Source organism: Ruegeria sp. BG10 (assembly GCF_056538575.1).
On the sequence record NZ_JBQFTI010000005.1, the window covers coordinates 54,118 to 109,030 of the forward strand.

The window sequence follows — 54,913 nt, forward strand, 5'->3', positions numbered from 1 at the left end:
CCTTTCCATGCATTGTCACCAGCGCCGAGCGTAAAATGCTCGGGCCGGACGCCAAGTGTTTCTGCGCCGACGGCCTCGGCAAAGCGCCCTTTGACAAAGTTCATTTTGGGCGATCCGATGAAGCCCGCGACAAATTCGGTCGCCGGGTGGTTGTACAACTCCATCGGACTGCCGACCTGTTCTATGTAGCCGCCGTTCAGAACCACGATCCGGTCTGCCATGGTCATCGCCTCGACCTGATCATGGGTGACGTAGATCATCGTTGTTTTCATGCGCTGATGCAGTTCGCTGATTTCGACACGCGTTTCCGACCGCAGGGCGGCATCAAGATTCGACAATGGCTCATCCAATAGAAAGACCTGCGGCTTGCGGACGATGGCGCGCCCGATGGCAACCCGCTGGCGCTGTCCGCCTGACAATTGCCCGGGCTTGCGGTCAAGATACGGGCCAAGCTGCAGGGCGTCTGCCGCTTCCTGCACCTTCTGCGCGATCTCACCCTTGGGCCGGCGTTCCAGGCTGAGCGAGAACCCCATATTCTCGGCGACCGTCATCTGCGGATAAAGCGCGTATGACTGAAACACCATTGCGATGTCGCGCTGGCGTGGCGACAGATCGTTGGCGCGCTGATCGCCGATCATCAGGTCGCCGCCAGTCACCTCTTCCAGCCCTGCGATCATGCGCAGCAATGTGGATTTCCCACATCCCGAGGGGCCGACAAACACGATGAATTCACCATCCTCGATCGACAGGTTGATATCGTGAAGAACCTCGACATTTCCGTATGATTTCGACAGGTTTCTGAGCTCTACACCGGCCATATGTTCCTCCGTTATCCTGCAACCAGCGGCGCGCGAATGATCTTGCGAACCGTGTCCAGCGACGCCTTTTGAAGCTGCCGATCCGGGCGGTCCGATAAAATGGCACGCACATCGTGCAGCACCATGTCGCCGATCGGGTGGCGGCCACCTTCGACCGCAGCCGCGCGGTGTGGCGACCATATGACGTTGTCGGCCTGCCGCATGCGGGCCCGTTTCGACACCGGTTCATGCGGAAAGACATCGCTGGCCACCCGGATGCGCCCCGCGTCCGCAGCTTCGACCAAAGCGTCGAAGTCAACCAGATGCGAACGGCTGATAACCACCACCAACGCGCCGCGCCGCATCCTTTCGATCAGACCGCGCGAGACCAGCTGATAATTGTCCTCGGTCGGCGTGGCCGCAACAACGACACACCGGCAGCCGGTGACGACGTCGTCCAGTTCGCAGAATTCAACACCGTCGATGTTCGCGCCCGTGGCCTTGAGCCAGGGATCGAAGGCCCGGATCTGCGGCGCGAAAGGTTCCAGCAGACGCGCGCATTCCTGCGCGATGGACCCGTAGCCGACAAAGCCGATCGTCTGGCCATACAGTGAAAAATCGGTGCCTATATTGTCGTTGAACCACCGTTCGGACCCTGAGCGGAAGCGTTCGTGTTCGTCGACGATCCCTCGCCCGCCCGCGATCATCAGGCCCAGCGCCATTTCAGCGACCGAGCGGCGGAATCCCGGCGCGCACGACAGAACCTCGATTCCGGCTTCAAAACAGGCTTCATAGTCGAGACCGGTCTGAAATGTGCCCGAGACTTCGATGACGGCCTTCAAGTTGGGCGCTTTGGCAAGATCGTTACGATCCAATTCGGGTTTTGCGGCGACGACGAACTCGGCGTCGGGCAGGCGGTCCATGAAATCGGCGCGCGCCATCGGCCAATTGACCCCGCCGTGAATGTCGCACAGCGCGCTGAGGCCGGAGAAGGCACTGGGCCGGAACAGTTCTTCGACCTGGCGAAAGTGCTGATCCATGATGAGGAGCGGTTTCGGCATGTCTACCCTCTACTTCACGGCGCCCGCGGTCATGCCGCGCACAAAGTGACGTTGAAAGAACAGGAACAGGATCACGACCGGGATCGCCATGATCACCGTTCCGCTTGAAAGCCCGGTCACGTCGCGGGTCATCGTGCCCTGAAAATTCAGCAGCCCGACGGACAATGTGCGCATCTCGTCCTGCGTCAGAAGCAGAAGGCGCAGCAGCAGGTCGTTCCAGCTCCACAAAAACTCCAGCAGTGCCGTTGTCACGACGGCCGGCGTGGCGATTGGCATAACGACACGGCGGTAGATCTGAAACTCGGTTGCGCCGTCAATCCGCGCCGCCTCGTGCAGGGCTTTGGGGATGCCGATGAAATAGGACGAGAACATGAAGACGAAGATCGAAACCGCAAGGGCCAAATCCGCGAAGATCACGCCCAGATGCGTGTTCAGCAGTCCAAAGGACCGCACGATCTGAAACAGCGGCAGAACGATTGCCGTCACCGGGATCATCAGACCGATCAGGAACAGGACCTGAAGTATCAGTTTTCCGCGAAACTCCATGAACACCATGGCGTAAGCCGCCAGCGAGGCGATGCCGATCATGACGACGGCATCGATCACCGAGATCAGCAGCGTGTTAAAGAAATATCTGCTGAAGCCACCATCGGTCCAAACGCGAAAATAGTGTTCGAAGGTCAGTTTGATGGGCGGATACCAGGGCGGGTTCACGAGCTCAGTCGTCGGCTTGAGCGACGTGAACACCGTCAGGATCAGCGGTGAAACCATCAGAACGGCAATCACGCCGAGTACGAACAGAAGAACCCACCGGCCCATCTAGCGGTCCTCCTTATTCTGAATCTGCATGTACAGGATGGTTGCGATGCTGACGATGACCAGCAGGGCGACCCCGATGGCGGAACCATAGCCATACTGGTTCTCAAGCGCGCCGCGTTTGTACATGTAGGTCGAAAGGATCTCGCTGTACCGGATCGGTCCGCCCTGGGTCGTGGCCCAAACGATATCGAAGACCTTGAACGACTGTGTCAGCGTCAGAATGAAGACAACCGCAGTGACGGGGCGCAACGCCGGCAATGTGACATAGCGGAAGGATTGCAGCGGGTTGGCGCCGTCAACGCGGGCGGCTTCGTACAGGTCCTCGTCAACCGCCTGAAGCCCGGCCAGAAAGATGATGACGCTCAGCCCGATGGTCGACCAGCTATGCGCCAGCGCAAGCGCGTAAAGCACAACGTCCGGGCTGCCCAGCCAGGGCGTAGCCAGCGCACCTAGCCCAACGTTTTCTAACATTTGATTGATCACGCCTGTCGGCTGATACATCCACCGCCAGATCGTGGCGACGGCCATCGGTGAAATCACCACCGGCAGTACCACACAGGTCTGAATCAAAAGCCGTGCTTTCCAGACCCGCGCCAGCATCGCCGCAATGACCAGCCCGAGCCCGACATTGATCACGATAATCACGCCGGACCAGACAAAGGTGTTCCGAAACGCCTCCCAGAAAATCCTGTCAGAGAACAGCTTTTGATAGTTCTCCAGACCGATAAAATTCCGTTCCGGACTGATGCCGTCCCAGTCGGTGAACGAGTATTCGAACACCGAATAGGTCGGATAGATCGCAAAGACGATATAGATCGTCAGCGCGGGCAGCAGAAACAGAACGGGGTTCAGGCGCTGAGCCCATTTGGAATCCGGATCAGAAAACATGCGGCCACTCTCGGCTGGGTTTCATGATGTCTTGAGGTGCGGCCCGCCCCGCAGGGCAGATCCTGAACCATGCGCGGCGTCAGCGTTCGGCAATGCCGCCGGGCAGCATGATTTCCCCCGCTTCCTTCGCGGCCGCCCATGCGTTTTGCATTTCAGCAGTGAATTCCTCGGGCGTCATCACATCCAGCAACAGGCCCTGCAACCCGTCATAGGACACGGTTGTCAGGCTGCCCGGCGTGATCGTGTCGAGGAAGGCCGGAACCGAACCGTTGTCAGCATAATCGTCCGACGCTTTCCAGATGGCGACCGCAAGATCGGGCATCTGCGCTTCGGCCAAAGCGGCGTCAAGCGGACCCACGGGCACTGTTCCCGCGTTCAAAAGCGCAACCCGGCCTTCGGTCGATGTGAACATGAAATTCAGGAAGTCGACCGCGGCGTTCTTGTTTTCCGAGCTTCCCCGAATGTACCAGCCGCTGCCGATCGAGTTGGTGGGGTGGATTTTCTGGCCGTCTTCGAACGGCGGCACCGCAAAGACGCTGTAATCGCTGATCCGGTCTCCCGCGGCCTCGGTTCCGCCGCCAATCACCCAGGGTCCGGTAAAGGTCATCGGGATCTCACCGGCCCAGAAACGGTCCATGAGCTCTCCGTACCCGATGGCGACAGGGGTCGGGCCGAACCATCCAGCCTTGCCCATATCCTGCAGCCTGGCAGAGGCTGCGACAAACGGCGCGTCGGTCCAGGCGCCATCGCCGAACAGGACGTTTTCAATCCCTTCCGGACCGGCATAGCGGCCAAACATCATGGACTGCCAATGCGACACAGGCCATTTGTCGGCGGCACCAAGCCCGATGGGGGTGTCATAACCGGCCTCCTGCAATTTCGCGACGGCGGCCTCCATGTCAGCCCAGGTGGCGGGTACTTCGATGCCGTGTTCGGCAAAGATCGCCTTGTTGTAGAACATGCCGGTGGTTTCGACCTCGTTGCCGAACGCCCAGAGCTTCCCGTCGCTTGACGTCTGCACCACGATGCCTTCGGGGATGGTGTCGGCCCAACTGTGTTCAAAATACGCGTCGGTCAGGTCAGCCACCAATTGGCCGGCGATCAGGGCAGCAGGCTGGCCCGGGCCCGTCCCGAAGGAGAACAGGTCAGGACCTTCGCCGGCGGAAAGGGCAGGGATCAGCGCTGGGTTGAACAAATCGGACGAATTCTTGACGATTGTGACCTTTGCGTCTGACGCCTGCGCGTTGTAGGCTGCGGCAAGATCGTCATAGACGTTTGTTTGACCTGGTTCACCGGCGACCCAGACAACGACCTCTGATTGCGCAAATGCAGCCGATGGCGAAACGGCAAGCGCGGCAAGCAACGCGCACGATCCCAAGAATTTGGTCATGATAGTCCTCCCATAGGTATAGCACCTGCACGGTTTGTATACGATTACATTTAGAATGTAAACGAATACATTGTTGACTGGCGTAGCGATGCCTGCCTGTGCGCGTAGCGTTCCGACGGAGCGGATGGTGCTTGATACGTGCAACACAGACGCCGCTTGCCGTTCAAAGCAGGACGTTCAGCGAACCCGTAGTTTGTGGAAAAACGGCGTCACACAGGACCAAAGATGTGACTGTTCAGGGCATTACACTGTCGCTACAACAAATGGCGAAATTCTGTGGCAATTCGCACCGTTGTGGCAGTCCTCCTGCATCCAGCCAGACAGGCAAGAATATGAAGTCGAAAATCAGCCTAAAACAATTGCAGGCGCTGGAATCCGTGGTGCGTCTTGGCAGCTTTACGCTGGCCGCTAAAGAGCTTGGTGTTTCGCAACCAACAGTGTCCAATCTGGTCTATGCGCTGGAACAGCATTACCAGTGCCGTCTGCTGGATCGGTCAGGGTCGGTCATCACTTCAACGCCGCTGCTTAAGAAAATCAGGGGTGACATCAAGGCGTTGATCGCGCTGCGCGACAGCATCGACACTGTTTTGACATCGGAACGCGACCTGCATTCGGGCAGCTTCCATATCGGGTATTCGACCTATCAGATCGCGATTCCGCTGATTTCCGAATTTGTCCGCGCGTATCCGTCTGTCGATGTCACGGCACGTTCCCTGGCCACGCACGATCTGTTGCCGTTGTTGTATACCGGTGAGTTCGATGTCGGGTTAGTCACTGCGAAGGAACTGCCGCCGGATCTGGTCGGGAAAAAGATCTCGGACACGCAGATCGGGTTGGTTGTTCCTGTATCCCATCCTCTGGCTTCGACTGGCACAGCCCGCTGGGAAGACGTCGAACGCCTGAAGCTGATTCAGCGCGAACCTACATCCTCGACGCGGCGGATTTTTGATTCCGCGGCACGACTGCGCCGTGTGAACCTGACAACGATCCTTGGTCTGGGGTCGTGGGGGTCGATCCGGACTCTGGTGGAGTCGGGCGTTGGTATTGGCGTGGCTTTTGCGCAGGAATGCAGGGATGAACCAGGTATCCGGTTCGTTCCGGTTCAGGACAACAACCTGATTGCCAGCCATTTTCTGGCCTGCCTGCCGGCGATGAGGCAGACGGCGGCGGTTGCCAGTTTTTTCAGAATTGCGGATGACATGCAGGATTGCGAAGTTTTTCAGCCACCTGAGTCGACCCGGAATTTTCGTTAGCTTCGCCATTCCCCTAACTTGTCTACGCACGCTCTAGCCACGGCCTGATCACAAAAAGTGCAGGGGTCGCCACTTGACTCCTGACGCTCAATGTCTGATATTTCTGTCATGACAGAAATATCAGACATATCCCAGCCGTCGGCCAAATCACAGTTCATCCTGTATTGGGGAGACATGGGCAGCCAGTGGGGCGTCAACCGCTCGGTCGCACAAATCCATGCGTTGCTGTATCTGAGCGAGTCGCCTTTGAACGCCGAACAGATTTCTCAGGAACTGGGTATTGCGCGGTCGAACGTGTCCAATTCTCTGAAGGAACTGGTCGGTTGGCGGTTGATCCAGCGTGTTCCGGTTCCCGGCGACCGGCGCGAGCATTTCGTCGCCGAAACCGATGTATGGGAAATGGCTCTGCTGATCGCCAAAGGCCGGAAAGAGCGGGAAATTGATCCGGCAATTCGCGCCATCGACATCTGCGTGCGACAGGCGGCAACGGAACCGGACCTTCACCCCACAGTCTTGGACCGTATGCAAAGCATGCAAGAGTTTCTGACGACTGCAGATCAATGGTCGGGCCAGATGCTCAATGTTCCGAAATCAAAACTCGCGATGCTCATGAAAATGGGTGACAAGGTCTTGTCCTTGCTCAGAATCGGCGGTCGTTAGGCGTTAGGAAAAAATTTTGAAACCATATTTCTCTTAATACAGAAATAACAGTTTTTACGATAAAGGTGCGATATGAAGCAAATTGGGGTGCCGCAAAATCTGAAAACCACCACGGACAACCGTTTCAGCAGCTTATTGGGAACCAGATCGTGGAACGCCTTGCCCGCATCCGTGCGCCGGCGATTTGGGCACCGGTTGGCTGGCGGTGCCAGCGTTGTCTATCAGGGCAAGGTCGTCGCGATGCGCCTGAGCCCTGTTGGCCGGGCATTGGCGTTGCTGGCGCGGATGATCGGCGGACCGCTGCCTTTTGACGAAAGCTGCATCAACCAGCCCGCCATTGTCGCCGTGACCGAAGACTTTGCTGGTTGCGGTCAGTTCTGGGTACGCCAATACGGCCGCACCGGCGGTTTTCCACAGGTTATACACAGTTCGAAACGGTTTGCCGGGCCCACCGGGATCGAGGAATATGTGGGATACGGAATAGGAATGGCCCTTTGCGTCAGCGCAGACCGGGAAGGGATCTATTTCGAAAGCGACCACTATTTCCTGCAGCTTGGTCGATGGAAGCTGCGGTTTCCGCCCTGGCTGCGCCCCGGTGCGCTGACCATTGCCCACAAGGACCTGGGCGGGTCGCGGTTTCTGTTTTCCCTGACCCTGCACAGCCGCCTGTTTGGCGAGTTGATCCGTCAGGACGCAATCTTTCACGACAGTTAGGAGGCCTTATGGACAATCCCATTCTTTGGAGCCTGATCGCCCTGCAGATTTTCATGGGGGCATTCGATACGTTGTTTCACCACGAAGGCACCGAACGGCTTGCCTGGCGTCCGTCGCAAAAGACCGAGCTGCGCCTGCACGGTGTACGAAACTGCCTTTATGCGGTGATCTTCCTGTGTTTTGCCTGGTTCGAACCACGGGGCGGTTGCGCCATCGGACTGGGCGCGATTCTTGTGATCGAAGTGATCATAACGCTGTGGGATTTTGTAGAAGAGGACCTGACCCGCAAACTGCCCGGCAGCGAACGTATCAATCACACGCTGCTGGCTCTGAATTACGGTGCCATCCTTACGCTGGCCGTCCCCTATCTGTGGGCCTGGGCGCGGTTGCCGACCGGGATGGTGCCGGTCTCCTATGGCTGGTGGAGCGTATTGATGACCCTGTCGGCCTTCGGCGTGGCACTGTTCGCCGCCCGCGATCTGCTGGCCGCGCAACGCAGCGACCGTCTGATCCGCGCCGAACCGGCCGGGCTGGTGGAAGACCTGAATCCGCGACAGCACATTCTGGTGACCGGCGGCACCGGCTTTATCGGTCAGCGGTTGGTGCAGGCGCTTGTTTCCGCCGGGCATTACGTGACCGTCCTGACCCGCGACCCGCGCAAGGTGGACGCGTTGCACCATCCTGTACGGGTAATCCGCAGTCTGGATCAGATCGACGACGCCGAACGGTTTGACGCCGTCGTCAATCTTGCCGGTGAACCCGTTGCGGGCGGGCTTTGGACCAGAAAGCGGCGGGCAAGAATCCTGCAATCGCGGGTAGATGTGACAGCGGCTCTGGACGCGCTGATCCAGCGGCTGACGCACAAGCCGGACTGCCTGATCAACGGGTCCGCCATCGGCTGGTACGGTTTGCGTGACGACGAAGCGCTGACCGAAACGGCTGATCCGGCACCGGCCTTTGTTCACGATGTCTGCGCGGCGTGGGAGCAAGCCGCCCGCCGGATCGCGCGCCATGGCGTGCGGGTGGTGGCGTTGCGCATCGGGCTTGTTATGGGCGTCGAGGGCGGCATGCTTGCCCGGTTGCTCACCCCGTTCGAGTTTGGCGGCGGTGGCGTTCTGGGTGACGACAGGCAGTGGATGTCCTGGATCGAACGGGACGATCTGGTGCGCGTGATTGCCTTTGCCATGGCGCACAGTCAGGTGGACGGTCCGCTGAACGCAACGGCGCCGACCCCTGTGCGCAACGCTGAGTTCACGCAATCCCTTGCCCGGGCCCTGCGCCGACCTGCCGTTCTGCGGTTTCCCGATTGGCTGTTGTCCTTCGCGCTGGGCGATTTGGGGCGCGAGACGATGCTGGGGGGTCAGCGGGTTCTGCCCGACCGTCTGTTGCGGCTTGGGTTTTCCTTCCGTTACGCAGAACTGTCCCTGATGCTGCGCGACATCACCGGTGCCAGCCCGGAACAAAATACTGCAGCGGCTTCGGCCGATCAGGCACCGGCAGAATGAATTTGGCGCAGGGGCGCTAGGTCGCCCCTGTCTGGCCCGACACGTCCAGCCCACCGATCTGCGCCAGCAGGGTCAAAATCTCATCGACGCCCTGCCTGTGCCGTAAAGATGTGAATACGAAAGGCCGCCCCTTGCGCATTCTGGAGGCATCGCGATCCATCACCTCAAGCGAGGCCCCGACATGCGGGGCCAGATCGGTTTTGTTGATTATCAGAACGTCAGATTTCGTGATGGCTGGCCCGCCCTTTCGCGGGATTTCCTCGCCTGCGGCCACGTCGATAACGTAGAGCGTGACGTCCGCGAGTTCAGGGCTGAAGGTGGCCGACAGGTTGTCGCCGCCGCTTTCGATCAGCACCACCTCGACCTCCGGGTGACGGGCCTGCATCTCGGCCACGGCGGCGAGGTTGATCGAGGCATCCTCGCGGATCGCCGTATGCGGGCAGCCGCCGGTTTCCACGCCGATGATCCGGTCCTGCGGCAAAATCTGCATGCGCATCAGCGCCTCTGCATCCTCACGCGTGTAAATGTCGTTGGTGATCACCCCGACCGAGACCTTGTCGCGCAGCGCCTCGGACAGCGCGGCGGTCAGCGTGGTTTTTCCGGCACCCACCGGGCCGCCGATACCAACGCGCAGGGGGCCGTTCATATTGGTCATGATCGGAATATCCTTGAATACTGGGTTTCATGTTTCATCGCCGCGATGTCGGACAGGAAGGCGGTGGACCCAAGGTCGTCCAGCCCGCCGTCGATCGCGTCACGTGCCACGCGTTGCACCAATGGCGTCAGATAGCGGATCAGCCGCTGGGCGTCGGTCTGGCCAAGGGGCACCAGCCGCGTAGCGCAGGCCACCAGATTGGACAGGAACGCCTGCAGGTACATCTGGGCCGTCAGTTGCAAGGGCAGGTTTTGTAGCCGGGCCGCGTGACCGACCGCCACCGGATAGGTCAGAGGGTGCATGTCCAGCGCCCAGACCTCGGCCGTTACGCCACAGAACGCCTCACCCAAAAGGCGCGTTTCAAGCAACCGTTCGGCCGAGGCGCAAAACGCCCGTGCGGTGCGGTCGGCTTCGGCCAGTGCCGGGGGCGTGAGTGCCTTGTAAGCCGCCGTCAGAAACAGGCAATCGTTGCGCCCGGACCCGTGTTCGATCACGTTGGCGATCCATCTGCCGGTCTCTGCAGCGTTGGTTACAACGCTGCCGTCAATTGCGGTTTCCAACCCGTGAGAATAGGCGAACCCACCTACCGGGTACGCCGGAGACAGCCATTGTGTCAGCGTCAGAATTTCGGCGTCAGTGGGCATGGCCATGGGTCCTGCCGTGACCATATGCGCCACCCTCGGGTGTGAACGGCTCCCGCACCTCCCGGACAGTTGCGCCGATCTTCAACAACATGTCCCGGATGACATGGTCCACCTGAATCAACAGGCGGTTCCGTTCGATCTGACAGGGCGTATGGCGATTGCCGATATGCCACGCGATGCGAGGCAGGTCGACGGCCTGAACCTCCAGCAACATCTCGGGCGCGGCCTGAATCTCGACCTCACGCCCGTCATCCAGGATCAGGGCGCCGCCGTGATCCAGCGACGTGGTCTGCGCCAGATCTACAAGAATCTGTTCGCCGCTGTCACAGGTCAGGACCTTGCGGCGCAAAAAACGGTCTTCGTAGGTCAGCGAAAGATGGTCTGCGGGATCACCATGTTTGTGGTCGCTATACTGGCGTGCTGTGCAGAGCAGGGCGGTCATTGGCACGCGCCCCCGGAACTGGTCAGAGCCAGATGGAATCCGCGAAAACGTGATGTACGATCCGATCGCGCGTCAGACCGCGCTTGCGCAGTTCTTCGTCGCTCATCGACTGGAAACGTTCGATTTTCCGAACGCGGGATTGCGCCTCGGCCAGTCTGACCAATGCCGAATAGATCGACGAACCGATTGAAGAGAACAGGCCGGGAAGGGAAAAACCGCTGCGTGCCTGACTTGCTGTATGTGCCATTTGGACCCCCGATTACGAGCGTGGCGTTGGTCCTCCCATGGGTTTCATAGTTTGTCATTTCGTCCTCACTTTGTAGTGGGTGTTTGATCATGGCTGGAATGCAGGTGCTGCAACGCAGCACAAAAAACAGTCAGAACATGAAATAGCGCTGCGCCATCGGCAGGGTTTCGGCAGGCTGGCAGGTCAGCAGCTCGCCGTCCGCGCGTACCTCATAGGTTTCCGGATCGACCGAGATTTCCGGCGTTGCGTCATTCAAAAGCAAGTCGTGCTTGCCGATGTTGCGGGTGTTCCGGACGGCGACCGTTTGTTTTGCCAGCCCCAGCCTGTCGCCAATCCCGTCTGCCTGCGCGGCGGTCGAGACAAACGTGATGGCCGAGTTTTCGACTGCTCGCCCAAATGCCCCGAACATCGGGCGGCTGTAGACCGGCTGCGGCGTCGGGATCGAGGCGTTGGGGTCCCCCATCTGCGCGCAGGCGATGGTGCCGCCCAGCAAAACCATCTCGGGTTTCACGCCGAAAAAGGCGGGGTTCCACAGAACCAGATCAGCGCGCTTGCCTTCTTTGATGCTGCCGATTTCGTGACTCAGCCCATGTGCGATGGCCGGGTTGATCGTGTATTTCGCGATATAGCGGCGGACGCGCAGGTTGTCGTTGTCGCCAGTTTCTTCAGCGAGACGCCCCCGCTGTTTCTTCATCTTGTCGGCGGTTTGCCAGGTGCGGATCAGTACCTCTCCGACGCGGCCCATAGCCTGACTGTCGGATGCGATGATCGAGAACGCCCCCATGTCGTGCAGGATGTCCTCTGCCGCGATGGTCTCACGCCGGATGCGGCTTTCGGCAAAGGCCACGTCCTCGGGGATGGATTTATCGAGGTGGTGACAGACCATGAGCATATCCAGATGCTCCTCGACCGTGTTCACCGTGAATGGCCGGGTGGGGTTGGTCGAGGAGGGCAGAACGTGGTTTTCGCCGCAGATCCTGATGATGTCGGGGGCGTGGCCACCGCCCGCGCCTTCGGTGTGAAACGCGTGGATCGTCCGGCCTTTCATCGCAGCTACGGTGTTCTCCACGAAACCGGATTCGTTCAGCGTATCGGTGTGGATCATCACCTGCACATCCATTGCGTCGGCTACCGAGAGGCAGCAGTCGATGGCCGCAGGCGTGGTGCCCCAATCCTCATGCAGTTTCAGCGCGCAGGCGCCCGCCTTGACCTGTTCCTCCAACGCAGCGGGTAGCGAGGCGTTGCCCTTGCCCGCAAAGGCCAGGTTCATCGGAAAGGCATCCGCCGCCTGCAACATGCGCCCGATATGCCAGGGGCCGGGGGTGCAGGTGGTGGCCAGAGTGCCATGCGCCGGGCCGGTGCCACCGCCCAGCATGGTGGTCAGGCCGGAATGCAGCGCGTCCTCAATCTGTTGCGGGCAGATGAAGTGGATATGGCTGTCGAAGCCGCCTGCGGTCAGGATACGCCCTTCGCCTGCGATGGCCTCAGTCCCCGGGCCGATGATGATGTCGACGCCCGGTTGCGTATCCGGGTTCCCGGCTTTGCCGATCTTGGCGATGCGCCCGTCTTTCAGGCCCACATCCGCCTTGTAGATGCCAGAGTGATCCACGATCAACGCGTTGGTGATCACCGTATCCACGGCCCCCTCGGCGCGCGTGATCTGAGATTGCCCCATCCCGTCGCGGATCACCTTGCCGCCACCGAACTTGACCTCTTCACCATAGGTGGTCAGGTCGCGTTCAACCTCGATGATCAGGTCGGTATCGGCCAGTCGCAGTTTGTCGCCAGTGGTGGGGCCAAACATGGCCGCGTAGTCCGAGCGTTTGATATGCGCCGGCATCAGAGCGCCCCCATGACCTTTTGATTGAACCCATAGACCCTGCGCGCGCCGCTTATTGGGATCAGCGTGACTTCACGGCTTTGCCCCGGTTCAAAGCGCACCGCAGTACCCGGCGCGATGTCCAGCCGATGCCCGCGCGCGGTGTCGCGGTCAAACTCCAGCGCCGGGTTGGTTTCGGCAAAATGGTAGTGCGAGCCCACCTGCACCGGCCGGTCTCCGGTATTGGCCACCAACAGGGTGATCGCCGTCGCTTTGGCGTTCAGGATGATCGTGCCATCGGCGGGGAAGACCTCGCCGGGGATCATTTCGGCAGCTTGGCGATCAGGGCGATTACCACCAGCGCCACCAGTGCCAGCCCGATGCCCAATGTGGCATAGTCACTGCCATGCGCGTGGACATGGGTGTCGGTATGCGCGACCGCAGGACCGGCAAGGATCAGGGCAGGGAGCAGCATTCGGGTCATGGGATTTCCTTTTTGATTTAACGGATTGGATTATGCACGGTCACCAGTTTGGTGCCGTCAGGAAAGGTGGCTTCGACCTGAACCTCAGGGATCATCTCGGGCACGCCGTCCATGCATTGCGTGCGGGTGATCACTTCAGCCCCGGCCTGCATCATGTCGGCGACCGATCGGCCGTCACGCGCGCCCTCGACCACGGCGTCGGTGATCAGGGCGATCGCTTCGGGATGGTTGAGCCGCACGCCCCGCGCCAGTCTTTTACGGGCGACCTCGGCCGCCATGGCAACCAACAATTTGTCTTTCTCGCGGGGGGTCAGGTTCATGTCAGAGCATCCAGCATCGGGGAAGGGTGTCGTCGTTCAGGTGCCGCAGGATCGGCATCAGCGTGCGGCGCAGGGTCAGGCCGTTTTCAGCCAGCATCCGGATCACCAGCAGGTCATCATGGGTCAGGCTTGCTCCGGCGGTGTCAGGCAGCATCCGGCGGACAGGTTCAACATGGCCCTCGGCTGAGGGCGACACCAACACCACCAGCGCCATCGCACCGGCGCCATCGGCGATGCAGGGTTGCGCCAGATGGGTCTGCAAATCGCCCGAAAACCGGATCGCATCCAGAAACACGGGCATGCCGCCGCGCCGAATTTCGATGCGGTCTCTGAGGCAGATATCCGACAGGGTCTCACCCATGGCCGCCCGCCCGAAAATCAGTGGCTCAACCATCAGCGCCGAGGCGTCCGTGGCCATGTCGATTAACAGACGGCGGTCCAATGCGCTGCCATTGAACAGAATGGTTTCCTGCGGCAGCCAGTTCAGGCGGGCACCGGGATCGATGTTCAGGTGGGTGTTGATTTGCCCACGTTGACCCGGCTGCGCCTTATAGGCACGCTCGCAGGCCTGCGTCGTCAGGGTCAGCGTAGTGTCCGCCGCAGCGTGTGCAGTCAGCCGAAAGGAATCGCCGCCGGTAATCCCGCCTGCTGTGTTCAGCAAAACCGCCTCCAGACCCTGGGTCGCGGACCGGGGGAACAGGCACTTGTACGAGCCGGACTGGCGCAGCCCATCCAGAACCGAGATTTTGCCCAGTTTCTTTGCGCTCAGACGAATCGCGCCGGTTGCACGCGGCGGCGTTGCGCCCTGACTGGGTGTTATGTTGGCAAGTTTTGTAATGGCGCACCCGAGTGTCGAAGACCTGTGCCATTTGTTTCACCAGACGGGTGCCGGAACTCTATTCTGCGCCGCCGCATTTGGCGGATTTCCCTGCGTCTTGATTAATTTTTGACCACGCGGCCACATGTCAGGTCAAAAAATAAGCAGATACAGCGGAATTGTCGAATGGCCATGACCGCCGGTTTGCCAAGTTCGCTGCGACGCAGAAACCATATAGGTGCCCGTTGCGGAACCTATCCCGGGGTGTGTGACGGCTGCGCGAATTGGACCTCGGACACAACCGCCACACAGAACGCAACAACAGTTGCGGGGAACAGGTAGAAGAAGAGCCCGCCTCTGCGTTAACCCTCTCGCCGGTGCGCTCTATTACCCAAAGGCGGCCAGAATCCGCGCGGTGGTGGTTGTCGAACATAACATGGAGTTCGTTCGCCGCCTGAACTGCAAGGTTACCGTACTGCATGAGGGCTCTGTTCTGGCCATCGCACGGGCGCTGATCACCCGGCCAAAGCTTCTGTTGCTGGACGAGCCCACCGAAGGCATCCAGCCCAACATCATCCAGCAGATCGGAGAGGTCATCCGCCACCTCAGAGAACAGGGTGAAATGGCGATTGTCCTGGTCGAGCAGTATTTCGATTTCGCATATGACCTCGCCGATAGATTTGTCGTCCTCAGACGCGGCGCGGTTCTGACATCCGGCGCCAAGTCGGAACTCTCACGCGATCAGGTATTGCGGGGGGTTACGGTTTAGCTACTGTGGCTGGCGAACATCGACCGGCCCCCTTATCCGGGGCTTTCCCTTGATATTCATTTGCAAATCTGCGGCGCATTTTGAATAGGTTGATATGCCTGTTCTAACGGCAATGGACATACGCGTTTTGCGCCGGGCAATGTCCCGTAACGCTGACCGTCCAGCCGCCGGATGCAGGCAGGGATAATGAGGATTGAATGGCCAACAGATCTGTCTCACGCCGCACGCTGCTGAAAACCGGTGCTGCCGCAACCGGTGGTCTGGCCCTGCCCACGATCTTTACTGCCGCGTCGGTCGCCGCTTATACGAATGAGCCGACGGGCCCTTCGGTGGTTTTTGGCTTCAATGTCCCGCTGACCGGACCTTATGTCGACGAGGGCGAGGACCAGTTGCGCGCGCAGCAACTGGCGGTTGACCATCTGAACGGCATTGGCGACGGCGGGTGTCTTGGTACATTTACCTCCAAGGCGCTGACGGGGAACGGAGTCCTTGGCAAAAAGGTCGAATTTGTCACCGGTGACACGCAAACCAGATCGGACGTGGCGCGAAAGTCTGCCAAATCCATGATCGAAAAGGACGGCGCGGTCATGATCGGCGGCGGGTCGTTTTCGGGCGTGGCGATTGCGGTTCAGGACCTCTGTCAGCAGACGGGCGTTGTCTTCATGGCCGGTCAGACCCATTCCAACGACGTGACCGGCAGGGATCGAAAGGCCAATGGGTTCCGTCATTTCTTCAATGCGCAAATGTCGGCCGACGCGCTGGCCCCGGTACTGGCGACCGAACTGGGCCGTGAACGCCGCGCCTATCACCTGACGGCCGATTACAACTGGGGACGCAGCCAGGAAAAGGCGATGGTCGCATCGACCGAGGCCGTGGGGTGGGAAACGGTCAAATTCTTGCGGACGACGCTTGCGACAACGGATTTTTCACCCTTCATGCCCCTTATCCTGGAGTCGGGCGCAGATGTGCTCGTTCTGAACCATTACGGCGGCAGTATGGTGAACGCGCTGGTCAGCGCGATGCAGTTCGGTTTGCGTGATCAGGTTGCCAACGGCAGGGATTTCCGGATCGTCGTGCCGTTGGTCACTGAACTGACGGCCGCCGTGGCGGGGGAAAGCATCAAGGGTGTGATGGGTTCGGTGAACTGGAACTGGCAGTTGCAGGACGAAGGCACAAAGGCATTTGTCAACTCGTTTCAGGCAAAATACGGCAAGCCCCCTTCGAACGCGGCGCAGACCTGTTACGCGCAGACTCTGCTGTATGCCGACGCCTGCGAACGCGCAGGAACTTTCAACCCCTGCGGCGTGATCGAAGCTTTGGAGGATTTTGAGTTCGGCGGGCTTGGCAACGGCCCGACCTTGTATCGCGGTGCCGATCACCAGTGCTTTAAGGATGTTCCTGTGGTGCAGGGCAGCGAAGCCCCCACCAATGCACACGACACGCTTCAGATCGTTGGGGTGACGCCACGCGCGCAGGTCACCTATGACCCCGGTCATCCGATGTTCGACGGCGGCATCCTCGGCACCTGCAATTCAGGCGCATAAGCCGGCCAGTGGCCGTATAGTTGCTGATCCCCGTCCCGGGCAGGATTCGCGTGACAGGCAGCGAATATAGGGCGCTTTGCACCCGGTCCACGTGCTTTCGTCGATGAATGCAAGAAAAAGTCGCTGCGATTTCAACGTCATCTCGGGGTCTACGGGAATCCCCCAATATCTAATTTCGGACCGATTCGCTAAGTATTGATTATCGAAAGGGTCATTCCGGACCATACCACTTTTCCCCCTGTGAGGGGCTGGCTTCTTACCCCCTCGGCCGGCCCCTCAGTCACCCTCCGGATACCGTTTCCATTCATCCCTGAGACGGCTTGGGCCAGGCACCTGTTCAGGTGGTCTGGCTCAGCTTTTGCACCACCTCGCGGACCAGCGCGGGTAACTCGGATGCGTCGCCATAACTGGCGGTGTGGGCGATATCCGTGACAGGTGTTTTTCGGTATCCGTTGGCAAACAGCAAAAACGGAACCCGCGCCCGCCGGGCGGTTTCAGCGTCAACCTCGCTGTCTCCGACAAATAGACGGGGGCCAGAGGGCGCGACGGCGTCAAAGCTGGCCTCAAGATGAGCCGGGTCCGGTTTGCGGGTATTCAGACTGTCGCCGCCAAGGACGGCATCGAAATGATGCGCAAGGTCCAGAGCTTGCAGAACATGGCGCGCTGGTCCTTCAGGTTTGTTTGTGCACACGCCCAGAACGCATCCCATCGCGCGCAGTTGATCCAGCGCCTGCGGTATTCCGGCATAGGCAACCGTCTTGACGCAGGCAGCGGCATTGTAATGTGCCAAGGTTTGCCGGGTCAGATCCGCATGGTGGTCCATCGGCAGGCCGCAATGGCGGATGACACGTTCAACCAGTTTGGGCAGGCCGTTGCCCACAAAATGTTTCACCGTTTCCTGCGGCAGCGGCGCGACACCGGCGTCCTGCAACATCCTGTTCGCAGCCCCTGCGATATCGGGAAGGCTGTCCACAAGCGTTCCGTCCAGATCGAACATGATTGTCGCGCGCATCTGCTGCCTCATTGCATGGATATCTGCGCAACACGTATCGCGCCGGACAAACCTGCGCAATCTATGTGGTGCCGCATAACGGGGCTTGACATACCTGACTAAAATAATCAGATTAAATGAGAAGCTGTCAGCCAACCCTCAGCCGGGTCAGCCAGATCGACCAAAAACGCGAACAGATAAAGGCTTTCGCCCGAAAACTTCTGGAGTTGTCCTGATGAATGTGCAGAACCCGAATCCCGGCCAGTCCTATGCGGTTTCCATGCTTCCGGCTCATAAGGCCGAAGACCTGACCAAAGGTGGGAACCTGGCCCATATCGAACTGGGCGACCAGCTGTATACGCTGCGCATCACGCGGGCCGGTAAACTGATCCTGACGAAATGAGCGCGCCTTCGTCACGCGGCGGGGCTGCGGTGGGGCGGCTGTCCGATCTGACCCCGATCGAAGCCGGTGCCGTCATGTACCTGCGATTGTGGAGCGACGGCGCGCACGGTCGCAGGGACGCGGCGCATGATTTCGAGATCGCGCTGGGCGTCGATCAGGGCCGGGCCACGATGATGACGCTGGACCGGTTATGCGTTCTCTGCGCCCAACACGGCCGGCGACCGCTGGTTCGCCACGGGCTGGACTGGTCCTGCCTGGGTGCGGATGAAAACTGCTTCGCCCAGATGATCGCCGCAGCATCTGAAGGCGCCCGTGAAGACGCGATGATGATGGCGTCGCTGATCGTGCGCCCTGATTTTGCGCCGGCGCTGGCGTCATTGTCCGAAGAGCTCGGTCTGGCCCTGCGACGAATGACGGCATCAATCCCGGTGCCGACAACCGGCCATCAGACCCCCTCGGCCATGCTGCACTGAGCGGTGATGGCGCGGCCCCGGCAACATTTGCCGGGGTCCCAGCTCAGCAGCACCCGCACCCGGTATGGTGATGGTCGTGATCGCACGCGGGTGCCGGGGCATAGTCGCCGACTTCGGACAGAACATCGCGCAGCGCCCACAGGATCATGTCCACATCCTCGGCTTCGATGGTCAGGGGCGGGCGGATCTTCAGGATATTGTCCTTGGGACCTTCGCTGCCGATCAGGATACGGTGAACGCGCATCCGGTTCTTGACGTATTTGCAGATTTCCGTGCTTTCAGACCCGTCCGGGTTGATCAGTTCCACCCCCAGAAACAGACCCATGCCGCGCACGTCGCCGACACAGGCGAAATCGGCCTCGATCCGGCGCAGCCCTTCCATCAGACGCGCGCCCATGATGCGGGCATTCTCCTGCAACCCTTCGTCATCGACGATGTCCAGCACCTCTTTGCCGATCCGGCAGGACAGGGTCGAGCCGCCAAAGGTCGAGAAAAACTCGATCCCGTTGTCAAAGCTGCGGGCGACTTCCTTGGTTGTCACCAGCACACCCAAGGGGTGCCCATTGCCGATGGGTTTTCCCATGACCACGATATCCGGCAGCGCGCCCTGATGTTCGAAGCCGAAATAGTATTCACCCAGACGTCCCAGCCCGGTCTGCACTTCGTCGGCGATGCAAACCCCGCCGGCGGCCCGGATTTTCTCATAAACCGCAGGCAGATAGCCCTTGGGGGGGATGATCTGACCACCGACCGAGGGGAAGGTCTCGGCGATGAATCCGGCCACGCCCTGTCCCTTGTCCTGCAAGGCGGCAATCGCCGTGTCTACGAGGTCAGCGTATTTCTGGGCGCAGTTGGGATCGTCACGTTTGAACGACCCCCGATAATCGTCCGCCACTTCGACCAGTTCGACCCAATCGGCCTGACCGATCCCTCCGGGTTTGTTGAACTTGTAGGCCGAGATCGCAACGGCTGCATTGGTGTTGCCATGATAGCCGTGATCCGGTGTCACGATTCCCTTGGCCCCGGTATGCGCGCGGGCCAGCCGCAGGGCCAGTTCGTTCGCCTCGGTGCCCGAGTTAACGAAGAAACAGACCTGAAGATGATCGGGCAGCTTTGACAGGATCTTGTCAGCAAACGCCGTCTGAGCCGGGTGAAGATAGCGGGTGTTGGAATTCATCCGCTTCAACTGATCGGCCGCAACCGCCTGAATGCGCGGATGCGCGTGACCCACATGAGGCACGTTGTTGTAGGCGTCCAGATAAGGGCGCCCCCATTCGTCGAACAGATGGTGCTTCCAACCACGCACCAGCATCACCGGATCGTCATAGGTCAGTGACAGATTGCCGCCGAAATGATCCTGCCGCCCCTGCAGGATCGCCTGCTTGTCGGTCGGCCGAAAGAACACCTTGTCATCCGGCAGGTTCAGCAAGGCCGCCGGGTTGGGGCAGACCGCGTGCCAGAGGTCCATCTCGTCAGGATCACCAACCCCCGGCCAGTCGTTTTTCATCCCGTCCGTGGTCAGGGCCAGCTGGAAATGCACGTGAGGCGCCCAACCGCCGTTTTGGCTGGCATCGCCGAGCCGGGCAAAGGCTGCACCCTGCGCCACCGGATCGCCCGGTTTCAGCCGGTCGCAGACCTCAGGGTCCAGATGACCATAGAGCGTATAGAACGGATCACCTTCGGGCGTTTCATGATGCAGGATCACGACACCGCCATAGTCCAGATGCGCGTCTCGGTTCTCGACCGCCTCGACCCGTCCGCTCATCGGTGCATGCAGGACGGTGTTCACCGGGGCAAACACGTCCACCGCCAGATGAACGGTGCGCCGGTCCGACGCCTTCCATGGCCCTTTGCGAAACCCCGGCTCGGTATAGATCAGACGTGGTTCGTTGTAATAGCCCAGCCACGGGCCCTCGCCAAACTCCTCCCCCACGCGCTCGGCCTCTTCCAGAGGCATGTGAAACGGGTTTTGCGGCCAGGTCGAGCTCTCAACCGACAGCGACCCCGTGGGCGCATCACTCAGGTCCTGCCCCATCATCTCGGCAAACTGACCACGATGCTCCGAAAGATAGGCATGAATGCGTTCCGCCCCATCCGTCACAGGCAATCCACAGGCCGCCCGCAGCCGCGCTGACATTAGCCCGCCATTGACAGTTCCGTTCTCAAGGAACCGCCACGCGGGCGCCTGGCTGATTGTCACGTAAGGATCGTCCGGGTTTTCCGAGGCCATCAGGGTCGAATTCACGACCGACACGGCCAGCCGCATCCGCAGCAGAGGCCAAATCAGATCGACCTCATCCGCCCGCAGCCGGTTGGCCGCGTGGTATCCGCGCACCATTGCGGCCAACGCCCGCTCGGGCCTGGGGTGGTCCAGCACGACATACGCGCCCGCAATGGCCAGATCGCAAACCCGCGGGGCTGAACACATGTCGCCCAGATCGATCAGCCCGGATATGCTCTGCCGCTGGCCCAATTCGCCTTCGACCAGAATGTTATAGTCATTTGCGTCGTTGTGGATCGCCTGTGCAGGCAGGTGCGCCAACTGGTCCGCTATCGCGGTGAACCCGTCGCAAATATCCGCCAATATCGCCCGCCGCGCAGGGTCGGTTACGACGTCGAGCTGGTCCGCGACCCAACCGGCCTGTGTCAGGTCCCATTTGAAATCGGACCGGTGCAGGCCGTCATGGGCAAAGCGTTCCAACGCCTTGTCGGTTGCGCCCAGCACCCGGCCCAATTTCAGGATCAGTTCCCCGGATTTGGGCGCAGCTTTGGCATAGCATTGCCCCGGCAGACATTCGAGCAGCCACACAAGCCGCTTTTGGCCCAGCATATCTGCAATTTCCGGCAGCATATTCCCGTTCAGATCAGGAAATACCTCGGGAAACGGCAATCCCGGAGCTGCGGATGCGATATGCGCCAGCGCCTTGACCTGCAGGTCGACAAGGTCAGCCTCGCAACCTGCGCGCATCACCTTCAGTACATAGTCCCGTCCGTTGGTGGCCCGGACCAGAATGTTCTGGTCATATTCCCCATCCAGCCGTGTCAGCCCGGCCTCCAGCCCCCAATGCCGGTGCAGGGCCTCAGCCCAGAAAGCACATGTGTCGTTCATATCAGATCCCGTCCCGTCTGCACCGTGATCCTCTTCATCTGGCTAAAAATACCTTCGGGGGTGAATTGGCCCGGCGGGCCAAGAGGGGGCAGACAGCCCCCTTTCTTCAGTCCAATGCGCGCAACCGTTTGAACAACGAAGACGTGTCCCACCGTCCACCGCCCAGTTTCTGCACGTCCTTGTAGAACTGATCCACCAGGGCGGTCACCGGAAGCGAGGCGCCGGTTTCGTTTGCCGTCGCCAGACAGATCCCCAGATCTTTTCGCATCCAGTCGACCGCAAACCCGTGTTCAAAGTGATCGTCCAGCATGGTTTCATACCGGTTTGCCATCTGCCAGCTGCCCGCGGCGCCCTGGCTGATCACCTCGACCACGGAACGTCCGTCAAGCCCGGCTTTTTCGGCGAAATGCAGCGCTTCGCTCAGGCCCTGAACCAGCCCGGCGATGGCGATCTGGTTGCACATCTTGGTCATTTGACCCGCCCCGCAATCACCGATGCGGCGACAGATTTTGGCATAGACCTGCATGATCGGCTCGGCCGTTTTATAGGCTGCCGCATCACCGCCGCACATGATCGACAGAACGCCATTTTCAGCCCCTGCCTGCCCGCCCGAGATCGGGGCGTCGACAAAGGCGATGCCACGCGACTTTCCGGCCTCATACAACTCGCGCGTCACCTTCGCGGAAACGGTTGTATGGTCCACAAAGATTGCCCCTTCGGTCATTCCGTGGAACGCACCGTCTTCGCCGGTGCATACCATTCGAAGATCGTCGTCATTGCCAACACAGGACATCACGAATTCAGCACCCTCGGCCGCCGCGCGCGGTGTTGTTGCTAATGCGCCGCCAAACTGCGCCACCCAGGCCTCGGCCTTAGCGGCGGTGCGGTTGTAAACCGTTACCTCATGACCCGCTGTCTGCAGGTGACCGGCCATGGGATACCCCATGACGCCCAGACCCAGGAACGCGACTTTTGCCATTTGGTGATCCTCTCTGCTGTCCGGCGGCCGGCTTTCTCATCGGGCCGGAATGTTACGCAGAGACAAAGCAAAGCTGCGGCCAAAGGGCAACCCCGTGCTAACTGTTGCCACCCAAATCCTGCAGGATCGGGCAATCGGGTCGGTCATCCCCGGCGCAGGCGTCGATCAGGTGACCCAGCGTGTCGCGCATTGCGTTCAGGTCGGCGATCTTGGCCTCGATCTGGGCCAGATGCGCCCGGGCCACCTTTTTGACGTCCGCGCTGGCGCGGGTTTCGTCTTCGTACAGTGCCATCAGGGTGCGGCAATCCTCGATGGTGAATCCCAGAGCGCGGGCGCGGCCCAGAAAGTTCAGTTTATGCACGTCGCTGTCGCGGAACCTGCGATAGCCGTTGTCGTCGCGCAAAGGTCTGATCAGGTCGATATCTTCATAATAGCGGATCGTCTTGGCGGGCAGGCCGGTCCGGGTTGCAACATCTCCGATATTCATAAGGTCACCGTTTGGGTTGAATGATCGCTTGGGCCGTCCGGCAGGTTGGGCCGGACGCGGCGCAACCGCAGCGCGTTCGAGACAACAAAGACGCTCGAAAGGGCCATGGCCCCTGCTGCCAGAGCAGGCGACAGAAGATGGCCACTGAATGGGAACAGCACGCCGGCGGCCACGGGGATCAGCAGGGTGTTGTAGCCAAAGGCCCAGACCAGATTCTGCCGGATGTTGCGCATGGTTCTGCGGCTGATGTCCACCGCGTTCGCCACGCCGCGCAGGTCGCCGGACATCAGAACCACGTCCGCCGTTTCGATCGCAACATCGGTACCTGTGCCGATGGCCACACCGATATCCGCCGCCGCCAGAGCCGGGGCGTCGTTGATGCCGTCGCCAACAAAGGCCAGCGTGCCGAACTGGTCGCGCAAGGCGGTGATTGCGGACAGCTTGCCATCGGGCAGCACCTCGGCCGTGACGTGGTCGATGCCCAGCCTGTCTGCCAGCGCCTGTGCCGTGCGTGCATTGTCGCCCGTCACCATCGCCAGCGTCAGGCCCATCGCATGCAACCGGTCCAGCGCCTGTGCGGTGCCGGGTTTGACGGGGTCGGACACGGTCAGCAGCGCCGCCGCCAGACCGTCAATCGCAACAAACAGAGGTGTGGCCCCTTCAGCCGCGCGCCGCTCTGCCTCAGGTGTCAAATCGGTCAGATCCACGCTGTTGCGCGCCATCCATCTGGGTGAACCGATCAGCAGATTGCGCCCTTCGACAACCGCCTGAACCCCCAGACCGGTATGGGATGCAAAATCCGAAGGCGCCGGCAGTTCCGATGGGCCTGCGCGGGTGATCGCGGTCGCGATCGGATGTTCCGAGCGCGCCTCGACCGCGGCGGCCAGTCGCAGCACGTCGTCGCGTTCAAAACCGTTGGCCGTCAGAACGCTTTCCAATTCGGGCCGTCCCATTGTCAGCGTGCCCGTCTTGTCCAATGCGACGACCCGGGCCTGCTGTAACTGCTGCAACGCGTCGCCCTTGCGAAACAGCACGCCCAGTTCTGCGGCGCGGCCGGTGCCCACCATGATCGATGTCGGTGTGGCCAGCCCCATGGCGCAGGGGCAGGCAATGATCAGCACGGAAACACCGGTGACCAGTGCCATTGGTAGGGCAGGTGCGGGGCCAAGGATCAGCCAGACGGCAATTGTTGACAGGGCCACGCCAATCACCGCGGGCACGAACCAGGCCGTGATCCGGTCCACCAGCCCCTGAATCGGCAGCTTGGTGCCCTGCGCCTGTTCCACCATATGAATCACCTGTGCCAGCACCGTATCCGCCCCAACCCGCGTGGCGCGAACACGCAGCGCACCGGTGCCATTGACGGTGCCTCCCACCACCTGATCCGATGGGGATTTGCCCACCGGTACCGGCTCACCCGTGATCATGCTTTCATCGACATAAGAGGTGCCTTCAAGCACCTCGGCGTCCACGGGCACACGCTCCCCGGGGCGGATTTGCACGATATCGCCGGTCACGATGTCGGAAATCGGGCGGTCCAGTGTCACGCCGTCCAATTCGACCCGCACTGTTTTGGGCTGCAACCCCACCAGTTTGCGGATCGCGGCCCCGGTCCGGCCCTTGGCTCGGGCCTCCATCACGCGTCCCAGCAGGATGAGGACCACAATGACCGAGGCCGCTTCGAAATACACGTTGGCGCTGCCCTGCGGCAGAACCTGCGGCGCGAAGGTTGCCGTGACCGAATAGAGATAGGCCGCACCTGTCCCTAATGCGACCAGCGCATTCATATCAGGCGATCCGCGCAACAGGGCGGGGATGCCTGTTGCATAAAACACCCGCCCGGGTCCCAGCAACAGCACCGAGGTCAGCGCGAACTGAATCAGGTGACTGGCCTGCGTTCCTATGGTCGTGTGCACCCAATGGTGGAAGGCAGGTATCATATGACCACCCATTTCCAGCACGAAAACCGGCAGCGCCAGAACCGCCGCAAATACTGTTGCGCGCGTCAGGGCACTGGCCTCGGCCATTTTCTCGCTATCGGTCCTGTCTTCGCTGATGCAATCGGCCACGCGGGCGGGATATCCGGCATCCTCCGACAGTTTGGCAAGATTTTGGGGGTCGGTTGCTCCGTCAATGTAGGTGACGGTTGCGCTTTCGGTCGCCAGATTGACCCGGGCCTCGATCACGGCCGGATCGGTCAACAGCGCTTTTTCGATCCTGCCCACGCATGAGGCGCAACTCATACCGCCGATTTTCAGGGTCGTCTGCCGGGTCGCAGCCGGATACCCGGCACCGGACAACGCGTCGGTCAGCGCATTGACCGGACCGTCATGCGCAACCTGCGCGGACCCGGTCGCAAAATTCACCGATGCCTCGGTCACGCCGGGAACGCCACGCAGGGCGGATTCCACCCGACCTACGCAAGAGGCACATCCCATACCTGTAATCTTCAACTGGATCGTTTGTGGAGCGGCCATCCGACTCATCCTGCGCTATCATTACCCTTCAGATGAGGGTTCCAGTCACGGGAAGGTCAAGGGGTAAGGTGATCTTTCTTTGATGGCAAGACGCCGGACCGCCGAAATACCGGACTTACCGACGCGCCAGTTGCTCCAGCAGAAGCGAATTGTACAACCCGGGCGGGGATGTGCGCACAGCTTCCGGCGACGCAAAAAACCCAAGCATCAGAGCCGCGGAAAACAACACAAAGCCTACAAGGCAAACGCTGGCGACATTTAACGTAGAACGCGGCATGATGGGGCTTCCTTGTAGAAATGACGTGCTGCCGTTTCCGACCCGGTCGGGTCAGGACAGGTTTGCCAGTTGCTGTTTCAACATTTCGTTTTCGGCCTGTAGCTGCGCCAGCTGCACCCCGAGTTCATTCAGGTGCGGACGCAGCTCGGCTTCGGTAAAGCGGGGCGTTATATGGCGCGGGCAATTCCAGTCCAGCGCCTCGACATGGATAATGGCGGCCCGTTCGGCAGGGGCCTCTGCGTCGTCGGGGGAAAGGCCAGCGGCTGCGGCCGCGCCTTCGGAGAATTCAACGCGTCCCAGTATCTTGAGGCGCACCCGGTTGGCATAATCCATCAAGATCATGGCGATCCGGTCGTTGCCGTCCAGATTCCCGCGCGAAATATACTGTTTGTTGCCCGAGAAATCGGCATAGCCGAGGGTCCGGGCACCCAGAACCTTCAAAAACCCGACCGGCCCGCCGCGAAACTGGACATAGGGCCAGCCGGTCTCGGACACGGTGGCCTGATAGAACCCGTCCCTCGCCTCGATAAATGCTTTCTCCGCCTGGCCAATCTCATGCCCCTGCTGCGGGCCGCCCGCGATGAACCGTGCGTAGGTTTTCGCGGAGCCCATCCGCTCCTGATGGGCGCGGACGGCAGGGGTGAAGGTCAGTTCGGAAAACGCGCGTGGCATCGGATGTCCTTTCAGAGCCCCAATTCGGACAGGCCGGGGTGATCGTCGGGGCGCGGGCCCAGGGGCCAGTGATACAAGCGCTCGGCTTCTGTGATAGGCAAATCGTTCAGCGATGCGTGGCGTTTGGCCATGCGTCCATCTTCGGCGAATTCCCAGTTCTCGTTTCCATAGGACCGGAACCACTGACCGCTGTCATCGCGCCATTCATAGGCATAGCGAACAGCGATGCGATTGCCGGAATACGCCCATAATTCCTTGATCAGCCGATAGTCCAGTTCCTTGTTCCATTTGCGGGTCAGGAAGGCATGGATCTGGTCATGCCCGGTGAGGAATTCAGCCCGGTTTCGCCACTGGCTGTCATCGGAATAGGCGGGGGTGACCACATCCGCGTCGCGGCTGTTCCAGCCGTTTTCCGCCATGCGCACTTTCTGCGTTGCGGTTTCTTGCGTGAAGGGGGGCAGAGGGGGGCGGCTCATGTCTTGGTCTTTCATGTCAATGAGGCGGCAATCAGCGCGAGGGTCAACAGGAAGGGGACGTACTGGGATGAAAAGGGACTGGCACGGCGTCGCATCTGACTGCTCCAAGGTTAACAGATCGGTACATCTTGAGTTCAATGTGTACAGATCGGTAAACTTTTTCAAGAGATTTTTCTGTATTTTTTCTATGGGCAGTCCTGAGACCCGAAAATTCCATTGAAAATAAAAGAAAAACGCGTTGAGGTTGTGGTTCGAACCGAAGCGTATTATGTACAGATCAGTACACTCAGGAGCCGAATCATGCGCCCGAACAAACGCGACGAACTGGTCCGCAAAGCGTTGCAGGTCTTTTACCGCGATGGATTTCACGCCACCGGAATGGATAAGCTGGTGACGGAAACGGGGGTGTCGAAGACCTCAATGTACAAACACTTCCGCACCAAGGAGGAGCTGATACTTGCGGTTCTGCGGCTGCGGGACGAGAATTTCCGCAACTGGTTCCTGCGCCGGATCGAAGAACTGGCGGACACCCCGGCCGATCAGTTGCTTGCCAGTTTTGACGCGCTCAGCGAGTGGTTTGAAGAAGACGGGTTTCGCGGCTGCATGTTCATAAAGGCAGGGGCTGAGTTTCAGGACAGGGACCATCCGATCCACGCGCAGGCCGCCGAACACAAGCGCCTGCTGCTGGAATACTTCACGGATCTGGCCCGCAAGGCCGGCGCCCGCGATCCCGAAAAGCTGGGTTGTCAGGTGCTGCTGCTGAAGGAAGGCGCAATCGTGACCGCAGTTCTTCTGAAAAGCTGCGATCCGGCGCGCGATGCCAAGGCGGCGGCTGGGGTTTTACTGGACGCCGCCCTGGCCTGACCGGGCCACGGGGGCCGCTGTATCAGCGCAGACGCGAAAAAGACGTTGCGTAGCAATCCGATGGACGGATTGGATTGCGCAAAGTCCAAAGCTACTCTGACCGAAATTTGAATCGGGAGGATGCTGTATGTCGCTTTTCACCACCACGGCCGGATGGGCAACCGAGGAACATCGGATGTTCGCCGAGATGGCGAACCGTTTCATGGATGATGAACTGGCACCCAATATCGAGTGCTGGAACGACCAGGGGGTCGTGGACCGTGATTTCTGGCGCAAGGCCGGGGATATGGGGCTGCTGGCGGGCGCGATCCCCGAGGAATATGGCGGCGTCGGCGGCGGAATTGGCTTTGATGCGGTCACGATGTACGCGCAGGCCTCCCAGGGCGACTCGGGCTGGGGATATGCCATCCAGTCGATCGTGATCCACTACATCACCGCTTATGGCAGCGAGGATCAAAAGCAGAAATGGCTGCCCAGGCTGGCATCCGGAGAAATGGTCGGGGCGCTGGCCATGACCGAACCCGGAACCGGTTCGGATGTGCAATCCATCCGGACGACCGCCGAAAAGGACGGAAACTCCTACCGGCTGAACGGGTCCAAGATATTCATCACCAACGGGCAGTCGGCGGATCTGATCCTGGTGGCCAGCAAGACGGACAAGGCCCTGGGGTCGAAAGGTGTATCCTTGATCGCCGTGGAAACCGACGGCGCCGACGGGTTCCGCAAGGGGCGTAACCTCAAGAAGCTGGGCATGAAGGCGAACGACACCGCCGAGCTGTTCTTTGAGGACGTCAAGGTTCCGATGACCAACCTGATCGGTCCGGAAGAGGGGCAGGGGTTTTATCAGATGATGAAACAATTGCCGTGGGAGCGTCTGACCATTGGCATCGGCGCGCTGGGCGCTATTGATTTTGCCATTGCCGAGACCGTCCGATACACGCAGGAACGCAAGGCTTTCGGCCAGCGCGTGATGGATTTCCAGAACACACGCTTCAAGCTGGCCGAATGCAAAACCAAAGCCGAAGTTCTGCGCAGCTTCGTCAACGACTGCATCGCACGCCTCGAAGCGGGCACGCTGGATGCGGCGACGGCCTCGATGGTGAAATACTGGGGGTCGGAAGTGCAGAATGAAGTCATGCACGAATGCCTTCAACTGTTCGGTGGCTATGGGTTCATGATGGAATACCCGATCGCCCGCCTCTATGCAGATGCGCGGGTTCAGATGATCTACGGCGGCACCAATGAGATCATGAAGGAGCTTATAGCCCGCTCGCTGGACACATAGGCAAGACGTGGCTTCTCCCGCCAGTCGTCGAAGTTTCTGACGAAACATCTCCTTCTGTTGGGCCGGGCAGGCGCGGGCGCAGCCCGCGCCTGCCCGGCCGCTCCGCCGTCCGCAGGACGCAAGGCCGAAGGCCGCGCAGCTATTGCGCGGGCACCTGAACTTATCGGATCGAAACCACCGGTGCCGCGTCAACCTGCCCGCGCAACCACGCCCGAAAGGACTTGAGCGGTTCCGATTCCGCGCGGGATTGTGGCCAGACCAAATAGAAATCTCCCAGGCTGACACCCGGTCCGCGCCAGGCCTGCACAAGACGTCCCGTCTTCAGGTCTTCTTCGACCAGATAGCTGGGCAACAGCGCCACACCCAACCCGTGAATCGTGGCCTGACCCATGGTCGAGAACTGATCGAACAACATCCCGCGTATCCCCTGGACGTCACGGCCCTGCGCCGCGAACCATCTTTCCCAGGCATCGGGCCGCGTCTCCAGGTGGAGCAAGGGCGCTTGTTCCAGCCATTCGATGTCGTCGGTTATGTCCGGCAGCAAGTCCGGGGCGCACACCGGCAGAACATCCTCGCGCATGATGGGCAGGTAATTCACGCCGGCCCAGTCCCGCTGGCCAAAGTGAATGGCGGCGTCGAAATGCTCGGCGTCGAAATCGAATGGCCTCAGGCGGGTGTTCAGGTTCACCGTCACCTCGGGGTGGCGGCGCGCAAAGTCCTGAAGGCGCGGGGCCAGCCAGTGCATACCAAACGCCGGCAGAATCGACAGGTTCAGCGATCCGCCGGTCGGGTTGGCCTTGAGCTTCAGGGACGCCTGCGCAAGCTGGTTCAATGCGGTTCGGGCGACACGGACATATTCCTGTGCCGCCGGTGTCAGGTGCAGCCGCATCTGACTGCGCTGGATAAGGTCGACGCCCAACTGCTCCTCCATCGACTTGAGCTGTCGGCTGACTGCGCTTTGCGTCAGGGAAAGCTCTTCGGCGGCGGCAGAGGCGCTGCCAAGCCGGTCAACGGCCTCCAGCGCCAGCAGCGACGGGATCGATGGCAGAAAGCGACGTGGGGCGATCATATGACAATTCCTCATACCTTTCGCACGGAATATCACTGGCATTTGCGCCGCGCCAGCCCGATACAGATGCAGATATTTCAGCGTGGATGATGCCCCATGACAGTGCAGGACAGGATCGTGAGTTTTCAGCGAGCGGACAGGCTGCGCGGAATCGAGCTATCGGAGATCGTGCAGATCTCGGAACGGGCGGCCCGCCTTCGAGCGCAGGGCGTGGACGTCATTGCGCTCAGCACAGGCGAGCCGGACTTTCCGACGCCGGCCCATGTCATCGACGCGGCTCATCGAGCGGCGCTGGATGGGCAGACCCGATATCCGGCGACAGCGGGCGTTCCCGAATTGCGTGCGGCCATTGGCGACGCCGCCGGAATGCAGGCCGAAAATGTGATCGTTTCGACCGGTGCCAAACAGGTGTTGTCCAGCGCGTTGATGGCAACCCTGAACCCGGGGGATGAGGTCATCACCGCAGCCCCTTTCTGGACCAGCTACGCGGACATGGTCAGACTTGCGGGTGGGGTTCCCGTCGTGCTGGATTGCCCGCAGACACAGGGGTTCAAACTGACGCCCGCGCAGTTGGAGGCGGCGATCACCCCGCGTACGCGCTGGTTGTTGTTGAACACACCCTCGAACCCGACCGGGGCGGTGTATTCGCTGCCCGAGTTACAGGCTTTGGGTGCCGTATTGGGAAAACACCCGCATGTCTGGGTGATATCGGATGAGATTTACCAACACCTGTCCTATGTGCCGTTTACCCCGTTTCTGACGGCTGTTCCGGAATTGGCCAATCGGACGCTGACCGTGAACGGGGTGTCCAAAGCGTATTCGATGACCGGTTGGCGTATTGGCTGGGGCATCGGACCTGCGCCGCTGATCGGGGCGATGGCAGCGGTTCAGGGTCAGATCACATCAGGCGCATGTTCCATCGCGCAGGCGGCGGCGCTTGCCGCGATCACCGGCTCGAAGGACCTGTTGGCCGCGCGGTGCCGCGAGATGCAGGCGCGCCGCGATCTGGTCGTGCGCGGGCTTAACGCCGCCGGTCTGGAATGCGCCGTTCCGCAGGGTGCGTTCTATGTCTTTCCCAAGACCCCTGCGCGCATGCCGGAAGACGCCGAATTCTGCCGCCATCTGCTGGACGTGGCGGGCGTCGCCGTGGTGCCGGGGCGTGCCTTTGGGATGCCCGGGCATGTGCGGCTTTCTTTTGCCTATGCCACGGAAAGCCTGCAAGAAGGGGTGCGCCGCATCGCGGCGGCAACCGCAAAGCTCTAACTTTTCCAAGCCGGGGAACCCGTATGGACCGCGCCCAGATCGTTCACGACAATTTCCTGACCCGAGTCGCCGCGCGTGACCTTCCCGGCGGCGCTGCGCCGCAACCGGGGCTGAACCGGGCCGATGCGGTGTCCGTTTTCCGCTCGCAGGTTCTGAGCCGGGCACTGGACTGCACCAGCCGGGCGATGCAGAAGGCGGGGCAGGGGTTTTATACGATCGGTTCTTCCGGGCATGAAGGTATGGCAGCGGTGGCCCATGCCCTGCGTCCAACCGATATCGCCTTTCTGCATTACCGGGATGCCGCGTTTCAGATCGCCCGCGCCGAACAGGTGCCGGGGCAGCAGATCGCGTGGGATATGCTGCTGAGTTTTGCCTGTTCCCGCGAGGACCCGACCTCGGGCGGGCGGCACAAGGTTCTGGGGTCCAAGGCGTTGATGATCCCGCCGCAGACCTCGACCATCGCCAGCCACCTGCCCAAAGCCGTTGGCGCGGCTTATGCGCTGGGCGCGGCGCGTCGGCATGAGCCAGAGCATCGGGAACTGCCAGCGGACGGGATTGCAATGTGTTCGTTCGGCGATGCCTCGGCCAACCATTCCACAGCACAGGGGGCCATCAATACAGCGGGCTGGACCAGTGTTCAGTCCACGCCGTTACCGTTGTTGTTTGTATGCGAGGACAATGGGATCGGCATTTCGGTCAAAACGCCGAAGGGCTGGATTCAGGCCTCGATGGAGCATCGCCCCGGCATCAGGTATTTTCAGGCCAACGGGCTGGATATCTATGAGACCTATGCAGTGGCGCAGGAAGCCGCCGACTATGTGCGGACACGCCGCAAACCGGCCTTCCTGCATCTGAAAACCGTTCGCCTTTACGGTCATGCGGGTGCGGACGTGCCCACCACCTACCTGCCGAAATCCGAGGTCGAGGCGGATGAGGCCAACGATCCCCTGCTGCACTCGGTACGCCTGCTGGATCAGGCCGGGGCGCTTTCACCGGATCAGGCGCTTAAGATCTATGAAGAGACCTGCGCCCGCACCGACCGGATCGCCGCTGAGGCTGCGACCCGCCCGCATCTGGCCAGTGCGCAGGAGGTGATGGCGAGCCTGATCCCACCAAAGCGTGCCTGCAAACCCACCAACGGCCCCGGCGATGAAGCACGGGCCAGGGCGTTTGGCGGCGACATGCGGGCAATGGCTGAGCCGCAACCCATGAGCCGTCTGATCAACTGGGCGCTGACCGATCTGATGCTGGAACATGGCGAGATCGTCTGTATGGGCGAGGATGTCGGCCGAAAGGGCGGTGTCTATGGCGTGACGCAGAAACTGCAGGCGCGGTTTGGCCCGGACCGGGTGATCGACACGCTGCTGGATGAACAGTCCATTCTGGGGCTGGCCATCGGCATGGGGCATAACGGGTTCGTCCCGATCCCCGAGATTCAGTTCTTGGCTTATCTGCACAATGCCGAGGATCAGATCCGGGGTGAGGCGGCGACGTTGCCGTTTTTCTCGAACGGGCAGTTCACCAACCCGATGGTGCTGCGCATTGCCGGGTTGGGCTATCAGAAGGGTTTTGGCGGCCATTTTCACAATGACAACTCGCTGGCGGTGCTGCGTGACATTCCGGGCGTAATTATCGCCTGCCCCTCGACCGGTGCGGATGCCGCAAGAATGCTGCGTGAATGCGTGCGGCTGGCGCGTGAAGAACAGCGGGTCGTGGTGTTTCTGGAGCCCATCGCTCTGTACCCCATGCGCGATCTGCACGACGCCCAGGATGGCGGTTGGATGACCACCTACCCTTCACCGGACCAGCGTACCGCACTGGGCGAGGTGGGCGTTCATGGGGATGGCACCGATCTGGCCATCGTGACTTATGGCAATGGGCACTATCTGTCGAAACAGGCGCTGCCCGAGATCGAAGCGGCCGGCGTGAAGACGCGCATCATCGACATGCGCTGGCTGGCGCCTTTGCCGGTCGACGCCTTGCGCGCCGCCACCAGGTCATGCGCGCATGTATTGGTCGTGGACGAATGCCGCCGCACCGGTAGCCAGTCCGAGGCGCTGATGACCTTTTTCACCGAAGAAAGCCCCGCGACCCCAATCGCCCGCGTCGTGGCCGAGGACTGCTTTATCGCGACGGGCCCGGCCTACGCGGCCCCCCTGCCGTCGAAAGATGGAATCGTGACTGCCGCACTGAACCTGACCGGAGGCAAGGCATGACCCGCACCGCAGTTGTGATCTGCCCTGGACGGGGGACCTATAACAAACCGGAACTGGGTTACCTGCACCGACATCATGCGGATCGCATAGAGATGTTTCAGGGCTTTGACACCATCCGGAAAGTGGCCGGGCAGGAGGCCGTGACCGAACTGGACGGCGCGACCCGGTATACCGTCTCCAAATACTCGCGCGGCGGTGTCGCCTCGCCCCTGATCTACGCCGCCTCGCTGGCCGATGCGCAGGCTTTGTCGGATGATATCGAGGTGGTTGCGGTCACCGGCAACTCGATGGGGTGGTATATCGCTCTGGCCGCCGGTGGCGCGTTGTCGCCGCAGGATGGGTTCCGGGTCGTCAATACGATGGGAACGCTGATGCAGGAACACCTGATAGGCGGGCAGTTGGTCTACCCCTTCACCGGCGAAACATGGGAGAACGACCCGAACCGCAAGGCCGGGCTGCTGGCGGATGTGGCGCGGATTGATGCCAGGGGCGGGCACGATCTGGCCTTGTCCATCGATCTGGGCGGGATGCTGGTTCTGGCGGGCAACGAAAAAGGGCTGACGGCTTTCGAAACCTCTCAGCCCACCGTACAGGAGCGTTTCCCGATGCGGTTGGCGAACCATGCCGCGTTTCACACGCGATTGCAGGCGCCTGTTGCCGCACAAGGGCGCGCGCGTCTGACTGCGGAGCTGTTTGGCCAGCCCCAACGTCCCCTGATTGACGGGCGCGGGAAGATCTGGTGGCCCGGCGCGACCGATACGCAGGCACTGTGGGAATACACTCTGGGCCATCAGGTGACGGAACCCTATGATTTCACCCGGGCCATTCAGACAGCAGCGCGGGAATTCGCCCCGGACCTCTTTATCGTCACGGGGCCTGGCGCGACTCTGGGCGGTGCGGTGGCGCAGTCACTGGTCCTGTCAGACTGGCGGGGCATGGGTGACAAGGCCGCGTTTCAGGCGCAGCAAGAGGCCAACCCGTTCCTGATCGCCATGGGGCGCGACGATCAAAGGGCGCTTGCAACCGGCTGACGCTGCCCCGATGATCCGCGCAATTTTCAGGAGTGCGAAGTGAGCGATCACGATCAGTCCCTCTGGTGCAAAACCTGCCGTGAGCATGTCGACAGCGCCCCTTTGACCGACGAAATCACCGTCGATCTGGCGGTGATTGGTGGTGGCTATACCGGCTGCTCTGCCGCTTTGACGGCTGCGCAGGCCGGCGCGTCGGTCTGTCTGCTTGAGGCGTATGAAATCGGTCATGGCGGTTCGGGGCGCAATGTCGGGCTGGCCAATGCCGGATTGTGGCTGCCGCCCGCAGAGATTCGCGCGCATCTGGGGGCCGAGGCCGGGGACCGGCTGATCGACATTCTGGCGGCGGCGCCTTCGGACGTGTTTGAACTGATCGACCGGCACGGGATCGACTGCACGCCGGTGCGAAACGGAACGCTGCACTGTGCGCATTCCAAAGCGGGTTACAGAGACCTGCAAACACGTCACGCCCAGCTGGTCGAAGCCGGTGCGCCGGTTGAACTGCTGTCCGCAGAAAAGACCGGTCAGCGGACCGGTAGTGCCGCGTTCCGCGGGGCAATGTTTGATCCGCGCGCCGGCACGATCCAGCCGCTGTCTTATGTCCGGGGGCTGGCCCGCGCCGCCGCCGAGGCCGGGGCCGTTATCTGCACGCACAGCCCGGTTGAGACCATGCGGCGCGTAAGCGGCGTCTGGGTGTTGCAAACCAGCCGGGGCCTGTTGCGCGCCAAATCGGTGATTCAGGCGACCAACGCCTATCACCAGAATCTGGCAAACACAGCACCGGCATATGTGCCTGTATACTACTTCCAATATGCCACCGCCCCTTTGTCCGACAATTTGCGCGCCAGTATCCTGCAAGGGGGTGAAGGCTGCTGGGATACCGGCCTGATCATGACCTCGTTTCGGATGGATCAGGACGGCAGGTTCCTCATCGGGGCCATGGGCGATCTGGGCCAAGCAGGCGGCGCGACGCATTCGGCCTGGATCAGGCGCAAAACTGCCAAGCTATACCCGCAACTGGCGGATCAGCCTCTGATCGAAGGGTGGCATGGGCGCATTGCGATGACGTCGGACCATATCCCGAAACTCACGCAGATCGGCCCCAATGCGTTGTCCGTGCACGGATTTTCCGGACGTGGGATCGGGCCCGGCACCGTGTTCGGCAGGTTGGCGGCCAAGAGCCTGCTGAGCAACGACCCGTCGCTGCTGCCGGTGCCAGCACTCGCCGAATATCGTGAAAGCTGGACCGGTCTGCGCCGCGCCTATTTTGAAACCGGCGCGACGTTGACGCATTTCTTCAAGTCCCGGATCTGACCTCAGACCGATCGGGTGATGCCGCCATCGACCCGGATATTTTGGCCGGTGATATAACCGCCGCCTTCCGAGGCGAGCATCGCCACGACCGACGCAATCTCGTCATAGCTACGCCCGTATCGTCCCAGCGGGATACGGGCGCGGAACTCTTCTTTCTCGGGCAGGCTATCGATGAAGCCCGGCAGCACGTTGTTCATGCGGATATTGTCAGCGGCGTACTGGTCCGAGAACAGCTTGGCAAAAGCCGCCAGCCCGGCGCGAAACACGCCCGAGGTCGGAAAGACCGGGTCCGGTTCGAACGCGGCGAAGGTTGAGATATTGATGATCGCCCCGCCACTCTGCGCCTGCATGATCGGAGTGACCAGTCGCGTTGGTCGCACAGCATTCAGGAAATAGACGTCCATCCCGCGATGCCAGTCGTCGTCTGTCAGCTCCAGCACCGGCGCGCGCGGACCGTGGCCTGCGGAATTGACCAGAACGTCGATACGGCCCCAATGGGCCATCGCCGCATCGACAAGTTTCTGCAGATCATCGACGGACTGGTTCGAACCGGTTACACCGACGCCACCCAACTCATGCGCCAGTGCTTCGCCTTTGCCCGATGAAGACAGGATGCCCACTTTGAATCCATCTGCGGCCAGGCGGCGGGCCGAATCCGCGCCCATTCCGCTGCCGCCTGCCGTGATCAGCGCCACTTTGGTCATGTGAATCCTCCTGTTTTGTCGACACACAGGATGCGCCGTTGGAACACGTTTGACCAATCAGTTCTTCTGTCAGTATGCTGTAGAAAATCTACTGGATGACCTGATGGCTGCATTGCCACCGCTGAACGCACTCCGGGCCTTTGAGGCGGCGGCCCGCCATCTGAACTTTCGCCTTGCGGCCGAAGAACTGGGCGTGACGCAGGGTGCCGTTGCGCAACAGGTGCGCGGGCTTGAGGCGCGGCTGGCCGAGCAACTGTTCACCCGTCTGCCCCGGGGTCTGGCGCTGACAGAAGCCGGCCGGCGATTTCACGCGCCGCTGCGCCGGGCTTTCAGGTTGATCGAAGAGGCTGCGGCCGACCTGTCGGGTGATCGCCAGATCACGCTTTCGGTCACGCCCAGCTTTGCCTCGAAATGGTTGGTTCCGCGCCTGCCGGATTTCACCGCGCGCCACCCCGAGATCAGCGTTCAGGTCGACGCGCAGGAACGGTTAGCGGAATTCAGGGCGGACGGTGTGGATCTCGCGGTCCGGCAGGGGCGCCCGCCTTTTGGGCCTAACCTGACTGTCGAGCCGCTGTTTTCAACCGAGTTCATTGCCGTGTGCAGCCCGGCGCTTGCAGAGCGGATCGACAGGCCCGGCGATCTGATGGGCCATGTTCTGCTAAACGACACGCATGGTCTGTGGCCGCTGTATCTGGAACGGCTCGGGGTGTCGGGCAAACCGAGGGTGATGAATTTCAGCCAGACCAGCCTTGCGATTGACGCCGCGATCTCGGGGCAAGGCATCGCGCTGGCCAATGCGCCCCTGGTTGCGGCAGAACTGGCATCGGGCAAATTGGCCCAGCCGCTTGCGGAGGTGCTTGTCGAAGATCTGGGATTCTACGTCGTGATCCCCCGGCAGCCGCGCCAGCCCGGCCTTGTCGCGGTGATGAGGGACTGGTTGCATTCTCAGGTCTGAAACGTTGCAGCAATCGTTTCGATCCGGTCGCGCAGCCAGCGATGGGCCGGGTCGTTTGCCGATCTTTGGTGCCAGACCATGTAGATCGACACCGGCTCGCACTCAAAGGGCAGGGGGACACAGTCCAGTTCCGCTAGCGGGCCTTGCTTCATCAGGGCTGTGTCCGTTGAAATCAGGTCGCTGCCTTTTACAAAGGACGGAATGGCATTGAAATGCGGCAGGGTCACCGTGGGCGGTCTGATGCGGCTCTGATCCACGCCGCGCATGACGGCGCGCGAACTGCGCCCGTCGGCAAAGCGCACCTCGACATGCTCGGTTTCGCAATAGCTGGGCCAGTCGTGTGGCGGTGTACGACGGTTGCTGTCGAAATAGATCATCAGCGGGCTGCTGAGCACACGTTTCTGAAAGATATCGGGCCCGTCCGGCGGCAACGGCGTCAGCATCAGCTGGCAACGGTCGCTGCGCAGTAAATCCGGGTCGGGCACACCCGAGGGAATAAAGCCCAGCCGCAGCCGTACGCCTTCGGACCGCACCGCATGCAGAAGCGGGGGGAAGATTAGCTCACGCGGCATGTCGTTTGTGGCGATCTGGATGTGCATCTCGTCTGAGAGCGGATCGAACGGTCGGTCCTCGGTCAGCGCCCGCATCCCGTCAAGGACGCTCTGCACCGGTTCTTTCAGGGACAGCGCGCGCTCGGTCGGGGTCAGACCCTGACCGGATCGCACAAACAGCGGGTCGCCCAGCACCTGCCGCAGTTTGCCCAACGTGTGGCTGATGGCCGATTGCGTCACACCCAGCCGGTCCGCCGCCTTCGAGACCGAGCTTTCTTCGAGTATCGTCAGAAAGACGCGCAGAACCTTGCCATCCAGGTCAGTGAAATCAATTTTGTTCATACCGTCTATGACTATTCATGAATGGATTTACTGTCTATCGCAGGTTAGGCGATGTGCAGAAACAGGAGGCGCGCGATGGGGATCCGCTTTTTCTCGGACAAGAACAGGCCGGTCCATATGGGCCCCTATCCGCTGGAGCGTCTGGCCCGGCAGGGACAGATGCCGGATCTGTCCAAGCTGCGACCAATGCCGGATCTCAGTTTCCACCGGCCGGAACAGCCCGCAAGCATCGTCAACGCAATGGGCGAATTTCAGGCCATGATGGACACGATCCGGGACGGGTTTGTGAATCCGGTGGCGTCCGAGATCCCATCACACCCGGTTGAACGGGCCAACCACCTGAAAGCGTTTGGCTATTTCAACGATGCGTCGATGATGGGCTGTGGTCCGCTGTCGCCAGGGGCGCTGCTGTCGGAACCGCGCCGAAATCCCGATATTGACCGTCTGGCCCATGCTCTGCGCACCCGCCAGACCAAGACGCTGGCCTCGGGGATCGACGTGATCATGGCCGACCTTAAGGAAAGCATGGAAGCCGCGCCCAGGCCGATGGGGTCGCATCGTCATGCCATCGTCTTTCTTTACGAACACAACCGCGATCCTGATCCGGCCGAGCCGGGATCGGACTGGATCATGGATGCGCAGGATCACCGCGCCTGCCTGCTGGCGACAGAGAATGCGGTGGTGATTGCAAATTACATCCGCCTGCTGGGATATGACGCACGGGCGCACACCGCGATGTCGTCCGAGGTTGATCTGGGCAAACTGGCGGTGGCAGCGGGTCTCGCCTCGATCGAGGATGGCGACGCGGTGGTTCCGTGGCTGGGCCGGCGATTTGGTCTGGCCGCCGTGACGACCGAGATGGAGATTGCGCATGACCAGCCGCTGATGCCGATGGCGCAGCAGCCGTGGTTCCGCACTCAGGGCCCGGCGTGGTGGCTGGGCACGGGTTTTGCCAAAAACGCTCTGAACCGCGACCCTTATGCCAAGCGGCGCTATGCGGATGGAGCGCATCCGTTTGAAAAGCTCAAACGGGTGGACGATCCGACCACCTATATCGACGAGGGTAACGTGGCCCGCGTGCCCAAACGCGCCGACATGTTCGCGCGGGCGCAATTCGGGGACATGGGCAAGACCCTGCAGGATGCGGCCAAGGGTGGTCATTATGTCCGCAAGGCCGCCCCCAGCTTTGCGCAACGGCGCGCGCTGGGCGCGTTTGTCCTTCTGCAGGATGGCGACAGCGCAGAAGGACCGCCCCCGTCTGGTGCTGACCGCAATGCGGCCAATGTGAAGGCGGCCACATACTTTCTTGGCGTCGATGCCGTGGGTCTGAGCCGCTGCCCGGACTGGACGTGGTATTCCCATGACGCCACCGGTGAAGAGATCGTGCCGCCCCATGATCAGGCCATCAGCATGATCATTGATCAGGGCTATGAAACGATGGAGGGTGCCAGCGGCGATGACTGGATCAGCGTGGCCCAGTCGATGCGCGCCTATCTGCGATTTTCGCTGCTGGGCGGTGTGATCGCGCAGCAGATCCGCAATCTCGGCTATAAGGCCCGGGCGCATACAGTGATGGACGGAGAAGTGTTGCAGCCGCCGCTTCTGCTGCTGTCCGGGCTGGGTGAGGTCAGCCGGATCGGAGAGGTCATCCTCAACCCCTATCTGGGTCCGAGACTGAAATCCGGTGTGGTGACGACGGACATGCCGATGACGCATGACAAACCCATCGATTTCGGCCTTCAGACCTTTTGCGAAAGCTGCAACAAATGCGCGCGGGAATGCCCCTCGGGAGCGATTACCGCCGGACCGAAGCTGATGTTCAACGGCTATGAGATCTGGAAATCCGACAGCCAGAAATGCGCCACCTACCGGATCACGACGCCCGGGGGCGCGATGTGCGGGCGCTGCATGAAGACCTGTCCGTGGAACCTTGAAGGCATCTTCAAGGAACGCCCCTTCCGCTGGGCGGCGATGAACGTCCCGCAAGCCGCACCTGCGCTCGCGAAATTGGACGATGCGGTCGGCAATGGCGGGCTGAATGACACCAAGAAATGGTGGTGGGACATCGAGTTGCAGCCAGACGGGGCCTATCGCCCGTCGCAACACGCGCTGAACCGGCGTGACCTTCAAACGGATCTGGGCCTGAAATACGAGGATCAGACGCTTGCGGTCTATCCCGCCTATCTGGCCCCGCACCCGTGGCCCTATCCCTTTGCGATGGACCGCGAGGCCGGGATCGCCGCCTATGAGGCGATGGTGACGGCGCAGGAATACAAGGCCCGCAAGGCGGCGGGCGATCTGTCCATGGTGCATCGCTATACCATCGCTGGCGATGCGCCGGTGATGCGGGTCGAACTGACCAAAGTTCACAAGATGACCGCAGATGTGACCAAGTATGAGTTTTCGGCCCTAAATGGCGCGCCGCTGCCCGACTGGACCGCCGGGGCGCATCTGGATGTGCTGGTCGCCCCCGAGTTCCTGCGCCAGTATTCGATGTCCGGCGACCCGTCCGACCGGTCCGTCTATCAGATCGGCGTATTGCGCGAGGATGACGGGCGCGGCGGATCGGCCCTGTTGCATCGCATCTTTGACGAAGGCCGCAAGGTTTTCATTTCGAAACCCATCAACCATTTCGAGTTGGACGAAACGGCCACCAAGACCTTCCTGATGGGCGGCGGGATCGGAATCACCCCGATGATCGCTTTTGCCCACCGTCTGCACCGCCTTGGTAAACCGTTTGAATTGCATTACTCGGCCAGCACCCGCGCCGGGGCTGGGTATCTGGATGATCTGGCGGCGATGCCCTGGGCAGACAACGTGCACTGCCATTTCTCGGACGAAGGCACGCGGGCCGATCTGGATGCGGTTCTGTCGGGCTATCAGGATGGCTGGCATGTTTATACCTGCGGGCCGGATCGCTATATGGACGGCGTCATACAGGCGGCAGAGCGGCAGGGCTTTCCTGAAGAAGCGCGGCATTTGGAATATTTCTCGGTGCCTGAGCAGCCGGATTATGAAAACCATCCCTTCACGCTGAGGCTGGCAAAATCAGGACGGGACTTTGCCGTGCCGGCCGACAAGGACGCCGCACAGGTGCTGAACGAGGCGGGTATTCACGTCGACGTCAAATGCTCGGACGGGATTTGCGGCGTGTGTAAATGCGGGGTGATCTCGGGCGATATCGAACACCGTGATTTCGTGCTGTCCAACAAGCAGCGCGAAGACGCGATCATATTGTGCCAGAGCCGCGCGACCCAACCGGAAGGCGTGATCGAGATCGATCTGTGACCCGTAGTCCGGAAACGACATTTTGAATCACAAAAATTGGTCGTTCCAGCCATGGACGCAGGGTGCCTGCTGCACTAACGTCCCCAGCGAACCCCAGTGAACCCTGATCAACAGGTGCGAGGTATTTCATGGATTATCACAGCCCCGCCAGCTTTGCCGAAGCTTCGGATCTGGCCGCGAACGCGACGGGCATCACACGGTTTCTGGCAGGCGGCACGGATGTTCTGGTGCAGCTGCGCTCGGATCTGGTAACGCCCGACACGCTGATCGACGTCAAGAAAATCAACGGTGTATTCGACATCACACGCAACGCAGACGGAAGCTGGACGCTGGGCGTCGCCGCGACCGGTGCTGAGATGAGCGAGCATCCCGAGCTAAGCCGCGACTGGCCGGGTGTGGTCGAGGCGATGGACCTGATCGGATCGACTCAGGTGCAGGGACGGGCGACGCTGACCGGCAATCTGTGCAACGGCTCTCCGGCGGCGGATTCGGTTCCGGCCATGGTGGCGGCCGGTGTGACGGTGACGGTAACGGGTCCGGATGGCGACCGCGAGGTTGCGGTCGAGGACATCCCCACAGGCCCGGGCAAGACGTCTCTGGCCAGGGGCGAGCTGATATCGGCCATCAACATCCCGGCGCGGGGCGAACAGGGCGGCGACGCCTACCTGCGCTTTATCCCGCGCACGGAAATGGATATCGCCGTGGTCGGCGTTGGCGTCAGCCTGCGCCTGGACGGGGATACCGTCACCGAAGCCCGCGTATCGCTGGGTGCCGTCGCCCCGACCGTTCTGCTGGTTGAGGATGCGGCCCAAGCCATCATCGGCACCTCGCTGGGTGATGCTGCGCTGGATGTGCTGGCCAATGCGGCCTCGGCCGCCTGCAACCCGATTGATGACAAGCGCGGAACGATCGCGTTTCGCACCGAGGTCGCTGGCGTTCTGGCCAAGCGCTCCGCGAAAATCGCCTATGCCCGTGCCAAGGGAGAACAAGCATGAGCAAGTTCCATGTATCCACCACCGTGAACGGGGACACGGTCGAATACCTCTGTGACCCGCGCGAAACCCTGCTGGACTGCCTGCGCGACAAGCTGAACCTGACCGGCGCTAAAGAGGGCTGCGGGACCGGCGACTGCGGCGCGTGCTCGGTCACCGTCGATGGTCGTCTGGTCTGTTCCTGCCTGATGCTGGGCGTTGAGGCGGACGGGAAGAACATTGAGACGGTCGAAGGTATCGCCGACGGAGATGTTCTGCATCCGCTGCAAAAGAAGTTCATCGAACACGCGGCCCTGCAGTGCGGTATCTGCACGCCGGGCATTCTGGTGGCGGCCAAGTCGCTGTTGGAGAAGAACCCCAACCCGACCGAAGAGGAGACCCGGTATTGGTTGGCAGGCAACCTCTGCCGCTGTACCGGTTATGACAAAATCATTCGCGCTGTGATGGAAACGGCGCAAGAGCTGCGGGAGGCTTCGTAATGGCACTCGACGATCGCAAATCGCAATTCACTTTCGTCGGAACCCGCCCGGATCGACCGGACGGTCTGGACAAGGTAACGGGTCGCGCCAAATTCGGGGCCGACGCCTATGCGCCGGGAATGCTGCACGGTGCGGTGCTGCGCTCGCCCCATGCACATGCGCGGATCGTGAAGATCGACGCCTCGAAAGCTGAGGCGCATAAGGACGTCAAGGCCGTCGTCACCCGCGCGGACTTCGCCGAAGTGCCATTCAAACCGGGTCTGGAAGGCGAGTTCTGGAACGTTCTGGAAAACGTCATGGCGGGTGAAAAGGCGCTTTATGACGGGCACGCGGTGGCCGCTGTTGCCGCGACTTCGGCGCTGGCGGCGCGCGATGCGCTCAAGCTGATTGAGGTCGAGTACGAGGTGCTGCCGCACGTCACCGACGTGGACAAGGCGATGGCGGCAGACGCCCCGGTTATTCGCGAAGGTGCTGCGGATTATTCCGTGCCCGCGGGGATGCACCCCAACGTCGTACGTTATCACGAAAGCGGCCATGGCGATGTCGAGGCCGGGTTCGCCGAGGCCGATCTGATTATCGAAGACAGCTTTGTGACCGAAGCGACCCATCAGGGTTACATCGAACCCCACGCCTGTCTGGCGATGCTGGGCAATGACGGCAAGGGAGAGCTGTGGTGCACCACCCAGGGTCACTGGATCGCGCAAAAGACCTGTGCGGCGCTGCTGGGGATCGAAACATCGCAGCTGCGCGTGACCGCGTCCGAGATCGGCGGCGGTTTTGGCGGCAAGACCACTGTCTTTATCGAACCCGTCGCGCTGGCGCTGAGCCGCAAGGCCAACCGTCCGGTCAAGATCGTCATGGCCCGGTCAGAGGTGTTCCGCGCCACGGGTCCGACCTCGTCGGCGTCGATGGACATCAAGATCGGGATGAAGAAGGACGGCACCATATCGGCGGCGCAGGGCGTGTTCCGCCTTCAGGGTGGGGCCTTCCCGGGCGCGCCGGGTGACATGACCGCCATGTGTGCCTTTGCGCCCTACAACCTGACCAACGTCAGGCAGATCGGCTATGACGTCATGGCCAACCGACCGAAACAGGCCGCCTATCGCGCGCCGGGGGCGCCGATGGGGGCCTTTGCAGTGGAGTCGGTGATTGATGAGCTGTGCAAGAAGCTGGGCCTCGATCCGGTCGATGTACGTCTGAAAAACGCAGCGCATGAGGGCACCAAGGCCAGCTATGGCCCACGTTACGAACGCATCGGTCTGGTCGAAACACTTGAGGCCGCCAAGGCGCACCCGCACTACTCGGCCCCGTTGAAGCCGGGGCAGGGGCGCGGGATTTCCTGCGGGTTCTGGTTCAACCATGGGGGCGAGACGTCCGTGTCGCTGGCCCTGTCCGAGGACGGTTCGGCACAGTTGATGGTTGGGACACCCGATATTGGCGGGTCGCGTGCGTCCATGGCGCTGATGGCGGCCGAGGTTCTCGGTATTCCGTATGAGAATATCCGCGTCACCATCGCTGACACCGCAACGCTGGGTTATAACGACGTCAGCCACGGCTCGCGCGTGACCTATGCATCAGGTCTGGCGACAATCAAGGCCGCCCGTCATGCTGTCGAGAAGCTGTGCGAACGCGCCGCGGCCAAATGGGGCATCCCGGTCGACGCGGTAAAATGGGAGAACGGTAGCGCGGTGCCGTCCGGCCCGAACGCAGGCGATTTCGATCCATTGCCGCTGGCCGATATCACCGCCGATATGGGCTCAACCGGCGGCCCGATTTCGGGCCATTTCGAGGCGACCCCCGAGGGCGCGGGTGTGTCCTTTGGCACCCATATCGTCGATGCCGAGGTCGATCCGGAGACCGGCAAGACCAGCGTCACCCGATATACGGTCATTCAGGACGCCGGTAAGGCGATCCACCCGACCTATGTGGAAGGCCAGTATCAGGGCGGTGCCGCGCAGGGCATCGGCTGGGCGCTGAACGAGGAATATATCTATGGTGAGGATGGTCGCCTGCAGAACTCGATCTTCCTCGACTACCGCATCCCGGTCGCCAGCGATCTGCCGATGATCGACACGGTGATCGTAGAAGTGCCCAACCCCGGCCACCCGTTCGGCGTGCGTGGCGTGGGTGAGACCGGCATCGTGCCGCCGCTGGCCGCAATCGCCAACGCGGTCTCACACGCGGCGGGGGTACGGATGCGGCAGTTGCCGATGTCGCCGCCGCGCATTCTGGCGGCACTCAAGAACAATGGTTGAGGTCCACCTCTGGTCCGGCCTCCGGTCTCTGACCGGGGGTCAGCAGGTGGTGGAGGTCGAGGCCAGGACCACCGGCGATTTGCTGAAGGAACTGGTGCGGGCGCATCCGCAGCTTCAGGGGCCGATCGACGCGGGTGTCTCCATAGCAATTGATGGCCGCGTCATCGCCAGCGGGCTGACCGAACCCATCCCTGAGGGCAGTGAGGTTTACCTGATGCAGCGCCTGCGCGGCGGTTAGCCTGCGGGCGACCACGGTTCGCGCCCGACCATGCGGTCGGCTTCGGCGGTGATGTCGTTCATGTGCTGCTCCAGGCTTTGGCGCAGCGATTCCATCTGTTCCTCTGTGGCCTTGCGTGGCACAGCATCCGTCCATTCCCGGCACAGAAACACGCCTTCGTTGCGCCAGGGGCGGGGCATCAGCAGGCGGTCCCAGGTGCCCGCTTCGCGCCCGTGTCTTGCGGAATAGGTGATCCCGAAAACCCGTTTGCCCGAGGTGCGCGCCCAGATCAGCGGCACGGTCGAGGAAATCCGCTCGGGGCCGCGCGGCCCGTCCGCCGCAATTCCGATAGAGATGCCCTGCTTCATCTTGCCCAGCACTTCGCGCGACAGGGCAACGTGGCGCTTGTGGCTGGACATGGCAATCGTGTCCATGCCGAACAGCTTCTGTACACGTCCCACCATGCTGCCCGCCCGCGCGGCCGAAGTGATCGAACAGATGCGTCCTTTGTCCAGCGGAAAGAAATAGGGCGACTGCGCCAGCCGCTGGTGCCACAGAACCACGATCACAGGCTCGCCCTGTTCGGCCAGAAGGTCCAGCTCTTCATATCCGATGCGCTGCCATCTGGTGTTGCGGTTGACCATCCGGATATAGCCGGCGATGCGCCGCGCCGCCCAATTCAGAACGGCTTCGCTGTCGGCAATCTTTTTGCGGATACTCACGGATGGGGTCCCTTGTGCTGGCCAAACCGTGTCTTATAGAACTCGACGCCGCACGCAACTTGTTTGTCATTCCGATAAGTGTCGTGGAATCTGAAAAAGCCTCTTGAGTCCGCCGCGCGGCTGGCATATCTGAGGCGCACCTTAGGGGTATAGCTCAGTTGGTAGAGCGACGGTCTCCAAAACCGTAGGTCGCGGGTTCGAACCCTGCTGCCCCTGCCATTAAAATCAATCACTTACATCATAATTGATCTGTTTCCGCCAGGAATATTGCGCGCTTTGCTAAAGAATTGCGTGAATCGGGCCGGGATACTGACTTAAATGCAAGGTTTTTCAGGTTCGACCGCATTCTGGAGGTGGATGCCAATCTCTTACCGATAACTGCCCGAAAGGGGTAATAACCCGTACTTGTTTCCACCATTGTGGAAAATCTCGCATTTGAATGATATGGTAACGTCATAAAAAACAACTGATTTCAGAGCGATTGCTCAAATTTCACGCTGGAAAAGGATAGACAATATGGCAACATTTACGAGAACAGACGGCGCATCCCTGAATATTCCTGGCAACACAGTGATGCGTGTCCGACGCACTATTAGCGGAGAGGACAGCGCGGCCAACACACGTATCGACGCCGCTGTAACCTCATATGTCATCGAGAGCGTCAGTGACGTCGCTCAGAGCATTCGAGCCGAGAATGAAAGCTTTACCCATCTGAATTCCAGAGATGGATCTGAAATTTGGTTCAATGCTACCAAAGTGGTTGGCCCTCTGGAAATCACTCAGCAGATGCGGAACCATGGCTACAACTCATCAATAAAGCTATTGAGTTACAGGCAATATGTGGTGCAGACACACGAAGAAGTCATCGCAGTGCTTTCAGGGGCAGGTGGTACGCCTTTGCCTGCTCCAACTAACTGAGAATCCAAATTTCTCGGCATATTTCGCCGTCATCGACTGCTTCTGATGACAGCAGGAAACTCAGTTCAGAAACTGCCGCATTAGCTCTTTCGGGTTTTCTGCGTGCTTAGATGTCATACTGGCTGGAAGCACTTGCTTTTCCTCTGTGCCGTGCCCGCGCAACATCGCATTGAATGTCTGCAGCAGGCTTTCAATCGTCTGGACTTCAGTTTGCATCAGGTCGCGGACCTTTCTCTTTTGAACGGCCATTTCTGCCCGAAACGGGGCTCGACTGTGCAAAAACCGCAGATTGTGGTAGACTAAAGCCCAGATTTCAGTTCAGAGTTTACTGTAGGATTATTCCGATGAATGAGCATTCTGGGCTGCCGCAGGATGCGGCGGACAGCGGTATTAGTAAGGCAGCAAACTGCCAAATCACAGACCGAGACCGGATAGTAAGGGGTGAGGATGACCCCCTTGGCGATACGGTGGACCGTGTTTTGATAGGAACGGAAAGGTTTATTATCTACTCGGTTGTGCAAGAGGTTTCCGCCCAGCGTGAAAAAAGTTCCGATGGCGAAAAAGGTCATTCGCAGGGCGGGGTGTTTCGGGGAATTCGCAGCGGCAGAGCGGATCATATCTGGTTGCGAACCAAGTTTCCAAGCGACTACAACTGCGCAAAAGAACTCCGCGCGAACCTCGGTGCCATCGCGGTTGATTTGGCTTACATATGCGACCTGGTCGATAGTATTTGCAGGTCGGGCAGCCTTGATATTGGCAGTTCCAATTCGCTGCGCAGAAGGGCGACTGAGTTGATGGCGCGCGCGATGGAAATGGCCTATGAGGGTAATCAGAAGGAAGCCAAGGAACTTCTCAATAACCTTCGCACGCACATCACAAAGCTTCGCGATAGCAAGAACCGCATGCGTTATGTGCAGGGAAACCTGTTCGCACTCATCACGATCCTGATACTGTGGGTCGCATTGCGCTTTTCAAGCCTGACGTCCTCGTTGATAGTGACCGGCTCGTCCGGTTCATTCAACGTTCACGCGCTGGATATTCTGGCCCTGGGTGCAATTGGCGCGTTCTTTTCTGTTTCGGGATCTGTCAGCAGCATACGTGTGGATCATTCCGTATCACTTTGGGAAATGGTTTACACAGGGTTCATCCGTATCCCTATCGGTGTCATCGCAGCAGGTATTACCATATTCCTGATTTCCGGCGACTGGCTGCTTGCATCCATTCAGCCCGCTCTAAAGCCGTGGACCTATCTGCTGTTTGGGTTCATCGCGGGATTTAGCGAGTTGTTTGTGCCAAATGCCCTAAGGCAAGTCGAGGCGGCTTCGACCGTGGCGCCACCATCTAGCACTGCTTAAGCGGGCTGTTTTTCACAAAACCATGACCGTCAGGTTTGGTTGGCGGTCGCTGAACGGTGTTGTAGCTGGGGCAGGGGTGCTCAGGTGCAAGTGGTCCTGCCCAACGGTCGTTTAGGTGGTTTATGCCTTGTCCGCCAAATGCACGCGCCCAATGGCCTGATACACTTCCATCATCGCTTCCATAGCGGTCTCAACCTTTGCAGCGATTTCTGGATTAGCCTCTACCCAAGGATGCTCGCCCACGTGTGATCCGTAACAGTCCATTAGGACGTGCGCGGTGTGCAGGGCTTCATGTGCTGAATATTTGCTCATAGCAATCCTCCTTCAAAAAAAGAGGCCCGGATATCATGGAAGCACACGCAAAGCCAAACGAATTCCCGAGTTTGTGACCCACTTCACGGACAACATCAGTTCATCCGGCGATACTGAGGACATTGATGAGTGGCGCTCATGATTTTTTAAGAGCGCAAATTTTTACTATCCTCCCTGTGGACTGGGCGCGCTTTTTTTGGCGCGCCTTTTTTACCGCCGACATTCCTGCTGTCTTTTTGGGGCGGCTTTTCATTTGTGTCCCTGAGATGAAGCCCATCGGGCGTGTTTCCCTTAAAGGCGAGTCCGCTTTGACGTAACGTCGCGGCGTTCGGCGGGGAGGATAACAAAGTTGACGCAAAGGTAAGTTTTGCATCAGTTTTTTGACCGGTCAGTCAAAATGTGACGCAAAACTCGGTTTTCTTCCCCCTTACGCAGCCACAGTGCCTCACTACATGCGCTTTGTCGCTGCGGATCTCCACTCACGACACAAGGTCCTTGAGCCCATTTTGCAGGGTTCGGATCAGGTTCGCAGCGGCACTATTGTTTTGGACCATGAGTTGAAGGAAACCGAGATGCAGTTCAGAGATTTTCTTACTCGCCTAAAGACGTCAAAGCCGGATCAGGAGTCCGCTGCACACGTGAAACTGACCGGCAGCCAATCTCTGGGCGGCAAGCGCCCGGTGGTCGAGAAATCTGAACTCGCATCACTGTTCCGAGCTGTGCTTGACGAAAAACGGAACGACTTGCTGACACGCCGCAAATAACGGGGTGATGCAGTGGCGCTACAGGTCAAGGTTCAAACCATCCTTCCTAAGCCCGGGATGTCGGTCTTGGCGCAATCTCTGGGCAATTATGCGCCGCTTGGAAAGCAGATTTCCGCTTCGTAAAGATGCAGCCCCTATGCGATCCGTGAGAGTTGTTCTATCCCCCGACGGAAACATTCTGTGGGGGCAGATATGAAACTCAGTGCACTGGAAGTCTTTTGCATACTTACGGCCGGAGCAGTAGCAATTGCAGGGTTCGTAGGCGCCGCAAGCGTACTGATTTCGGTCGCTTAACTTAGGCTCCTGCCTATTGCGGATCGCTGCCTTCTCGCAACCATCTTGCGACAGCCTCCCTTGCACCCCTTGGTGTCGATTTTTCTACCAATGCATCAGCTTTCCGCAGTATGTGCGGTTTCAGAGCTGGAAAGTAGGCAAACCCCATTCGGACGCAGCCTCATGAGTGTTGAACAAGTCAGAAACGTTTCTAGTGCCCCTGCCACTCCAACCCGCTTTCAATGTAACTTCGCGGTGGACAGGCGCTGTGGTAGGACTCCCCTATGACGGATTTTCGACCCCTTACCCAAGACACCCTGCGCGCCCTGGCCAATCTGAGCGTTCGGGATGAGCAGACCGGATTTGTGGCGTCCAATCTGATGACCATGGCGCAGTCGATTTTTGAACCGGGCTCCGAGATTTATGGCATGTGGAAAGAAAGCGACCCGGTCGGGTTGCTGGCCATTGTCGACATGTCGCACCCCGATGCCGACCTTGACGAAGGTGATGACCCCGACGGGGTCTATATCTGGCGGCTGATGGTGGATCAGGCGCATCAGGGCCAGGGCCACGGGTGGGCGGCGCTGGATTATGCAAAATCCCTTGCCCAGGCAAAGGGCCTTTCGCGGCTGGTTATCAGTGTCGTGGATGAGCCGGGCGGTGCACTTCCCCTGTATGAGGCGTTTGGGTTCAAACGCACCGGACGGATCGTGGAAGGTGAAGTCGAGTTGCTGTTGTTGTTGGCCTGATGGCGGTTGTGAGAGCAGGGAAGGGAATGTTTGGTGGACGAGGAAACCGGCGAACCCGACAACTTGAGCCACCAGTTTTCATCGCGCATCATCCCGGTGGAGATATTCCGAAGAGGCAGGCCATGATGAATTGGATTTTTGTCCGGCAACATGGTTTCCTCGACCGGTCGATTGGCATATTGTCCGACCGGATCGCTAACGGCCGGATGAGGAAACATGTCGCGCTTTGATGGATATTTCCTGCGGCAATTGCTGATTCTCTTCGGCTTTTTCACCCTTGTTCTGGTGGGCGTGTTCTGGATTACCCGCTCGGTCAGCCTGTTTGACCGTGTGATCAGCGGCGGACAATCCGCGATGGTCTTTCTTGAATTCACAGCCCTGACCCTGCCGACCCTGATCCGGACAGTGATGCCCATGGCGGTATTCGCGGCCGCCGTCTATGCCACCAACCGCCTGAGTCGCGAAAGCGAGATGACCGTGATGCTGGCCACCGGGTCCAGCCCCTGGAGGCTGGCGCGTGCGGTTTTCCTGTTTGGGCTGGTGGCGGGGATGATGATGGCGGCTATCAGCATCTTTCTGCGCCCGGCCTCGGTCGAACAACTGGAGCAACGCCAGGCCGAGGTGGCCGGGGACGTCACCGCGCAATTGCTGAACGAAGGCGAATTTCTGCATCCGGCACGGGGCGTTACCGTTTATATCGGCCGCATTGATCTGGACGGAACCCTGCACGAAGTCTTTGTGTCGGACCGGCGGGACAAACAGAACCCGGCCAGCTATTCCAGCAAAACAGCCTATCTGGTCAACAACGGCGCCGGCATTCATCTTGTGATGGTGGACGGCATCGCGTTGCGTTTGGATCAGCAGGGCAGGACCCTGTCCTCGACACTGTTTGATGACGCGTCCTACGACATTTCCGAACTGACGAATTCCAACAGCATGGCCGAGCGCAGCCTTGAGGCGATCCCGACGGTCGAGCTGTTGCAGGATCGCGATGCCATCATCGCCGCCGAGGGTTTTACCGAAGGCGAGTTGATCGACGAACTGCACCAGCGGTTTTCGTGGATCGCGATCTGTGTTGCCGTGGCTCTGGCCGGTTACGCGACCCTGATGCTTGGCAGTTTTTCGCGCTTTGGTCTGTGGCCACAGATATTGGGTGCGTTCACGATACTGGTGCTGCTTGAAGGGGTGCGGGGCTTCGTGTCACCCATCGTTATCGACGATCCTGATCTTTGGGTGTTGTTGTACCTGCCGGCGATCATCGGCATTCTGATTTCGTGTCTTTTCCTGCTGGTTGCCGGTCGCCCGTTGCTGCCTGCCCGGACAAAGGACGCGGGCGGGGCATTGTCCGAAGCCTAGCCATTTGCGCGCAGGTCAGTCAGGCAGGTCAGGATTTCGGTGCTCGTGTCACTGTCGCGGCGCGTCACCAGATACAGCGGCAACATCAGATCCAAGGCACCAGATACCGGGGTCAGATCACCTGCGGACAGGTGGTCCCGGATGACATATTCGGGGAAATGCCCGATCCCGCCACGGCGCAGCACATACCGCAAGGCCATCAGGCAATTGCCCAGAAACACCGTTTGGCCCGACGCCCTGCGCGCGGTCGAACGCACATGATCCTGATAGACCTCGCCCAGTTCCAGATTGACGAATACCGGGTCGTCGCCGGATGCCGGGGTGGTCACCAGCACCAGGCGTTCGGGGTTCAGTTCATGATACTGCACGCGCGCGTCCGACGGGCGTTCATGAGTCAGGGCCGCGTCCAGAACATGGGTGGCCACGGCGTCGATCATGTTGAGGTCGTGATCGTAATTGAGCGTCAACAGAAGCTGACCAAGCTGCTGTTCGAACCGCACCGCCAGATCGACCAGCAAAGGATCCCAGATACTCAACTGTGCCCCCAGACGGAGAGAGATCCGGTTCTGAGTCTGAGCCGGAAGGTCGCGCGACGCAAAGGACCAGAGCGACAGCATCTGTTCGGCATAGGGGCGGAACTGCCGCCCGAACTCGGTCAGGCCGGTGCCTCCGGCGCCGCGCGTGAACAGGGCCTTTCCGGTTTCTTCTTCAATCAGGCGAATGCGGGCGCTGACCGCGGTTTGGGTCACGTTCAGCCTGCGGGCGGCAGCGTGGAAGCCCCCGGCCTCGGCTACACACAGGAAGGTTTCGATTGCCTTGATTTGCATGCTGATAGTATTTTTTGATCGAAGCGATGAAATCAAATCATTTTTTTCACCATTGCATCCGGGATAGGCTGACACGGCAGATCAGCCAGAGGACCGCGCCATGCTGGACAAGAGCCACAAACCCACCTGGACCAGTTTCGAAGAGGCGACCAAAGCCGATTGGGATGCCGTGATGGAGTATGAAGAGGCGTATAACGCCGCCCTTCCGGACCGGATTCTCGACGCCATCCGCTCTTTGGACGAGGAGTGGACGCCATATCCGGTCAATAGGTATCAGCACAGCCTGCAGGCAGCCACGCGTGCCTATGAGGATGGCGCGGATGAGGAACTGGTTGTTGCTGCCCTGATCCACGACACCGGCGACATCCTTTCGCCCTATAATCACGGTGAGTTGTCAGCAGCGATGATGAAACCCTATGTCAGCGATAAGACCTATTGGATTCTCAAGCATCACTGCGTGTTTCAGGGCTATTACTACAACCACCATCTGGGCGGTGACCGCAACGCCCGCGACAAGTACCGCGACAGCCCTTATTGGGAAGACTGCCGCTATTTCTGCCATGAATACGATCAGAAAGCTTTCGACCCGGATTATCCGACGAAACCCCTGGAATTCTTTGAACCCATGCTGCGCCGCGTCCTGAACAAGGGCGAGGGGCATATGGAACTGAACGAAACCGCAGAAGGCTAGCAGACGGCCATCAGGCGATAGACGATCTGTGCCGCCGTAAAGTCCCAGGCGGCATTGCCGTCAGGGGCCAGTTCGACCACGTCGAAGCCGACGCAGCTGCGCCCTTTGAGCGCGTGTTCCACCAGCCGCAGCGCCTGATAATAGCCCAGCCCGCCGGGAACCGGTGTGCCGGTTGCAGGCATTTGCGACGGGTCCAGACCGTCGACATCAAAGCTGACATAGACCAGTTCGGGAAAATCCTCGGGCAGGTCGACCGCGTGAATGTTGCCGGTGACCAGTTCTTCGGCATCCACGTGGAAAACGCGGTTCTTCAGACGGCTTTTGGCTTCTTCGGTCGAAAAAGCGCGGACGCCGAATTGTGCCAGGCGGATTCCCTCTTCGGCCAGCAGATGCATGACCGAGGCGTGGGAGTGTTTCTCACCCTGATAGGCGTTGCGCAGGTCGGCATGGGCGTCGACCTGCACGATGCCGATCGGTTGCCCCAAGGCGCGGGCAACACCTGTAACAGCGCCATAGCTGAGCGAGTGCTCACCCCCCAGAACAACAGGCACCTTGCCCGCTTTGACGGCGGCTTCGGTGCGTTGGGCGAGACGCTCCATGATCTCGGGCAAGGCCGCATCGCAATCCAGCGGCGGTTCGGTGTGGATACCTTCGACGCAGGGTTCGGCGTGGCCGGTGATCCGCTCCAACTCGTTACTGGCCTCGATGATCGCCTCGGGGCCCTTGGCGGTGCCCGATCCGTAAGAGACGGTACGTTCCAGCGGTACAGGGATCACGCGGAACCGGGCGTTTTCAGTGCGCTCGAACGCGGTCAGTTCGCTGTTGAGGAAAATGCTCATGAAAGTCTGTCCTTGAAGTCGTCATAGCCGAACTGCCTGATGATTTTCAGCGCATCTGTTTCGCTGTTCCACAGGGCAATTGCCGGCAGGGGCACGCCGTTGAACGTGTTGGT

56 protein-coding genes, 1 tRNA gene and 1 pseudogene (2 of these 58 running past the window's edge) are annotated in these 54,913 nt (G+C 60.4%); 28 read left to right on the plus strand and 30 right to left on the minus strand.

Features of this window, described 5'->3' with window-relative positions:
* The 5 genes from ACR0D8_RS17305 to ACR0D8_RS17325 form a co-directional block, all read right to left on the minus strand.
* A protein-coding gene (locus ACR0D8_RS17305) for an ABC transporter ATP-binding protein (RefSeq protein WP_480648348.1) crosses the window boundary here: on the minus strand, window positions 1–818 show its 5' portion. Its footprint begins 187 nt before the window's first position; 818 of the gene's 1,005 nt are visible here — the first part of the coding sequence; it begins with the start codon at window positions 816–818; the stop codon falls past the left edge of the window.
* A gap of 11 nt (window positions 819–829) precedes the next feature.
* Window positions 830–1,858, minus strand: coding sequence for an NAD(P)-dependent oxidoreductase (locus ACR0D8_RS17310; protein ID WP_480648350.1), 1,029 nt, complete (start codon window positions 1,856–1,858; stop codon window positions 830–832).
* Window positions 1,859–1,867: 9 nt separating this feature from the next.
* Complete coding sequence (locus ACR0D8_RS17315) at window positions 1,868–2,677, minus strand: carbohydrate ABC transporter permease (protein ID WP_480648352.1); 810 nt, start codon at window positions 2,675–2,677, stop codon at window positions 1,868–1,870.
* Entirely contained in the window at window positions 2,678–3,565 is an 888-nt protein-coding gene (locus tag ACR0D8_RS17320; RefSeq protein ID WP_480648354.1) for a carbohydrate ABC transporter permease, read from the minus strand.
* 79 nt (window positions 3,566–3,644) lie between these two features.
* Entirely contained in the window at window positions 3,645–4,955 is a 1,311-nt protein-coding gene (locus ACR0D8_RS17325; RefSeq protein WP_480648355.1) for an ABC transporter substrate-binding protein, read from the minus strand.
* 332 nt (window positions 4,956–5,287) lie between these two features.
* Between ACR0D8_RS17325 and ACR0D8_RS17330 the strand changes: the two genes are divergently transcribed.
* The 4 genes from ACR0D8_RS17330 to ACR0D8_RS17345 all read left to right on the plus strand — a co-directional run bounded on the left by ACR0D8_RS17330 (window position 5,288) and on the right by ACR0D8_RS17345 (window position 9,087).
* Window positions 5,288–6,208 carry a LysR substrate-binding domain-containing protein gene (locus ACR0D8_RS17330; RefSeq protein WP_480648357.1) on the plus strand — a complete coding sequence of 307 codons (921 nt, stop codon included), beginning with the start codon at window positions 5,288–5,290 and terminating at the stop codon, window positions 6,206–6,208.
* A gap of 108 nt (window positions 6,209–6,316) precedes the next feature.
* Entirely contained in the window at window positions 6,317–6,868 is a 552-nt protein-coding gene (locus ACR0D8_RS17335) for a GbsR/MarR family transcriptional regulator (protein ID WP_475157846.1), read from the plus strand.
* Window positions 6,869–6,940: 72 nt separating this feature from the next.
* Entirely contained in the window at window positions 6,941–7,582 is a 642-nt protein-coding gene (locus ACR0D8_RS17340; RefSeq protein ID WP_480648360.1) for a DUF4166 domain-containing protein, read from the plus strand.
* A gap of 8 nt (window positions 7,583–7,590) precedes the next feature.
* Complete coding sequence (locus tag ACR0D8_RS17345) at window positions 7,591–9,087, plus strand: TIGR01777 family oxidoreductase (RefSeq protein ID WP_480648362.1); 1,497 nt, start codon at window positions 7,591–7,593, stop codon at window positions 9,085–9,087.
* Between the two features lie 16 nt (window positions 9,088–9,103).
* Here ACR0D8_RS17345 and ureG read toward each other — a convergent pair whose 3' ends face one another.
* The 9 genes from ureG to ACR0D8_RS17390 form a co-directional block, all read right to left on the minus strand.
* On the minus strand, window positions 9,104–9,742 hold the full coding sequence (gene ureG / locus ACR0D8_RS17350; RefSeq protein WP_480648364.1) for an urease accessory protein UreG: 639 nt from the start codon (window positions 9,740–9,742) through the stop codon (window positions 9,104–9,106).
* Entirely contained in the window at window positions 9,739–10,386 is a 648-nt protein-coding gene (locus tag ACR0D8_RS17355; RefSeq protein WP_480648366.1) for an urease accessory protein UreF, read from the minus strand. Before ACR0D8_RS17355 ends, ureG begins: the two co-directional genes overlap by 4 nt.
* Entirely contained in the window at window positions 10,376–10,828 is a 453-nt protein-coding gene (locus ACR0D8_RS17360; protein ID WP_480648368.1) for an urease accessory protein UreE, read from the minus strand. Before ACR0D8_RS17360 ends, ACR0D8_RS17355 begins: the two co-directional genes overlap by 11 nt.
* 22 nt (window positions 10,829–10,850) lie before the next feature.
* Entirely contained in the window at window positions 10,851–11,075 is a 225-nt protein-coding gene (locus tag ACR0D8_RS17365; RefSeq protein WP_480648370.1) for a hypothetical protein, read from the minus strand.
* Between the two features lie 130 nt (window positions 11,076–11,205).
* A complete protein-coding gene (gene ureC, locus ACR0D8_RS17370) occupies window positions 11,206–12,915 on the minus strand; it encodes an urease subunit alpha (RefSeq protein WP_480648371.1) in 1,710 nt (569 codons plus the stop codon).
* Complete coding sequence (locus tag ACR0D8_RS17375; protein WP_480648373.1) at window positions 12,915–13,220, minus strand: urease subunit beta; 306 nt, start codon at window positions 13,218–13,220, stop codon at window positions 12,915–12,917. Before ACR0D8_RS17375 ends, ureC begins: the two co-directional genes overlap by 1 nt.
* A complete protein-coding gene (locus ACR0D8_RS17380; protein ID WP_480648375.1) occupies window positions 13,217–13,378 on the minus strand; it encodes a hypothetical protein in 162 nt (53 codons plus the stop codon). The genes ACR0D8_RS17375 and ACR0D8_RS17380 overlap by 4 nt, the downstream gene beginning before the upstream one ends.
* Before the next feature lie 17 nt (window positions 13,379–13,395).
* Window positions 13,396–13,698 (minus strand): urease subunit gamma, encoded by a 303-nt coding sequence (locus tag ACR0D8_RS17385; RefSeq protein WP_480648377.1) that lies wholly within the window; start codon window positions 13,696–13,698, stop codon window positions 13,396–13,398.
* A gap of 1 nt (window position 13,699) precedes the next feature.
* On the minus strand, window positions 13,700–14,359 hold the full coding sequence (locus ACR0D8_RS17390; protein ID WP_480648379.1) for an urease accessory protein UreD: 660 nt from the start codon (window positions 14,357–14,359) through the stop codon (window positions 13,700–13,702).
* A 649-nt stretch (window positions 14,360–15,008) separates the two neighbouring features.
* Here ACR0D8_RS17390 and ACR0D8_RS17395 point away from each other — a divergent pair.
* Both ACR0D8_RS17395 and ACR0D8_RS17400 read left to right on the plus strand, forming a co-directional pair.
* Window positions 15,009–15,284: pseudogene (locus ACR0D8_RS17395) on the plus strand (ABC transporter ATP-binding protein); the annotation flags it as partial.
* Window positions 15,285–15,481: 197 nt separating this feature from the next.
* On the plus strand, window positions 15,482–16,828 hold the full coding sequence (locus ACR0D8_RS17400) for a substrate-binding protein (RefSeq protein WP_480648381.1): 1,347 nt from the start codon (window positions 15,482–15,484) through the stop codon (window positions 16,826–16,828).
* Window positions 16,829–17,165: 337 nt separating this feature from the next.
* Here ACR0D8_RS17400 and gph read toward each other — a convergent pair whose 3' ends face one another.
* Window positions 17,166–17,840, minus strand: coding sequence for a phosphoglycolate phosphatase (gene gph / locus ACR0D8_RS17405; RefSeq protein WP_480648383.1), 675 nt, complete (start codon window positions 17,838–17,840; stop codon window positions 17,166–17,168).
* Window positions 17,841–18,054: 214 nt separating this feature from the next.
* Here gph and hemP point away from each other — a divergent pair, with 214 nt between their 5' ends.
* Window positions 18,055–18,222, plus strand: a complete 168-nt coding sequence (gene hemP, locus ACR0D8_RS17410; RefSeq protein ID WP_475157865.1) for a hemin uptake protein HemP — start codon at window positions 18,055–18,057, stop codon at window positions 18,220–18,222.
* Window positions 18,219–18,695, plus strand: a complete 477-nt coding sequence (locus ACR0D8_RS17415; RefSeq protein ID WP_480648386.1) for a hypothetical protein — start codon at window positions 18,219–18,221, stop codon at window positions 18,693–18,695. The genes hemP and ACR0D8_RS17415 overlap by 4 nt, the downstream gene beginning before the upstream one ends.
* A 43-nt stretch (window positions 18,696–18,738) precedes the next feature.
* Here the strand turns inward: ACR0D8_RS17415 and ACR0D8_RS17420 are convergent, their stop codons facing one another.
* The 6 genes from ACR0D8_RS17420 to ACR0D8_RS17445 all read right to left on the minus strand — a co-directional run bounded on the left by ACR0D8_RS17420 (window position 18,739) and on the right by ACR0D8_RS17445 (window position 27,172).
* On the minus strand, window positions 18,739–21,804 hold the full coding sequence (locus ACR0D8_RS17420) for an aminotransferase class III-fold pyridoxal phosphate-dependent enzyme (protein ID WP_480648388.1): 3,066 nt from the start codon (window positions 21,802–21,804) through the stop codon (window positions 18,739–18,741).
* A 106-nt stretch (window positions 21,805–21,910) separates the two neighbouring features.
* Entirely contained in the window at window positions 21,911–22,783 is an 873-nt protein-coding gene (locus ACR0D8_RS17425; RefSeq protein WP_480648390.1) for an NAD(P)-dependent oxidoreductase, read from the minus strand.
* 97 nt (window positions 22,784–22,880) lie between these two features.
* Window positions 22,881–23,270, minus strand: coding sequence for a Cu(I)-responsive transcriptional regulator (cueR, locus tag ACR0D8_RS17430; protein WP_480648392.1), 390 nt, complete (start codon window positions 23,268–23,270; stop codon window positions 22,881–22,883).
* Window positions 23,267–25,747 carry a heavy metal translocating P-type ATPase gene (locus ACR0D8_RS17435; protein ID WP_480648394.1) on the minus strand — a complete coding sequence of 827 codons (2,481 nt, stop codon included), beginning with the start codon at window positions 25,745–25,747 and terminating at the stop codon, window positions 23,267–23,269. Before ACR0D8_RS17435 ends, cueR begins: the two co-directional genes overlap by 4 nt.
* A 328-nt stretch (window positions 25,748–26,075) precedes the next feature.
* Window positions 26,076–26,696: a pyridoxamine 5'-phosphate oxidase family protein gene (locus ACR0D8_RS17440; RefSeq protein ID WP_480648396.1), complete on the minus strand. Its 621-nt coding sequence runs from the start codon at window positions 26,694–26,696 to the stop codon at window positions 26,076–26,078.
* An 11-nt stretch (window positions 26,697–26,707) separates the two neighbouring features.
* Window positions 26,708–27,172 carry a nuclear transport factor 2 family protein gene (locus ACR0D8_RS17445; RefSeq protein ID WP_480648398.1) on the minus strand — a complete coding sequence of 155 codons (465 nt, stop codon included), beginning with the start codon at window positions 27,170–27,172 and terminating at the stop codon, window positions 26,708–26,710.
* A 300-nt stretch (window positions 27,173–27,472) separates the two neighbouring features.
* On the opposite strand from ACR0D8_RS17445, the gene ACR0D8_RS17450 reads away from it, so the two are divergent.
* The gene (locus ACR0D8_RS17450) at window positions 27,473–28,036 is read left to right on the plus strand and encodes a TetR/AcrR family transcriptional regulator (RefSeq protein ID WP_480648400.1); all 564 of its coding nucleotides are present in this window, start codon (window positions 27,473–27,475) and stop codon (window positions 28,034–28,036) included.
* A gap of 127 nt (window positions 28,037–28,163) precedes the next feature.
* On the plus strand, window positions 28,164–29,321 hold the full coding sequence (locus ACR0D8_RS17455) for an acyl-CoA dehydrogenase family protein (protein WP_480648402.1): 1,158 nt from the start codon (window positions 28,164–28,166) through the stop codon (window positions 29,319–29,321).
* 160 nt (window positions 29,322–29,481) lie between these two features.
* Here ACR0D8_RS17455 and ACR0D8_RS17460 read toward each other — a convergent pair whose 3' ends face one another.
* A complete protein-coding gene (locus ACR0D8_RS17460) occupies window positions 29,482–30,390 on the minus strand; it encodes a LysR substrate-binding domain-containing protein (RefSeq protein ID WP_480648404.1) in 909 nt (302 codons plus the stop codon).
* A gap of 96 nt (window positions 30,391–30,486) precedes the next feature.
* Between ACR0D8_RS17460 and ACR0D8_RS17465 the strand changes: the two genes are divergently transcribed.
* The 4 genes from ACR0D8_RS17465 to ACR0D8_RS17480 are packed head-to-tail and all read left to right on the plus strand — an operon-like array spanning window position 30,487 to window position 36,211.
* Complete coding sequence (locus ACR0D8_RS17465) at window positions 30,487–31,653, plus strand: pyridoxal phosphate-dependent aminotransferase (RefSeq protein WP_480648406.1); 1,167 nt, start codon at window positions 30,487–30,489, stop codon at window positions 31,651–31,653.
* Between the two features lie 23 nt (window positions 31,654–31,676).
* Complete coding sequence (locus tag ACR0D8_RS17470) at window positions 31,677–33,869, plus strand: dehydrogenase E1 component subunit alpha/beta (protein WP_480648408.1); 2,193 nt, start codon at window positions 31,677–31,679, stop codon at window positions 33,867–33,869.
* On the plus strand, window positions 33,866–34,900 hold the full coding sequence (locus ACR0D8_RS17475; protein ID WP_480648410.1) for an ACP S-malonyltransferase: 1,035 nt from the start codon (window positions 33,866–33,868) through the stop codon (window positions 34,898–34,900). The genes ACR0D8_RS17470 and ACR0D8_RS17475 overlap by 4 nt, the downstream gene beginning before the upstream one ends.
* A 39-nt stretch (window positions 34,901–34,939) precedes the next feature.
* Window positions 34,940–36,211 carry an NAD(P)/FAD-dependent oxidoreductase gene (locus tag ACR0D8_RS17480; protein WP_480648412.1) on the plus strand — a complete coding sequence of 424 codons (1,272 nt, stop codon included), beginning with the start codon at window positions 34,940–34,942 and terminating at the stop codon, window positions 36,209–36,211.
* A 2-nt stretch (window positions 36,212–36,213) separates the two neighbouring features.
* On the opposite strand, the gene ACR0D8_RS17485 is transcribed toward ACR0D8_RS17480, so the two are convergent.
* Window positions 36,214–36,915, minus strand: coding sequence for an SDR family oxidoreductase (locus ACR0D8_RS17485; RefSeq protein WP_480648414.1), 702 nt, complete (start codon window positions 36,913–36,915; stop codon window positions 36,214–36,216).
* A 103-nt stretch (window positions 36,916–37,018) separates the two neighbouring features.
* Between ACR0D8_RS17485 and ACR0D8_RS17490 the strand changes: the two genes are divergently transcribed.
* Window positions 37,019–37,870: a LysR substrate-binding domain-containing protein gene (locus ACR0D8_RS17490; protein WP_480648416.1), complete on the plus strand. Its 852-nt coding sequence runs from the start codon at window positions 37,019–37,021 to the stop codon at window positions 37,868–37,870.
* On the opposite strand, the gene ACR0D8_RS17495 is transcribed toward ACR0D8_RS17490, so the two are convergent.
* On the minus strand, window positions 37,861–38,763 hold the full coding sequence (locus ACR0D8_RS17495) for a LysR family transcriptional regulator (protein WP_480648418.1): 903 nt from the start codon (window positions 38,761–38,763) through the stop codon (window positions 37,861–37,863). The genes ACR0D8_RS17490 and ACR0D8_RS17495 overlap by 10 nt on opposite strands.
* Before the next feature lie 75 nt (window positions 38,764–38,838).
* Between ACR0D8_RS17495 and ACR0D8_RS17500 the strand changes: the two genes are divergently transcribed.
* From ACR0D8_RS17500 to ACR0D8_RS17520, 5 genes are all read left to right on the plus strand, one after another.
* Window positions 38,839–42,051, plus strand: a complete 3,213-nt coding sequence (locus ACR0D8_RS17500; RefSeq protein ID WP_480648420.1) for a reductive dehalogenase — start codon at window positions 38,839–38,841, stop codon at window positions 42,049–42,051.
* A 128-nt stretch (window positions 42,052–42,179) separates the two neighbouring features.
* Window positions 42,180–43,046: an FAD binding domain-containing protein gene (locus tag ACR0D8_RS17505; protein WP_480648421.1), complete on the plus strand. Its 867-nt coding sequence runs from the start codon at window positions 42,180–42,182 to the stop codon at window positions 43,044–43,046.
* On the plus strand, window positions 43,043–43,522 hold the full coding sequence (locus tag ACR0D8_RS17510; RefSeq protein ID WP_475157885.1) for a (2Fe-2S)-binding protein: 480 nt from the start codon (window positions 43,043–43,045) through the stop codon (window positions 43,520–43,522). The genes ACR0D8_RS17505 and ACR0D8_RS17510 overlap by 4 nt, the downstream gene beginning before the upstream one ends.
* Window positions 43,522–45,777 carry a xanthine dehydrogenase family protein molybdopterin-binding subunit gene (locus ACR0D8_RS17515; RefSeq protein ID WP_480648423.1) on the plus strand — a complete coding sequence of 752 codons (2,256 nt, stop codon included), beginning with the start codon at window positions 43,522–43,524 and terminating at the stop codon, window positions 45,775–45,777. The genes ACR0D8_RS17510 and ACR0D8_RS17515 overlap by 1 nt, the downstream gene beginning before the upstream one ends.
* Entirely contained in the window at window positions 45,770–46,015 is a 246-nt protein-coding gene (locus ACR0D8_RS17520) for a MoaD/ThiS family protein (protein WP_475157887.1), read from the plus strand. The genes ACR0D8_RS17515 and ACR0D8_RS17520 overlap by 8 nt, the downstream gene beginning before the upstream one ends.
* Here the strand turns inward: ACR0D8_RS17520 and ACR0D8_RS17525 are convergent.
* Entirely contained in the window at window positions 46,012–46,716 is a 705-nt protein-coding gene (locus ACR0D8_RS17525) for a lysophospholipid acyltransferase family protein (protein WP_480648425.1), read from the minus strand. The genes ACR0D8_RS17520 and ACR0D8_RS17525 overlap by 4 nt on opposite strands.
* A gap of 143 nt (window positions 46,717–46,859) precedes the next feature.
* Here ACR0D8_RS17525 and ACR0D8_RS17530 point away from each other — a divergent pair.
* Together ACR0D8_RS17530 and ACR0D8_RS17535 are read left to right on the plus strand one after the other, a co-directional pair.
* A tRNA-Trp gene (locus tag ACR0D8_RS17530) sits at window positions 46,860–46,935 on the plus strand.
* Window positions 46,936–47,232: 297 nt separating this feature from the next.
* Window positions 47,233–47,634, plus strand: a complete 402-nt coding sequence (locus ACR0D8_RS17535; RefSeq protein ID WP_480648427.1) for a hypothetical protein — start codon at window positions 47,233–47,235, stop codon at window positions 47,632–47,634.
* Window positions 47,635–47,694: 60 nt separating this feature from the next.
* Here the strand turns inward: ACR0D8_RS17535 and ACR0D8_RS17540 are convergent, their stop codons facing one another.
* Window positions 47,695–47,883, minus strand: a complete 189-nt coding sequence (locus tag ACR0D8_RS17540) for a hypothetical protein (RefSeq protein ID WP_480648429.1) — start codon at window positions 47,881–47,883, stop codon at window positions 47,695–47,697.
* 95 nt (window positions 47,884–47,978) lie between these two features.
* Here ACR0D8_RS17540 and ACR0D8_RS17545 point away from each other — a divergent pair, with 95 nt between their 5' ends.
* The gene (locus tag ACR0D8_RS17545; RefSeq protein WP_480648431.1) at window positions 47,979–48,989 is read left to right on the plus strand and encodes a hypothetical protein; all 1,011 of its coding nucleotides are present in this window, start codon (window positions 47,979–47,981) and stop codon (window positions 48,987–48,989) included.
* A gap of 120 nt (window positions 48,990–49,109) precedes the next feature.
* On the opposite strand, the gene ACR0D8_RS17550 is transcribed toward ACR0D8_RS17545, so the two are convergent.
* Window positions 49,110–49,301, minus strand: coding sequence for a hypothetical protein (locus tag ACR0D8_RS17550; RefSeq protein WP_480648433.1), 192 nt, complete (start codon window positions 49,299–49,301; stop codon window positions 49,110–49,112).
* Between the two features lie 125 nt (window positions 49,302–49,426).
* Between ACR0D8_RS17550 and ACR0D8_RS17555 the strand changes: the two genes are divergently transcribed.
* The 4 genes from ACR0D8_RS17555 (at window position 49,427) to lptF (ending at window position 52,443) form a co-directional block, all read left to right on the plus strand.
* Complete coding sequence (locus tag ACR0D8_RS17555) at window positions 49,427–49,618, plus strand: hypothetical protein (protein WP_480648435.1); 192 nt, start codon at window positions 49,427–49,429, stop codon at window positions 49,616–49,618.
* Window positions 49,619–49,753: 135 nt separating this feature from the next.
* Window positions 49,754–50,065 carry a hypothetical protein gene (locus ACR0D8_RS17560; RefSeq protein ID WP_480648436.1) on the plus strand — a complete coding sequence of 104 codons (312 nt, stop codon included), beginning with the start codon at window positions 49,754–49,756 and terminating at the stop codon, window positions 50,063–50,065.
* A 557-nt stretch (window positions 50,066–50,622) separates the two neighbouring features.
* Window positions 50,623–51,087, plus strand: a complete 465-nt coding sequence (locus ACR0D8_RS17565) for a GNAT family N-acetyltransferase (RefSeq protein ID WP_480648438.1) — start codon at window positions 50,623–50,625, stop codon at window positions 51,085–51,087.
* Between the two features lie 216 nt (window positions 51,088–51,303).
* Window positions 51,304–52,443: an LPS export ABC transporter permease LptF gene (lptF, locus tag ACR0D8_RS17570; RefSeq protein ID WP_480648439.1), complete on the plus strand. Its 1,140-nt coding sequence runs from the start codon at window positions 51,304–51,306 to the stop codon at window positions 52,441–52,443.
* On the opposite strand, the gene ACR0D8_RS17575 is transcribed toward lptF, so the two are convergent.
* Complete coding sequence (locus ACR0D8_RS17575; RefSeq protein WP_480648441.1) at window positions 52,440–53,270, minus strand: LysR family transcriptional regulator; 831 nt, start codon at window positions 53,268–53,270, stop codon at window positions 52,440–52,442. The genes lptF and ACR0D8_RS17575 overlap by 4 nt on opposite strands.
* Window positions 53,271–53,370: 100 nt before the next feature.
* Here ACR0D8_RS17575 and ACR0D8_RS17580 point away from each other — a divergent pair, with 100 nt between their 5' ends.
* Window positions 53,371–53,961 (plus strand): HD domain-containing protein, encoded by a 591-nt coding sequence (locus ACR0D8_RS17580; RefSeq protein WP_480648443.1) that lies wholly within the window; start codon window positions 53,371–53,373, stop codon window positions 53,959–53,961.
* Here the strand turns inward: ACR0D8_RS17580 and speB are convergent.
* Window positions 53,958–54,800: an agmatinase gene (gene speB, locus ACR0D8_RS17585; protein ID WP_480648444.1), complete on the minus strand. Its 843-nt coding sequence runs from the start codon at window positions 54,798–54,800 to the stop codon at window positions 53,958–53,960. The two genes, ACR0D8_RS17580 and speB, sit on opposite strands and share 4 nt — an antisense overlap.
* Window positions 54,797–54,913: the end of a carboxynorspermidine decarboxylase gene (gene nspC / locus ACR0D8_RS17590; RefSeq protein WP_480648445.1), read on the minus strand. It continues 1,053 nt past the right edge of the window; 117 of the gene's 1,170 nt are visible here — the last part of the coding sequence; its start codon lies beyond the right edge, outside the window; it ends in the stop codon at window positions 54,797–54,799. Before nspC ends, speB begins: the two co-directional genes overlap by 4 nt.

What these genes read in the sequence shown, in the direction of transcription:
- ACR0D8_RS17310 (WP_480648350.1), bottom strand. Translation starts at nt 1,858, where the DNA reads ATGCCGAAACCGCTCCTCATCATGGATCAGCACTTTCGCCAGGTCGAA.
- ACR0D8_RS17315 (WP_480648352.1), bottom strand. Translation starts at nt 2,677, where the DNA reads ATGGGCCGGTGGGTTCTTCTGTTCGTACTCGGCGTGATTGCCGTTCTG.
- ACR0D8_RS17320 (WP_480648354.1), bottom strand. Translation starts at nt 3,565, where the DNA reads ATGTTTTCTGATCCGGATTCCAAATGGGCTCAGCGCCTGAACCCCGTT.
- ACR0D8_RS17325 (WP_480648355.1), bottom strand. Translation starts at nt 4,955, where the DNA reads ATGACCAAATTCTTGGGATCGTGCGCGTTGCTTGCCGCGCTTGCCGTT.
- ACR0D8_RS17330 (WP_480648357.1), top strand. Translation starts at nt 5,288, where the DNA reads ATGAAGTCGAAAATCAGCCTAAAACAATTGCAGGCGCTGGAATCCGTG.
- ACR0D8_RS17335 (WP_475157846.1), top strand. Translation starts at nt 6,317, where the DNA reads ATGACAGAAATATCAGACATATCCCAGCCGTCGGCCAAATCACAGTTC.
- ACR0D8_RS17340 (WP_480648360.1), top strand. Translation starts at nt 6,941, where the DNA reads ATGAAGCAAATTGGGGTGCCGCAAAATCTGAAAACCACCACGGACAAC.
- ACR0D8_RS17345 (WP_480648362.1), top strand. Translation starts at nt 7,591, where the DNA reads ATGGACAATCCCATTCTTTGGAGCCTGATCGCCCTGCAGATTTTCATG.
- ureG (WP_480648364.1), bottom strand. Translation starts at nt 9,742, where the DNA reads ATGACCAATATGAACGGCCCCCTGCGCGTTGGTATCGGCGGCCCGGTG.
- ACR0D8_RS17355 (WP_480648366.1), bottom strand. Translation starts at nt 10,386, where the DNA reads ATGCCCACTGACGCCGAAATTCTGACGCTGACACAATGGCTGTCTCCG.
- ACR0D8_RS17360 (WP_480648368.1), bottom strand. Translation starts at nt 10,828, where the DNA reads ATGACCGCCCTGCTCTGCACAGCACGCCAGTATAGCGACCACAAACAT.
- ACR0D8_RS17365 (WP_480648370.1), bottom strand. Translation starts at nt 11,075, where the DNA reads ATGGCACATACAGCAAGTCAGGCACGCAGCGGTTTTTCCCTTCCCGGC.
- ureC (WP_480648371.1), bottom strand. Translation starts at nt 12,915, where the DNA reads ATGCCGGCGCATATCAAACGCTCGGACTACGCGGCCATGTTTGGCCCC.
- ACR0D8_RS17375 (WP_480648373.1), bottom strand. Translation starts at nt 13,220, where the DNA reads ATGATCCCCGGCGAGGTCTTCCCCGCCGATGGCACGATCATCCTGAAC.
- ACR0D8_RS17380 (WP_480648375.1), bottom strand. Translation starts at nt 13,378, where the DNA reads ATGACCCGAATGCTGCTCCCTGCCCTGATCCTTGCCGGTCCTGCGGTC.
- ACR0D8_RS17385 (WP_480648377.1), bottom strand. Translation starts at nt 13,698, where the DNA reads ATGAACCTGACCCCCCGCGAGAAAGACAAATTGTTGGTTGCCATGGCG.
- ACR0D8_RS17400 (WP_480648381.1), top strand. Translation starts at nt 15,482, where the DNA reads ATGGCCAACAGATCTGTCTCACGCCGCACGCTGCTGAAAACCGGTGCT.
- gph (WP_480648383.1), bottom strand. Translation starts at nt 17,840, where the DNA reads ATGCGCGCGACAATCATGTTCGATCTGGACGGAACGCTTGTGGACAGC.
- hemP (WP_475157865.1), top strand. Translation starts at nt 18,055, where the DNA reads ATGAATGTGCAGAACCCGAATCCCGGCCAGTCCTATGCGGTTTCCATG.
- ACR0D8_RS17415 (WP_480648386.1), top strand. Translation starts at nt 18,219, where the DNA reads ATGAGCGCGCCTTCGTCACGCGGCGGGGCTGCGGTGGGGCGGCTGTCC.
- ACR0D8_RS17420 (WP_480648388.1), bottom strand. Translation starts at nt 21,804, where the DNA reads ATGAACGACACATGTGCTTTCTGGGCTGAGGCCCTGCACCGGCATTGG.
- ACR0D8_RS17425 (WP_480648390.1), bottom strand. Translation starts at nt 22,783, where the DNA reads ATGGCAAAAGTCGCGTTCCTGGGTCTGGGCGTCATGGGGTATCCCATG.
- cueR (WP_480648392.1), bottom strand. Translation starts at nt 23,270, where the DNA reads ATGAATATCGGAGATGTTGCAACCCGGACCGGCCTGCCCGCCAAGACG.
- ACR0D8_RS17435 (WP_480648394.1), bottom strand. Translation starts at nt 25,747, where the DNA reads ATGGCCGCTCCACAAACGATCCAGTTGAAGATTACAGGTATGGGATGT.
- ACR0D8_RS17440 (WP_480648396.1), bottom strand. Translation starts at nt 26,696, where the DNA reads ATGCCACGCGCGTTTTCCGAACTGACCTTCACCCCTGCCGTCCGCGCC.
- ACR0D8_RS17445 (WP_480648398.1), bottom strand. Translation starts at nt 27,172, where the DNA reads ATGAGCCGCCCCCCTCTGCCCCCCTTCACGCAAGAAACCGCAACGCAG.
- ACR0D8_RS17450 (WP_480648400.1), top strand. Translation starts at nt 27,473, where the DNA reads ATGCGCCCGAACAAACGCGACGAACTGGTCCGCAAAGCGTTGCAGGTC.
- ACR0D8_RS17455 (WP_480648402.1), top strand. Translation starts at nt 28,164, where the DNA reads ATGTCGCTTTTCACCACCACGGCCGGATGGGCAACCGAGGAACATCGG.
- ACR0D8_RS17460 (WP_480648404.1), bottom strand. Translation starts at nt 30,390, where the DNA reads ATGATCGCCCCACGTCGCTTTCTGCCATCGATCCCGTCGCTGCTGGCG.
- ACR0D8_RS17465 (WP_480648406.1), top strand. Translation starts at nt 30,487, where the DNA reads ATGACAGTGCAGGACAGGATCGTGAGTTTTCAGCGAGCGGACAGGCTG.
- ACR0D8_RS17470 (WP_480648408.1), top strand. Translation starts at nt 31,677, where the DNA reads ATGGACCGCGCCCAGATCGTTCACGACAATTTCCTGACCCGAGTCGCC.
- ACR0D8_RS17475 (WP_480648410.1), top strand. Translation starts at nt 33,866, where the DNA reads ATGACCCGCACCGCAGTTGTGATCTGCCCTGGACGGGGGACCTATAAC.
- ACR0D8_RS17485 (WP_480648414.1), bottom strand. Translation starts at nt 36,915, where the DNA reads ATGACCAAAGTGGCGCTGATCACGGCAGGCGGCAGCGGAATGGGCGCG.
- ACR0D8_RS17490 (WP_480648416.1), top strand. Translation starts at nt 37,019, where the DNA reads ATGGCTGCATTGCCACCGCTGAACGCACTCCGGGCCTTTGAGGCGGCG.
- ACR0D8_RS17495 (WP_480648418.1), bottom strand. Translation starts at nt 38,763, where the DNA reads ATGAACAAAATTGATTTCACTGACCTGGATGGCAAGGTTCTGCGCGTC.
- ACR0D8_RS17500 (WP_480648420.1), top strand. Translation starts at nt 38,839, where the DNA reads ATGGGGATCCGCTTTTTCTCGGACAAGAACAGGCCGGTCCATATGGGC.
- ACR0D8_RS17505 (WP_480648421.1), top strand. Translation starts at nt 42,180, where the DNA reads ATGGATTATCACAGCCCCGCCAGCTTTGCCGAAGCTTCGGATCTGGCC.
- ACR0D8_RS17510 (WP_475157885.1), top strand. Translation starts at nt 43,043, where the DNA reads ATGAGCAAGTTCCATGTATCCACCACCGTGAACGGGGACACGGTCGAA.
- ACR0D8_RS17515 (WP_480648423.1), top strand. Translation starts at nt 43,522, where the DNA reads ATGGCACTCGACGATCGCAAATCGCAATTCACTTTCGTCGGAACCCGC.
- ACR0D8_RS17520 (WP_475157887.1), top strand. Translation starts at nt 45,770, where the DNA reads ATGGTTGAGGTCCACCTCTGGTCCGGCCTCCGGTCTCTGACCGGGGGT.
- ACR0D8_RS17535 (WP_480648427.1), top strand. Translation starts at nt 47,233, where the DNA reads ATGGCAACATTTACGAGAACAGACGGCGCATCCCTGAATATTCCTGGC.
- ACR0D8_RS17540 (WP_480648429.1), bottom strand. Translation starts at nt 47,883, where the DNA reads ATGGCCGTTCAAAAGAGAAAGGTCCGCGACCTGATGCAAACTGAAGTC.
- ACR0D8_RS17545 (WP_480648431.1), top strand. Translation starts at nt 47,979, where the DNA reads ATGAATGAGCATTCTGGGCTGCCGCAGGATGCGGCGGACAGCGGTATT.
- ACR0D8_RS17550 (WP_480648433.1), bottom strand. Translation starts at nt 49,301, where the DNA reads ATGAGCAAATATTCAGCACATGAAGCCCTGCACACCGCGCACGTCCTA.
- ACR0D8_RS17555 (WP_480648435.1), top strand. Translation starts at nt 49,427, where the DNA reads ATGAGTGGCGCTCATGATTTTTTAAGAGCGCAAATTTTTACTATCCTC.
- ACR0D8_RS17560 (WP_480648436.1), top strand. Translation starts at nt 49,754, where the DNA reads ATGCGCTTTGTCGCTGCGGATCTCCACTCACGACACAAGGTCCTTGAG.
- ACR0D8_RS17565 (WP_480648438.1), top strand. Translation starts at nt 50,623, where the DNA reads ATGACGGATTTTCGACCCCTTACCCAAGACACCCTGCGCGCCCTGGCC.
- lptF (WP_480648439.1), top strand. Translation starts at nt 51,304, where the DNA reads ATGTCGCGCTTTGATGGATATTTCCTGCGGCAATTGCTGATTCTCTTC.
- ACR0D8_RS17575 (WP_480648441.1), bottom strand. Translation starts at nt 53,270, where the DNA reads ATGCAAATCAAGGCAATCGAAACCTTCCTGTGTGTAGCCGAGGCCGGG.
- ACR0D8_RS17580 (WP_480648443.1), top strand. Translation starts at nt 53,371, where the DNA reads ATGCTGGACAAGAGCCACAAACCCACCTGGACCAGTTTCGAAGAGGCG.
- speB (WP_480648444.1), bottom strand. Translation starts at nt 54,800, where the DNA reads ATGAGCATTTTCCTCAACAGCGAACTGACCGCGTTCGAGCGCACTGAA.